Source organism: Stutzerimonas stutzeri, assembly GCF_024448955.1.
Classification (GTDB): domain Bacteria; phylum Pseudomonadota; class Gammaproteobacteria; order Pseudomonadales; family Pseudomonadaceae; genus Stutzerimonas; species Stutzerimonas stutzeri_AQ.
In genome coordinates this window covers 1-55,571 of sequence record NZ_JAMOIH010000014.1, presented here as the reverse complement: position 1 = coordinate 55,571, position 55,571 = coordinate 1, and the positions used below count along the sequence as shown (strand labels likewise).

Genomic DNA, 55,571 nt, shown 5'->3' with positions numbered 1-55,571 from the left:
TGATCGACGCGCTGCATCATTACTTCAGCTTTCGTCCGGTGTCGAGTATCCCGCCGGCCCGTCTGCCGCTCAACGATGCTCCACGGCGCACGACCGTCGACGAGGACCATTACCACGGTGGCTGAGTGATTCGGTTGCGTGGCTTGCCGGGCTTTGGCGAGTAGCGCTCTACGTCCCCGGCTCGTGGTTCCCGTCAGCACGCCGGAAATGGGGCGCTGCTAGACTGGCGTCCGAACACCGATAGGGACGCCCACGTGACATCCAGCATCTTCTGGTATGACTTTGAAACCACCGGTATTTCCCCGCGTTGCGACCGGCCGCTGCAGGTTGCCGGTATCCGTACCAACGAGGCGTTGGAGGAAATTGGCGAGCCGCTGAATATCTATTGCCGCCTCAGCGACGACATCCTGCCGCATCCGACTGCGTGTCTGGTAACCGGCATCACCCCCACGACCTTAGCCGAGAAAGGTCTATGTGAGGCGGAGTTCATTACTCGCCTGCATCAGGAACTGGCGCTACCGGGTACCTGTGGTGCGGGTTACAACACGCTGCGTTTCGATGACGAAGTGCTGCGCTACAGCCTGTACCGCAACTTCTTCGACCCGTATGCACGCGAATGGCAAAGCGGCAACAGCCGTTGGGATCTGATCGATCTGGTTCGCACCGCTTATGCACTGCGCCCCGAAGGGCTGGTCTGGCCGGAGGAGGATGGACGTGTGACGCTCAAGCTGGAGCGCCTCAGTGCGGCCAACGGCCTCGAACATCTACAGGCGCATGACGCGTTATCGGACGTGCGAGCAACCATCGCACTGGCCCGTTTGGTACGGGATCGTCAGCCCCGGCTCTATGACTACCTGTACAGGTTGCGCCGCAAGAATGCAGTCATCGAGCAGATCGAGCTTTTGAAACCGATGGTTCATATATCGGGGCGCTTTTCTGCCGCTCGGCATTATCTCTCCATAGTTCTGCCGCTGGCCTGGCATCCACGCAATCGCAACGCACTGATTGTTTGCGACCTCAACTCCGAATGCTCACCTTTGTGGGAAGAAACTTCCGACGATCTTCGCGAGCGGCTGTATACCCGGCGGGAAGATCTTGGCGAGAAACTGCCAACACCGCTGAAACTGGTGCACCTGAACCGCTGCCCTGTATTGGCGCCCATGAATGTATTGCGCGAATCGGATATCGATCGCCTGGGTCTGGATCTGCAATGTTGCGAAACCAGGGCGCGCGATTTGCGCAGCCGAAAGGCCGAATGGAGCGAGAAGCTCGCCGATATTTATCAGGAGCAGGGCTTCGCTGACTTAGCGGATCCTGAACAACAACTGTATGACGGGTTCCTGGGCGAGCGTGATCGGCGTCTGTGCGAACAGGTCAGAAATCTGGTGCCGACTCAAACGAGCGAAGTGCCGCCGTTTGATGATGCGCGTCTACCGGAACTGCATTTTCGTTACCGCGCACGCAACTTTCCTGAATACCTTTCGGCAGCCGAGAAGCAGCAATGGGATGAGTTCTGCCGGCAACGCTTAACCGCGCCCGAGTTTGGGGCGCCCAATACGCTGGAGCAATTCGAAAGTAGCCTGCAGGCGCAGTTGACGACCGCGACCTCGCAGCAGGCGCAGCTACTTCAGCAATGGGCTTCGTATGCCCAGGGCTTGCGTGAGCGGTACCTTCGCTGATTTGAGCGGACACAAAAAAGCCATTTGATCCACATGCGTGGCATGAGGCGTCAGATGGCTTTCAGCTGTAGCGGGATAATTAGCCGAGCAGAGTGGCCCAGCCTTCAACCTCTTCCGAGCCCCACTGCGCTTTCCACTCTTTCAGCGTCTTGTGATTACCACCTTTGGTTTCAATCACTTCGCCATTATGCGGATTCTTGTATTGCTTGACACGACGGGCGCGCTTGGTTGCGGCTGGTGCCTTTGCGGTACGTTGTGTCTTGCTGTTTCGGGCATCCGGATCAAGCAGCGCAATGATGTCGCGAAGCGATTTTTGATATTCGCCCATCAGTTCACGCAGTTTGCCTTCGAATTCAAGCTCTTTTTTCAGCTTGTCGTCTGCAGAAAGAGATTTCAGGCGTTCCTGCAGTTCCTTGATGGCTTCTTCAGTGGCGCGGTATTCATTGATTAGCGACATGTCACTTCCTTGGTATAGGTTTGAACGCAAGTGTTGGCAATCATAGACAGCCGCAATGCTCAAGTAAATATAGCGTTGAATAAAGTTTGACTATGGTTCTCTTTGGAATTGGCCGTTAAAGCCGTTCAGTTAGTCTTCGGCGAGATAATTCTTCCTAAAGTTAACGCTACGTCAGGTCCCGGTTATCAGGCGCTCCGCTCTGCATAGGCGGAATCGCTGTTCGCGACACAATATTACGAACCAGAATGGGGCGCTGCGTAGGATAACCCTCAGGTTATTGGGGTTTCATGTGTACCTAAAATGGTGGCCCGGCGGCGAACAACGGGGAAGGGTGCGCGCTGGTGCGAACATGTGGTTACGGTTTTCTTCGCTGCGCTAGAATGCGCCACCTTTTTATAGCCGGAGTTAACTTTCATGCGCACGTTCAGGCTGGTTATTGCCTGCCCCGATGGCGTTGGCATTGTCGCCAAGGTCAGTAATTTCCTGGCCACTTACAATGGGTGGATCACCGAAGCCAATCATCACTCCGATCATCAGAGTGGCTGGTTTTTCATGCGTCATGAAATCCGTGCCGATTCGTTGCCATTCGATCTTGCAGGTTTTCATCAGGCGTTCGCGCCGATAGCGCGTGAGTTTTCCATGGAGTGGCGCATTACCGACTCGGAACAGCGCAAGCGTGTGGTGCTGATGGCCAGTCGCGAGTCGCATTGTCTGGCCGATCTGCTGCACAGATGGCACAGCGGTGAGCTGGATTGCGATATCCCCTGCGTGATATCCAATCACGACGACCTGCGCAGCATGGTCGAGTGGCATGGAATTCCGTTCTTCCATGTGCCGGTCAAGCCAGGACACAAGGAAGAGGCGTTTGCTGAGGTGTCGCGTCTGGTGCGTGAACATCAGGCCGATGTGATAGTGCTTGCCCGCTACATGCAGATCCTTCCGGCCGAGCTGTGTGAAGAGTTCGCGCAGCGCGTGATCAACATCCACCACAGCTTCCTGCCTTCGTTCGTAGGGGCCAAGCCCTACCATCAGGCTGCGCAGCGAGGGGTCAAACTGATCGGCGCAACCTGCCATTACGTGACCGAAGAGCTGGATGCCGGGCCGATCATCGAGCAGGACGTGGTGCGTGTCAGTCACCGCGACAGCATCGAGGACATGGTGCGGCTGGGCAAAGACGTGGAAAAGATGGTGCTGTCGCGTGGCTTGCGCTATCACTTGCAAGAGCGTGTGCTGGTTCACGGCAACAAGACCCTGGTATTCAACTGACCACCGCTTTTCGGTACGGGAGGATGCATGACCGATCCATTGGCAAAGGCCGGTGCTAGCGCGCCGCCGATCATTGGGAGTGGTTGTACCCAGCGCTACGATCCGGAGCATCTCGGCCCTGAACTCGGAACCGACTTTCCTGGCGCCGAAGCGTTGTGGAAACAGCGAACTGCTGCTGAGGTCGCCGCCGCCTCGGCGCCGCCGCCAGCGACTGAATAATGGGTGAGACGCCCGGCTGGCGTTGCTCGGCCATCCACGGTTTTCCGTTCTGGAGACGGTCAGATGAAACATAACGATCGCGTCGTGCTGGGTGCGGATGCCACCGGTGAGGCCAATACCCATCCGCTTCGCCTGATCAATCGTCACGGGCTTGTCGCCGGCGCGACGGGGACTGGCAAGACGGTGACCCTGCAGCGACTCGCCGAGCAATTTAGCAATGCGGGCATTTCCGTGTTCGCGGCGGATATCAAGGGCGATCTGTGCGGGCTGGGTGCAGCTGGAGCGCCCCAGGGAAAGATTGCCGAGCGCATCGCCGACATGCCTTGGCTCGCTCACCAACCGCAGGCCTATCCCGTGACGCTCTGGGACGTGTATGGCCTGAGCGGACATCCGCTGCGCACCACGCTTACCGAAATGGGCCCGCTGCTGCTGGGCAGCTTGCTCGAGTTGACAGATAGCCAGCAGGCCGCGCTCTACGCAGCGTTCAAGGTGGCTGATCGGGAAGGCCTGTTGCTTCTGGATCTGAAGGACCTCAAGGCACTGCTCGGTCACCTTAAGGCGCAACCCGAGGTGTTGGGTGAGGATGCGGCGCTGCTGACCAATGCGTCGTCACAGGCATTGCTGCGGCGGCTGGCGGGCCTGGAGCAGCAGGGCGCCGAAGCGTTGTTCGGTGAGCCGGCGCTGGCGCTGGAAGATATCCTTCAGCCTGCGCACGATGGGCGCGGTAGGATTCATCTGCTGGATGCAAGCCGGTTGGTGCATCAGGCGCCGAAGGTCTACGCGACCTTCCTGCTGTGGTTATTGGCCGAGCTGTTCGAGCAATTGCCCGAGCGCGGCGATGCGGACCGTCCGCTGCTGGCGTTGTTCTTCGATGAGGCGCACCTGCTGTTCAATGACACCCCGAAAGCGCTGCAGGACAGATTGGTTCAGGTCGTTCGGCTGATTCGCTCCAAAGGTGTGGGCGTCTATTTCGTTACCCAGTCGCCGGCGGATCTGCCAGATGATGTTTTGGCGCAGCTGGGGCTGCGTATCCAGCATGGGTTGCGGGCCTACACGGTCAAGGAACAGAAGGCTTTGCGTGCGGTAGCCGAGGGTTTCCGAGCCAACCCAGCATTTTCTGCGCTGGACTCGCTGGTCGACCTCGGAATCGGTGAGGCGCTGGTGGGCGGGCTCGAAGACAATGGCACGCCGGCCATGGCTCAGCGCGTGGCTATCGCTCCGCCAGAGTCGAGGGTGGGACCGCTCGACGAAGCGGAAAGGGGTGCGCTGATTGCCAACTCACCGTTGCGCACACGCTACGACAAGGCAATCGATCGGGAGTCCGCCTATGAAATCCTGCGCGAGCGGGCAGGGCAGGCAAGCAAGATCGAGCCACAGAAGAACACCCCGGCATCAAAGAATGAAGCAGGTGACGCTTTCGGTGATCTTGCCGAGCGAATGTTCAAGAGCGCCATGCGCCAAGCGGCGTCGCAATTAGGGCGGCAATTGGCAAGGGGTTTGATGGGCTCGTTGCTCGGTGGGAAGCGCTGACCGGAAAAACAAAGAAGGGTGGTTCGGCTCGGGTCGCTTTGAATAGCAATCGGGCCGAGCTCCGAAGAGCTTTATTCGGTCTCGGATACCTTTTGCGATAGTTCTTTTTCTATTTTTTCCAATTCTTTCTGGAATACCTGATCGTGAACTGTCTGCTTTTTCCGCCAAGGCTTGCGTTCGGGGTCAGGCTGCGCGGCGTAGGTGGTTACTTCGCCCCCATATACGGTCTGGAAGCGCTTGGCCTGCCGTTCCAGTTCGGCGCGTAATTCGTCTTTGGTCACTCTTTATCTTTCCTTCCTATAGTTTCGGCGCCGATGCACTGACCGAATGCCGATAGCGGCACGGGCAGATAAGTCTGGCGATGGCTTTATTTAATGGGCTGGCCGGCTGCTTTGCAAGCATGGGGCATGAACAAGTGTATGCGAAAGTTATCGCAAGGCGCTGGGCTAACAGATTTTCAGCGTAACGCCCGATGATTCGATGGTGTTTCATGCCTATGTAACAGCTATGTTTCGCCTGAACTGAGTATTCTTCAAATGGAGCTGCACTTCGTTCAGATACGACAAAGCCGCGCCTGACGCTGGCGCGGCTTTTGGTGCGGCGTGATTCAGCGGGCCGAATGGCTTGCTACATCGTCACGGGCGCGACCGTATACGTCGTCCAGTCGCTCGATGTCGTCTTCGCCGAGATAGCTGCCCGACTGAACTTCGATGATCTCCAGCGGAATCTTGCCGGGGTTGGCCAGCCGGTGAATGGAAGTCACCGGGATATAGGTCGACTGGTTCTCGGTCAGCAGGAAGGTCTTGTCATTGCAGGTCACCTGGGCGGTGCCGGATACGACGATCCAGTGCTCAGCGCGGTGATGGTGCATTTGCAGGGAAAGCTGCGCGCCCGGGTTGACGCATATCCGCTTGACCTGGAAGCGACCGCCCATATCGACCGAGTCATACCAGCCCCAAGGGCGATACACCGCGCAATGGTTCACCGTTTCGGAGCGCTTCATGTCATCGAGCTTGTTCACCAGCTTCTTGACGTCCTGAACCTTATCCTTGTGCGCGATCATCGTCGCGTCTTTGGTTTCGACCACTACGATATTGTCCAGGCCGACCACGGTTACCAGTTTGCCGTTGCCGTGAACGAGGCAGTTGCGACTGTCTTCGACGATCACGTCGCCTCTGGTCACGTTGCCGTTCTCGTCCTTTTCCAACACGTCCCACAGCGATGACCAGGAGCCAACGTCGCTCCAGCCTGCCGACATGGGCACAACGCAGGCCAGTTCGGTCTTTTCCATCACTGCGTAGTCGATCGAGTTGTCTGGACAGCAGGCGAAGGTCTCCGGATCGATCAGGACTTCATTACCATTTTTAGCGCTGCGCTCCAGCGCGGCCCAGCAGGTGTCGTAGATGTCCGGGTCATGTTTTTTCAGTTCTTCCAGGAATACGCTGGCGCGGAACAGGAACATGCCGCTGTTCCAATAGTAATCACCCGACTCGACATATTGCTGGGCACGCGCTTCGTCAGGTTTCTCGACGAAGTTGGTGACGCGGTTGACGCCTTCCGGCAAACCATTGCGCTCGTTGTGATCGCACTTGATGTAGCCATAACCGGTCTCGGGGCTGGTCGCGGGGATGCCGAACAGCACCATCTCGCCGTTTTCCGCCGCGTTCGTGGCAAGCGCCAGCGAGCGCTGGAATGCCTTGTGGTCTTCGATCACATGATCCGCCGGCAGAACCAGCAAGAGTTCATCGCGGCCTTCTTCAATCAGCTTCATCGCCGCGATGGCGATTGCCGGTGCGGTATTGCGGCCGAAAGGCTCGAGCATAAGGCCCTGAATGCTCAGCTTGCGTGCGGCCAGTTGCTCCTTGACGATAAAGCGGTGCTCCTGGTTGCAAACCAGCAGAGGCGGCTGCATGCCTTCGAAAGCGAGCCGCTCGATGGTTTGCTGGAACAGCGTTTGCTCAGCCGTGAGGGCGAGAAACTGCTTGGGGAACGCTTTGCGCGAAAGAGGCCAGAGCCGGGAACCGCTACCGCCTGAGAGGATGACCGGAATCATGTTGTTTCTCCTGAATCGTTGAGAAGGGGAGTTCTTCTTGTCCATTTGGCTGCACGGATTCGTGCGCGTCCTACGCTTCTGGTTGGCCTTCAGCTGCGGCTCGCCGCCAGGCTCTTTTTTCCAGCAATGAAATTGCCTTCGGAGCCACCGCGTGGTCCGAGCATGGAATATGTGGTGTTGTCTGGACCGCAGACGCTCTTGGTGCTGCGGCGCTGATCACCGCTCCGAAATGGGTGGCCGCAAGCCCTCCAATCCGATACGGGCAGATGTGCACTGTTTTCGGCTGCGCTCCGCCCCACTGATTGTGGCGCGTGAGGCAAATGGCGGTGAGTCCCTGTCTTGCTTCGGTCTGATCTCAGCGGATCATATGCAACGACCGTAGAGGGCCACTCTGGCTGATCCGTTGAGCTCTGTTTTGAAATCCACTGCACGTTCATGTGCGACGTCCCTTTCCATCTGGAAATGCCGGTACGCGCTTATGATTGCCGGTGCCTTCGGATAGTTCCCTGAGTAGCTGCCGCTGATCGGGGAGTTTTTTAGAATTGACGAATAAAGCTCCCCAGGCCGCGAGCTAGACGGCTATGGACGCAGGGAGCATGGAATCAGCGATGAATGGCAGGGCGGGAGGGAGCGGAAGAACCTCGCGGCTTTCATCCGCCGCGAGGGGAAGGCGGGCTCAGGACTGAACGTCGCGCAAAAACACCAAATGGTCGCTGGATGAGTCAGACGGACTGTAACGATAGCCATCGTAAGCGAAATCCTTCAGTTGCTCGGGCTGCTCAATGCGCTCTTTGATCACATAGCGACTCATCAAGCCGCGCGCTTTCTTGGCGTAGAAACTGATGATCTTGTACTGGCCGTTCTTCATGTCCTTGAAGTCGACGTCGATGACGCGGGCATTCAAGGCCTTGCGTTTGACCGCGCCGAAATACTCATTCGAAGCCAGGTTGAGCAGGACGTCATCGCCTTGCGCCGCCAATGCGTCGTTTAGCCAGTTGCTGATGCGTTCGCCCCAGAAGGCATACAGGTCCTTGCCTCGGCTGTTGACCAGTTTGGTGCCCATCTCCAGTCGGTAGGGTTGCATCAAATCGAGTGGACGCAGGACTCCGTAAAGCCCAGACAGCATGCGCAGGCGCTTCTGGGCGAAATCGAAATCCGCTTCGGAAAAGTCGCTTGCATTCAGCCCTGTGTAGACATCGCCCTTGAACGCGAGAAGCGCTTGCTTGGCGTTGGCCGGCGTGAACTCGGGTGTCCAACTGCCGTAGCGGGCAACGTTCAGGGCGGCGAGCTTGTCCGAGAGGTGCATCAGTTCGCCGACGTGTTGCGGCGACAGTTCGCGCAACCGTTCGATCAACTGCTGGGCGTGGTCGAGATGCTCGGGTTGAGTGAAGCGTTTGGTCGTTGGCGGGGAGTCGTAATCCAGGGTCTTGGCCGGCGATATCACCATCAGCATGCATTGATCCTCCTTCGAAGGGCGCTGATTCTAGGCTTTATCGATGCTGCGGCTCCACCTATGGGCTCGATTAACCAAAAGCTTGACCTTGCCGTGGAGGGAAGAGACAAGCTCGGCATGCCGGATTCAGGAGCGCTTTATGACCCACTGCAATCATTCACATTGGAAGCCGTCCCATGACTATCGTCCGCTCGAACAAGGGGCCGAGCGACAGACCTGGGCGGTCGTGGTGCTGACCGGGTTGACCATGGCGGCGGAGATCGCCGCTGGCTACCTGTTCAATTCCATGGCGCTGCTCGCCGATGGCTGGCATATGGCGTCCCACATGGTGGCCATCGGTATGGCGGCGATCGCTTACCTGCTGGCGCGCCGCTACGCCAATGATCGGCGCTTCGCGTTCGGGACCTGGAAAATCGAGGTTCTTGCGGGATTCGCGAGTGCGGTGCTGCTGGTCGTGGTGGCGCTGATGATGATCGTCGAGTCGCTGTCGCGCTTCTGGTCGCCAGCGCAGATCGGGTTCGACGAGGCGCTGTGGGTGGCGTTCATCGGGCTGGCCGTGAACCTGCTGTCGGCCTGGTTGTTGCGCGAGCAGCATGATCACCACGGCCACGGCCACGGCCACGGCCATGAGGCGGCGCCAGGGCGGGATCTCAATCGCCACGCGGCCTTCGTTCACGTGTTGACCGACGGGCTGACGTCAGTCGCTGCGATCACCGCTCTGTTGGGAGGCAAGTATTTCGGCTGGAACTGGCTGGACCCGCTGATGGGCATCATCGGGGCGGTGGTCATTCTGGTCTGGGCCAAAGGGCTGTTGCGAGACACCGGCAAGGCGCTACTGGATCGGGAGATGGATGATCCACTGGTGCAGCGCGTGCAGAAGCGTTTGGAGGCGGTGCCCGATACCGAGGTGACCGACCTGCACCTGTGGCGAGTAGGCCGTGCGCAATACAGTTGCGTTGTCACGCTCGTCACCCATCAGGCGTATTCGGCTGATCGCTACAAAGCCGAGCTGGCGGGCTTCTCGGAGTTGGTTCACGTGACGGCGGAGGTGAACCGGTGCGGCAAAAGTGTCCAGGTTGATTATTGAGCCTAGTCAGCGTCTGGAAGCCCGCCAAGCGTAATTCGTCGTTTCGATAAAAAAACGTCGGCGAATGGAAAAAGACTTTTTCCTGTCATCAATTTTGCGGTATTACGACATCAAGACCGCCGAAACCTGCACTCACAGGTGGCGGCCTCTGGGTGGCCCCAAGCCCCTGCCCCCCAAGTCCGCTCACCTTGCGCACGGTGGTTTTTCTGCGGCGGAGAGCATTCGGCTCTCCGTCGTCCGGCTCCGAAAAGGTGATCGTGTATGGATGACTACGGCAGACCCCGCGCTACTCAGCCCACCCTTTACGTTCTCGATACCAACGTTCTGATTCACGACCCCAACGCGATATTGAATTTCCAGGAACACCAGGTCGCCATTCCGATGACGGTTCTGGAAGAGCTGGACAAGCTCAAGACCGGCAAGCACACCGTGGCGGCTGAATGCCGCCAGGCGATCCGTCTGATCGACAAGGTGCTTGGCGACGCGACGCCCGAGGAGGTCGAACTCGGCGTACCGATCCAGCGCGAGAAGAGCGGGCCCTGCGGCAGCCTGTCGATTCTCATGAGCAAGGGTGCCGACTCCAGCGCGCTACCGGAAGACCTCAACGACAACAAGATCATCAACCAGGTCGTGGACCTGCAGCGGCGTCGCACGGGCGTTCCGGTGGTGCTGGTCACCAATGACATCAACATGCGGTTGAAGGCGCGGGCATGTGGTGTGGCCTCGGAGGATTACCATACCGACAAGCTGGTGGACGACGTGGGCCAGCTGTCGCGCGGTTATCACAGCCTGAGCGGATCGTTCTGGGATCGCGTCAGCAAGGTCGAGACCCATCAGGGACATGGGCGAACCTGGCACCGTGTACAGCTAATCGACAATCTGCCGGCCGTGCACATCAACGAGTTCATCCTCGACGAGCAGGGCTTCGTCGGTTGGATCAAGGGCATCAAGGCGGACGAGCTGCTCTTGCTCGACATGCATCAGGAGCCGTTGCTGCATCAGGAGGCCTGGGGGCTTCGTCCGCGCGATATCCACCAGGCACTGGCGTTGTTCGCCTTGCTCGATCCGGACATTCATCTGGTCAATCTGTCGGGTGCAGCGGGCTCCGGCAAGACCATCCTGGCGTTGGCCGCCGCCATCGAGCAGACCGTGGCGAACAAGCGTTACCGCCGGATCATCGCGACGCGCAGCGTACAGGGCCTGGATGAGGACATCGGCTTCCTGCCGGGCACAGAAGCGGAAAAGATGGAGCCCTGGCTCGGCGCGATCACCGATAACCTCGAAGCACTGCACATGGATGACGAGAACACCCACGGCAGTGTCGACTACATCCTGCAAAAGGTGCCGCTGCAGTTCAAATCGCTCAATTACATCCGCGGGCGCAGCTTCCAGCAGAGCCTGATCCTCATCGACGAGTGCCAGAACCTCACGCCGCACCAGATGAAGACCATCATCACGCGGGCAGGCAGCGGGTCGAAGGTGGTGTGTCTGGGGAACCTGGCGCAGATCGACACGCCCTATCTGTCTGCTACCAGTTCGGGACTGACCTATCTCACGGAGCGCTTCAAAGATTTCCCGCACGGTATGCATATCACATTGCAGGGCGTTCCTCGCTCGGTGCTCGCCGAGTACGCCGAGGCGCATATGTAACGAAAGCCGGAAGGCTCGATAACAGCGCTGGAAAGCTGGCGATGGTGGCTTCTTCATTTCGTCCAGCCTCCAGCTTTCATCGGTTAGACTGCGGCCTGTCCCAATAAAAAGAAGGTCAGCAATGCTCACCCATCTCGATTCCCAGGGGCGGGCCAACATGGTCGACGTTACCGCCAAGGCCGTTACGGCGCGTGAGGCGGTGGCGGAGGCAAAGGTCCGCATGCTTCCCGAAACCCTGCAGATGATTCAGCAGGGCGGGCACCCAAAGGGCGACGTATTCGCGGTCGCCCGTATCGCCGGCATCCAGGCGGCAAAGAAGACCCATGAACTGATCCCACTCTGCCATCCCTTGCTGCTGACCAGCATCAAGGTCGATTTGCAGCCCGAAGGGGACGACTGCGTGCGCATTCAGGCGCGTTGCAAGCTGGCCGGCCAGACCGGTGTGGAAATGGAAGCGCTGACCGCGGCAAGCATTGCCGCCTTGACCATTTACGACATGTGCAAAGCCGTCGATAAGGGCATGGTCGTGGAAGGCGTGCGGCTGCTGGAAAAGCTGGGCGGGAAAAGCGGACATTGGCAGGTGGCGACATGATTCAAGTGCAATATTTCGCTCGCTATCGCGAAACCCTTGGGCTCGATGCCGAGCAACTGGAATGGAACGCATCGCTTCGGCACGTGGACGATCTCAGGCAGCAGCTGCTGGCACGCGGCGAGGAATGGTCGGTACTGAGCGAGGGGGGGCTGATGTGCGCGCGCAATCAGGAGCTGTGCGGACTCGACGAGCCGCTGGCCGACGGCGACGAAGTGGCATTCTTTCCCACCGTGACCGGAGGTTGATATGAGCGTGCGTGTCCAGCATGACCCGTTCGATCCGGGCGCCGAGCTCAATGCGCTACACGCCGCGAACCTAGGCATCGGCGCAGTAACCAGCTTCGTCGGCTATGTTCGCGATTTCAACGATGGGCATGATGTCGCCGGTATGTTTCTCGAGCACGCGCCGGGAATGACGGAAAAGGCGTTGCAGAAGATCGTCGAGGAGGCGACTGCGCGATGGCCCTTGCTCAAGCTGGAGATCCTGCACCGGGTCGGACGACTCGAGCCAGGTGAGCCGATCGTCTTCGTCGGCGCAACCAGTGCACACCGCGAAGCGGCATTCGATGGTTGCCGCTTCGTCATGGATTACCTGAAGACTCGAGCGCCGTTCTGGAAGAAGGAAGACACCCCGTCCGGCCCGCGCTGGGTCGAAGGGCGCTGTAGCGACCAAGCCGCCGCCGAGCGGTGGAGGCAGTAACGTCAGCCGAAGGTGATCTGCAGTTTGTAGAACAAGGTAGAAAGCATCGACAGGATGCCCAGCCCGAGTAGCGCGACACCCCATCCCCGCTCGCGAAAGTTGAACCCGGCGCCCATCAGGATGAAGCTCGCGATGATTAGCATCAGCATGATGTCGATGTCGACCATGTCTTGGCTCCTGCTGTGAATGGTTTCCTTCACTGTAGGTGCTTATCGGACTTGCTGGGTGATTTGCGTCAGTTCGACTGCAGTGACAGGGCAATACAGGCATAAAAAAGGCGAAGCCGCAGCGGCTTCGCCTTTTTTGTTTTTCTAGGAGTATTCAGCGCTTGGGCGGAACGGGCGCCAGGAGCTCTGCGGGTGGCATTTCACAGCTGATGCTGCGGCCCAGCAATGCTTCGATAGCCGGCAGGGCGAACGCGTCATCCTCGCCGGCAAAGCTGATCGAGGTGCCGCTGGCGCCGGCTCGACCGGTGCGGCCGATGCGGTGCACGTAGTCGTCTGGCACTTCCGGCAGAGTGAAGTTGATCACGTGGCTGATTCCGTCGACATGGATGCCGCGTCCGGCCACGTCAGTTGCCACCATGACGCGAATCTTGCCCTCGCGGAAACCTTCGAGCGCGCGGATTCGCTTGTGCTGGGGCACGTCGCCGGACATCTGCACGGCGCTGATACCGTCGCGGGTGAGGCGTTCCTCGATACGGCGAACCTCGTCCTTGCGATTGGCGAACACCATCACACGAGTCCAGTCATTCTGTGTGATCAGGTTGTAGAGCAGCTTGTACTTGTCGCTGCCCGCTACGGCGTAGACGTGTTGCTCGACCGTATCACTCGCAACGTTAACCGCTTCGATCTCAACGATCGCCGGATCGGTAGTCCATTGCTTGGCGAGGTTCATCACGTCGTCGGTGAAGGTGGCGGAAAACAGTAGTGTCTGACGCTCGCTCTTGGGCGGCGTCTGGCGAATGATCTGGCGAACCTGGGGGATGAAGCCCATGTCGAGCATGCGGTCGGCTTCGTCGAGTACCAGCACTTCGACCATGTCCAGATGCACTTCGCCTCGCTGGTTGAAGTCCAGCAGACGTCCCGGCGTAGCCACAAGAATGTCGCAATAGCGGGACTCCAGCGCCTTGAGTTGCTTGTCGAAGTCCATGCCGCCGACAAAGCTCATCACGTTCAAGCCGGTGTACTTGGTCAGGTTCAGTGCGTCGTTGGCAATCTGCACCACCAGTTCGCGAGTCGGCGCAATGATCAGCGCCCGCGGCTCACCCATGTAGCGGTCGCTGGGCGGCGGCGTCTGCAACAGCTGGGTGATGGTGGAAATCAGGAAGGCCGCAGTTTTGCCGGTGCCGGTCTGGGCGCGGCCGATCGCATCGCGACCTTTGAGCGTGAACCCCAGAACCTGAGCCTGGATCGGCGTGCAATACGGAAAGCCCAGGTCGTGAATAGCGTGCATCAACTCGGGGGCGAGTTTGAAGTCATGGAAACGTGTCTTGCCTTCGGCCGGTTCGACCTGGAAATCTTCCAGTTTCCAGGCAGGGGCGGGCGGCGGTGCGGCGGGTTTGCGTGAGCGCTCTCGGCGAGGCTTGGGCGCTGCTGCTGCGTCGACCAACTGCTCGGTTGTTTCGGGGCGCGCAGGGCGAGGAGTGTCGATAGGTGTCGAGGTATCGCTGGCAGGCTGGGCGGCTGGGAGCTCTGCCGGACCTTTGCCAAAAATTTTCTTGAGTGCTTTGAGCACGGTTTCCGTCTCTGTCTATAAGGTTCGCCCGCCAGTGTAATGCAAGAAGCAGATACGGCGAAGACTTGCTCTGAGCCGCCATCGCGGTTGCCCGCTCGTCAGCCGCAGACGCAGTTTCGTCCCTGCGCCTTGGCCTGATAAAGCGCCTGGTCGGCGATCTGGATCAGCCTTTTCAAATCGTCATTGGATTGCATCGGCGCAACGCCGATAGAAATCGTGACGCCCGGCAGCGTGCCGATCGGCGAGCGGAACGAGGTGATTTCATCGAGGCTCTGGCGCAGGCGTTCGCCAACATTGCGTGCATCGTCCAGTCCCATGTCGGGAAGCAGGATCACGAACTCCTCGCCGCCGTAGCGCACCAGGCTGTCGCTCGGACGGAGCAACTTCCCAAGCGTGTCGACCACCAGGCAAAGCGCATGGTCGCCAGCCAGATGTCCGTGTCGGTCGTTGTAATCCTTGAACCGGTCGACGTCGAGCATCAGGAGCGACAGCGGTTGGCCGTTGAAGGCGCAGCGGGTGCTCTCGCGGTTATAGATGTGTTCCAGCCAGCGGCGGTTGAAAGAACCGGTCAGGGTGTCGACGTTGGCATTCTGCTCACTGTTGATGATCAAACGATCGCTCAGGCGAACACGCTGGCAAAGCAGTTCGGCGAGGTTCTGCATCAGCCGGGGCGACCGCGTCAGCAGCGGCATCGAGCGGCGATGAAGCCGCAGCAGTTCCGAAGACTCGAGCGCAACGACGTAAGCCGATGGCGGCAGATTGTCCATGAAGCTGATTTCGCCAGCGCAATCGCCCGGTCCGATGGCGCGTACGGGTGGGCTATCGAGCGAGTCGAGGTGGACGGCGAGTTCGCCACTGAGAACCAGGTAAAGATATTGATTGTGCTCCAGCGGCGTGAGCAGAACGTCTCCGGCGGCCAGCGTGCACGGCTCGAAAGCCTCCTGCATCAGCCGCAGGCAGGGTTCGTCGACATGCTCCAGAAGGCGCGCCTGTTTGAGGTGCCGCATCTCGGCCCGCCATTCGGCAAGCTTCATTGCTGCCATATCCGGCTGGGTGGTTTGTTCGTCATGGCTATCGCAAGGGCCTTGTAATGACCGGCAGGGTCGGCTTCGTCTGGCCGCGATGTGCGCTGCAATGGCAGGCGCATCGAGTTTTCTACCAATCCCAAGCGTAGCCTTGTTTTGTGATCAGAACAGGCGCGCGGCATCACATTTTCTTATGCTGCGCGCTCGCCTGTCTTTGACGATCAACCGAGGCGCGCAGCGAGCCAATCGCCGATATCGCGGATCTCATCGGGCACCACTTCGTGGGCCATTGGATAGTCCTTCCACTGGGCCGAAACCTCGTTTTGCACCAGGCATTCATAAGCGGCTCGTCCCATAGCGGGCGGCACAACGTCATCTCTCGAACCGTGCAGGCAAAGCACCGGCAGGCTCGCCTGTAATGGCGACAGCTCCAGGTCATCGTTGAAGGTAGGCGCGTAGGTCGACAACGTCATAACCCCGCCGAGCGGCCCGGCCCAGCGCAGGAAGGCGGTGTGATAGACCACCGCGCCGCCCTGGGAAAAACCTGCCAGGAAAATTCTCCTAGGGTCGATGCCGCTGTCGCGCTGCGCCTCGATCAGCGCTATCACGGCCTGCGCCGACTGCTCGAGTTGGGCTTGGTTGATGGCCCGAGCCGGGTTCATGGCGAGGATGTCGTACCAGCTAGGCATCGCCCAGCCGCCGTTGATCGTTACCGCCTGGGTAGGCGCTTGAGGCAGCACGAAGCGTGTCTGCAGCAGGCGCTGCTGCAGTGCTTCGGCTACCGGTAGAAAATCGTAGCGATCGGCACCGAGGCCGTGTAGCCAGATGACGCATGAGTCCGCGGTGTTGGCAGGTTCGATGATCAAAGGGTCGCTCATGTTGGGCTCCATCTGGGTGCCCGCCTCAAGTTGGGGCAGGCGTAAAGGGTGAATGCGGCAATATGCGGCGAGGTTACCTGCACCGGCCCGTGCGATGAAGCGGGAAGATAGCGGAAATGCGCTTTCGCTCGTTCTGGTATGCCGCTTGCTTTGGCCCTTGCGCCATCTGCGCCGGTGTCGTCTGCGTTCTTGCAGGCGAACGCATCGGGAGGAGTTGCCGATCATCAATCGGCGGCTAGACTCAGGTCAGGTCCTTCAGCCGTTACGTCGGCAGGCATGTTGCGATGCAGGCGGAAGACCCCGACCCAGCAGAATAAAAAAGCAAACTGGAGGTTTCGATGATAAGGGTTAAATCCACACTGGCCGTGCTTGGTGCCGCGACACTTTTGGGCGCCAGCGGCTTGGCTCAGGCAGGGGCGACCCTGGATGCGGTGAAAAGCAAAGGCTTCGTGCAGTGCGGTATCAGCGACGGGTTGCCGGGCTTTTCATATGCCGACGCCAAGGGCGAGTACAAGGGAATCGATGTGGATGTCTGCCGCGCGGTAGCGGCTGCGGTATTTGGCGATGCGAGCAAGGTGAAATTCAGCCCGCTGACCGCCAAGGAGCGCTTCACCGCACTGCAATCGGGTGAGGTCGACGTGCTTTCGCGCAACACCACCTGGACCAGTTCGCGCGACTCGGCGATGGGTCTGAATTTCACAGGTGTCACCTACTACGACGGCCAGGGGTTTCTGGTGAACAAGGAGCTCGGCGTGTCCAGTGCCAAGGAGCTCGATGGCGCCACGGTGTGCATCCAGGCCGGCACCACCACGGAGCTGAACCTCTCCGATTACTTCCGCGCCAACAGTCTCAAGTACACGCCCATTACCTACGACACGTCGGATGAAAGTGCCAAGTCGCTGGAATCCGGTCGCTGCGATGTGCTCACCTCCGACCAGTCTCAGCTCTATGCGCAGCGCATCAAGTTGGCCAAGCCGGACGACTACATCGTGCTCCCTGAGGTCATTTCCAAAGAGCCGCTCGGCCCGGCGGTTCGCCAAGGCGACGAGGAGTGGTTCGATATCGTGCGCTGGTCGCTCTTCGCGATGATCAATGCCGAAGAGCTTGGCGTTACGGCGGCGAACGTCGAGGACACCGCGAAGAACACCAAGAACCCAGATGTTGCGCGTCTGCTCGGTGCTGAAGGCGAATATGGCAAGGATCTGAAATTGCCGAAGGACTGGGCAGTGCAGATCGTCAAGCAGGTCGGCAACTACGGCGAAGTGTTCGAGCGCAACATCGGCTCCGGTAGTGAGTTGAAGATCGAACGCGGGCTGAATGCGCTCTGGAACAATGGGGGCCTCCAATACGCACCGCCGGTGCGTTGATCGAGCCGGGCCGACGCATAGTCGGCCCTGTTTCAAGGATGAGCGATGCCGGTGCGCTCGTACCGGCGGCGCCGAATGAGGTTTCTTGATGCGAACCATTGCCAAATCGGGGGCGGCGCGCGGCTCGCTGCTCACGGATCCACAGGCGCGTGCCTGGCTGTTTCAGATCATCGCCGTCATTACTGTCATCGCGATCGGCTGGTTTTTGTTTCACAACACCCAGACCAATCTTGCCCACCGGGGAATCAATTCCGGTTTCGGATTTCTCGATAACGCCGCCGGTTTCGGCATCCCCCAACACCTGATCGACTACAGCGAAAGCGACTCATACGGCCGGGTGTTTTGGGTCGGTTTGCTCAATACGCTGCTCGTAAGCGTGGTCGGCATCATCCTGGCAACTGTCATCGGCTTCATTCTCGGCATAGGCCGATTGTCGCCGAACTGGCTGATCCGCCAGATTGCCACTGTTTATATCGAGATATTCCGCAACATTCCGCCGCTGCTGCAGATCTTCTTCGTCTACTTCGCGGTGCTCAGCCCGTTGCCAGGGCCGCGCGACAGCTTGAGCCTGTGGGACATCATCTTCGTCAACAACCGGGGCATACAGATGCCTTCTCCGAGCGCGGGGGAAGGCTTCTGGCCGTTCTGGATCGCGTTGTTTCTGGCGCTGGCGGCCATCGTCCTGCTCAACCGTTGGGCGCGGGCCCGGCGTCATGCCACGGGGCAATCGTTCCCGGTGTTCTGGACCAGTCTCGGGTTGTTCATCGGGATTCCAGGGCTATGTGCACTGGTGTTTGGCGGGCCGTTCCTCTGGGAGATTCCGGAACTGCAGCGCTTCAACATTCGTGGCGGGTGGGTGGTGATTCCCGAGCTGGTGTCCATCGTGCTGGCACTGTCGATCTACACGGCAGCTTTCATCGGCGAAACCGTGCGCGCCGGCATTCAATCGGTGAGCCATGGCCAGACCGAAGCGGCCGCTTCGCTGGGGCTGCGACCCAGCCGCGTGCTGCGGCTGGTCATCGTGCCGCAGGCGTTGCGCGTGATCATCCCGCCGTTGACCAGCCAGTATCTCAACTTGGCGAAGAACTCCTCGCTGGCGGCCGCCATCGGCTACCCCGACATGGTCTCGCTGTTCGCTGGCACGGTACTCAACCAGACCGGTCAGGCGATCGAAACCATGGCAATCACCATGAGCGTGTACCTGGCCATCAGCATCAGCATTTCGCTGCTAATGAACTGGTACAACAAGCGCATCGCGCTGATTGAACGGTGAGGACAGGCTCATGACAACTCATATTTTCAAGCCTGACCTGCCGGCACCTTCGCGCAACATCGGCGTGGTCGGTTGGCTACGGGCCAATCTGTTTTCCAGCTGGGTCAATACGTTGATGACGCTGGTCGGCCTGTATCTGATCTGGATGATCGTCCCGCCGATCATCGACTGGGCCATCATCAAGGCTGACTGGACCGGCGAGACGCGCGCCGACTGCTCTCGGGAAGGCGCGTGCTGGGTGTTCATTCAGACGCGTTTCAGCCAGTTCATGTACGGCTTCTACCCGACGGAGCTGCGTTGGCGGGTGGATGCCGCCGCCTGGCTGGCGATTCTCGGCGCGGCTCCGCTGTTCTTCCGGCAGATGCCACGCAAGGTGCACTACGGCATCGGCTATCTGCTGCTGTATCCATTGCTGGCTTACTGGCTACTGCACGGCGGCTTTTTCGGTCTGGAAACGGTCCCGACGTCGCGCTGGGGCGGGTTGATGCTGACCATCGTGATCGCCGCCGTTGGCATTGCTGGCGCTTTGCCGATGGGCATCCTGCTGGCGCTGGGGCGGCGCTCGGACATGCCGGCGATCCGCGTGCTGTGCGTCACCTTCATCGAGTTCTGGCGCGGCGTGCCGCTGATTACCGTGCTGTTCATGTCATCGGTCATGCTGCCGCTGTTCCTGCCCGAGGAGATGAACCTCGACAAGCTGATGCGGGCCATGGTGATGGTGATCTTCTTCGAGGCCGCCTACATCGCAGAAGTGGTACGCGGCGGCCTGCAGGCGATACCCAAGGGCCAGTACGAAGCGGCGGCGGCGATGGGCCTGGGCTACTGGCGCAGCATGGTCCTGGTGATCCTGCCGCAGGCACTGAAGATGGTCATTCCCGGCATCGTCAATACCTTCATCGCGCTGTTCAAGGACACCAGCCTGGTGATCATCATCGGCCTGTTCGACTTCCTCAACAGCATCAAGCGCGCGACTTCGGATCCTGCCTGGCTCGGCATGTCCACCGAGGGTTACGTCTTTGCGGCGCTGGTTTACTGGATTTTCTGTTTCGGCATGTCGCGCTATTCCATGCACCTGGAGCGCAAGCTCGACACCAGCCACCGGTCTTAGGAGAGACACCATGAGCGATACATCACTGCAAGCCGGGCAGCCTGAGCGCTCCGGCGAACCGGTCATCCAGATGCAGGGCGTGAACAAGTGGTTCGGCCAGTTCCATGTACTCAAGGACATCGACCTGAGCGTCACCCAGGGCGAGCGCATCGTGCTGTGCGGGCCTTCCGGCTCGGGCAAATCGACCACTATTCGCTGCCTCAACCGGCTCGAAGAGCACCAAAAGGGCCGCATCGTGATTAACGGCGTGGAGCTGACCAACGACCTCAAGCAGATCGAGGCTATTCGCAGCGAAGTGGGCATGGTTTTCCAGCATTTCAATCTATTCCCGCACCTGACGGTGTTGCAGAACTGCACGCTGGCACCCATGTGGGTGCGCAAGCTGCCGCGACGCCAGGCGGAAGAGATCGCCATGCATTACCTGGAGCGCGTGCGCATTCCGGAACAGGCTGACAAATTTCCCGGGCAGCTGTCCGGCGGCCAGCAGCAGCGCGTGGCCATCGCTCGTGCCTTGTGTATGAAGCCCAAGATCATGCTGTTCGACGAACCCACTTCGGCGCTGGATCCGGAAATGGTCAAGGAGGTGCTGGATACCATGGTCGGCCTCGCCGAGAGCGGCATGACCATGCTCTGCGTGACCCACGAAATGGGCTTCGCCCGTACCGTTGCCGATCGGGTGATCTTCATGGACAAGGGCGAAATCGTCGAACAGGCCGATCCGGAGGTGTTCTTTACCAATCCAGTCAATGAGCGAACGAAACTGTTCTTAAGCCAGATACTGCATTAAAGAGCAGCGAGGGGTAGGGTGGGCTTCAGCCCACCATTGGATCTCGTGGACTCTGGTGGGCTGAAGCGGAGCGCCACCCGGCCCACCTACTGGGTACCCTGAGAACTGCCCCTTGCCCATCGTCATAGGCTAGAATACGCGGCCCGACTGCTCCCTCTCCGAGGCTGTTCCGACGATGTTGATCCTGCGCGGCGCTCCCGCTCTTTCCGCCTTCCGTCACGGCAAGCTCCTGGCACAACTGACCGCGAAGGTCCCCGCTGTAAGCGGGCTGTATGCCGAGTTCGCTCATTTCGCTGAAGTATCCGGCACGCTTGGTGCGGACGAGGAGCAAGTGCTCGCCCGGCTGCTCAAGTATGGCCCGAGCGTCCCTGTGCAGGAGCCGGCTGGCCGACTGTTCCTGGTGGTGCCGCGTTTCGGCACTATTTCGCCCTGGTCGAGCAAGGCCAGCGATATCGCCCACAATTGCGGGCTGGGCAAGATCCAGCGCCTGGAGCGCGGCATCGCCTTCTATGTGCAGGGTGAAATCAGCGACGCCGATGTGCAGCTTATCGCTGCCACATTGCATGACCGTATGACCCAGCTGGTACTCGAACGCTTTGAGGACGCCGCCAACCTGTTCAGCCACGCACAGCCCAAGCCGCTCACCGCGGTGGATGTGCTCGGTGGTGGCCGTGCCGCGTTGGAGCAGGCCAACGTCGAGCTGGGCCTGGCGCTGGCCGACGACGAGATCGATTACCTGGTGACCAGCTTCACCGGTCTGGGGCGCAACCCCCACGACATCGAATTGATGATGTTTGCCCAGGCGAACTCCGAGCACTGTCGGCACAAGATATTCAACGCCAGCTGGGACATCGACGGTGAAAGCCAGGACAAGTCCCTGTTCGGCATGATCAAGAACACCTACCAAATGCATTCCGAAGGCGTGCTGTCGGCCTACAAGGACAACGCCTCGGTGATCGTCGGCCACGAGGCCGGGCGGTTCTACCCCAATCCCGAGACCGGCGAGTACGCGGCGACCCGCCAGCCGGTACACATTCTGATGAAGGTAGAAACCCACAACCACCCGACCGCCATCGCGCCGTTCCCCGGCGCAGCCACCGGTTCAGGTGGCGAGATCCGTGACGAAGGCGCCACCGGCCGCGGTTCCAAGCCCAAGGCGGGGCTGACCGGTTTCACCGTTTCCAACCTGAACATTCCCGATTTCGAGCAGCCCTGGGAAAGGCCCTACGGCAAGCCCGAACGCATCGTCACGCCGCTGGACATCATGATCGAAGGCCCGCTGGGTGGTGCGGCGTTTAATAACGAATTCGGCCGCCCGGCGTTGGCTGGCTATTTCCGCACTTTCGAGCAGCGCATCGAAACGCCCCGTGGCGAAGAAGTGCGCGGCTACCACAAGCCGATCATGCTGGCCGGCGGTCTGGGCAACATCCGTGAAGATCACGTGCAGAAGGGCGAGATTTCGGTCGGCGGCAAGCTGATCGTGCTCGGCGGCCCGGCGATGCTGATTGGCCTCGGCGGCGGCGCGGCCTCTTCCATGGCCACTGGCGCCAGCTCGGCGGATTTGGATTTCGCCTCGGTGCAGCGTGACAACCCGGAAATGGAGCGTCGTTGCCAGGAAGTCATCGACCGCTGCTGGCAGCTGGGCGAACAGAACCCGATCAAGTTCATCCACGACGTCGGCGCCGGTGGACTGTCCAACGCCTTCCCGGAGCTGGTCAATGATGGCGGTCGCGGCGGTCGCTTCGATCTGCGCAACATTCCCAACGACGAGCCGGGCATGGCGCCGCACGAGATCTGGTGCAACGAGTCGCAGGAGCGCTACGTGCTCTCGGTGGACGCTGGCGATTTCGAACGCTTCAAGGCCATCTGCGAGCGTGAGCGTTGCCCGTTCGCGGTAGTTGGTGAGGCCACCGAAGAGCCGCACCTGACCGTCGCCGACAGCCATTTCGGCAACAAGCCGGTGGACATGCCTCTCAACGTGCTGCTCGGCAAGACGCCGCGCATGCACCGCAGCGCCAGCCGCGAAGCCGAGCTGGGCGACGATTTTAGCGCGGCCTCGGTCTATCTGGATGACGCCGTTGGCCGCGTGCTGCGCCATCCGGCGGTGGCCAGCAAGAGCTTCCTGATCACCATCGGCGACCGCAGCATCACCGGCATGGTGGCGCGCGATCAGATGGTCGGCCCCTGGCAGGTGCCGGTGGCTGACTGCGCCGTGACCACTACCAGCTACGACGTCAACACCGGCGAAGCCATGGCCATGGGCGAGCGCACTCCGCTGGCTCTGCTGGATGCCCCGGCGTCCGGTCGCATGGCGATTGGCGAGACGCTGACCAACCTCGCCGCCGCGCGCATCGAGAAGCTGTCCGACATCAAGCTGTCCGCCAACTGGATGGCCGCCGCCGGCCACCCGGGCGAAGACGCACGGCTGTACGACACGGTCAAAGCCGTCGGCATGGAGCTCTGCCCCCAGCTGGGCCTGACCATTCCGGTGGGCAAGGACTCGATGTCAATGAAGACCCGCTGGGAGGAAGATGGCGCCGAGAAGAGCGTTACCTCGCCCATGTCGCTGGTCGTCTCCGGCTTCGCGCCAGTGGTCGATGTGCGCAAGACGCTGACCCCGCAGTTGCGCCTGGACAAGGGCGCCACCGACCTGATCCTGATCGACCTGGGCCGTGGCCAGAACCGCATGGGCGCGTCGATCCTGGCCCAGGTGTACGGCAAGCTTGGCCGCCAGGCACCGGATGTCGACGATGCCGAGGATCTGCAGGCCTTCTTCGCGGTGATCCAGGGACTGAACGCCGATGGTTTGCTGCAGGCCTATCATGACCGTTCCGACGGCGGTCTGTTGACCACTGTGCTGGAGATGGCCTTCGCCGGCCACTGCGGGCTGAACCTGAACCTCGACGGCTTGCTGGATGATGCCGACGAAATTCCGGCCGTATTGTTCAACGAGGAACTGGGCGCCGTCATTCAGGTGCGCCAGGACGACACCGAAATCGTCCTCGCTCAGTTCAGCGCCGCTGGCCTCGGTGATTGCGTCGCGGTGATCGGTCAGCCGGCCAACAATGGCTACATCTCGATCCGGCTTGCCGGCAGCGAAGTGTTCAGTGGAGATCGCCGCCTACTGCAGCAGCAGTGGAGCGAGACCAGCTATCGCATCCAGCGCCTACGCGACAACGTTGAGTGCGCCGATCAGGAATTCGATGCGCTGCTGGAAGAGGACAACCCCGGCCTCAACGTCAAGCTCAGCTTCGACGTCAACCAGGACATCGCCGCGCCCTACATCAAGCGCGGCGTGCGACCACAGGTGGCGATCCTGCGTGAGCAGGGCGTTAACGGCCAGACCGAGATGGCGGCCGCTTTCGACCGCGCCGGTTTCGCCGCGGTGGACGTGCATATGAGCGACATTCTGTCGGGACGCATCAGCCTGGAGCGCTTCAAGGGCCTGGTGGCCTGTGGCGGTTTCTCTTATGGCGACGTGCTCGGCGCGGGTGAAGGCTGGGCCAAGTCGATCCTGTTCAACAGCCGTGCGCGTGAGGAATTCAGCGCTTTCTTCGAGCGCAGCGACAGCTTCGGCCTGGGCATCTGCAACGGTTGCCAGATGCTTTCCAATCTGCACGAACTGGTACCCGGCAGCGAATCTTGGCCACATTTCGTGCGCAACCGCTCCGAGCAGTTCGAGGCACGTGTGGCCATGGTTCAGGTGCAGGATTCGCCGTCGATCTTCCTGCAGGGCATGGCCGGTTCGCGTCTGCCGATCGCCATTGCGCACGGGGAAGGGCATGCGGAATTCGAAAGCGAGGAAGCACTGCTCGAGGCGGATCTGTCCGGCACCGTGGCCCTGCGTTACGTGGACAACCACGGCAAGGTTACCGAACGCTATCCGGCCAACCCTGGCGGCTCCCCGCGCGGTATCACCGGCCTGACCACACGCGATGGTCGCGTGACCATCATGATGCCGCACCCGGAGCGCGTCTTCCGGGCCGTGACCAACTCCTGGCGTCCGGATGAGTGGCAGGAAGATGGTGGCTGGATGCGCATGTTCCGCAATGCGCGAGTCTGGGTGGACTGAAGCCACTCGTTACTGGCACTGGAAAAAAAGCCCGGACACCTGTGTGCTCCGGGCTTTCTTTTTGTGGTCCAGTCGTCAGCGTTTCGCTGAACCAAGCCCGCAGGGACACGTCTGATCGTTGATCGATAGCAGTGCTTGATGTTTCGGCTTCTGGCAAATTGGTTTTGTAAGGCGGCATCTGGTCCGCCCCTGGTTCCGGAGAGGCTGATGTACAAGCTGTGTTTCTATGTTCCCGAAAGCCATCTGGATGATGTGAAGGAAGCGGTTTTCGCAGCGGGCGGTGGTCGTATCGGCGCCTATGACCATTGTTGTTGGCAGGTGCTCGGGCACGGCCAGTACCGACCGCTGGAGGGCAGTCAGCCCTATCTGGGCGAGCAGGGTAACGTACAGCCGGTTTCGGAATGGAAGGTGGAGTTGGTAGTCGCCGACGAGTTGATCCACGACAGCGTCAAGGCCCTTAAGCGGGCGCACCCTTACGAAACGCCGGCGTTCGAGGTTTGGCGATTGTCGGATATGGTTTTCTAAAAGCAGTCCATACCCTGTTGGCGTTTCGTCGCGGTCGTGACGGAACTTACTCTTTTAAGGAGTGCAGTAGGGCCGAAACTTGTTCGGCCTCGCAATCTGCGGCCGCATGAATTCGGCCCTACGGACAGATACTGTTTTGCCTGAAACAGGAGCAGATCCTACGGCCTTATTTCGATCAGCGTGCCGTCTTTCACCAGATTCCATATCTCACGCATGTCATCGTTCTTCAGCGCGATGCAGCCCTCGGTCCAGTCAAGGGTATGGAAGAACCACTCGGGGTATTCCTCATCCAGCGGCGTGCCGTGAAGCATGATCATGCTGCCTGGTCGTGCGCCCTCGGCACGGGCGCGGGCCAGATCCCTGGCGTTCGGGTAGGAGATGTGCATCGCCAGGTTGTACTTGTCGGACGTTTTGCGCCAATCGATCCAGTACAACCCTTCTGGCGTTCGCTGATCGCCTTCGCGCTGCTTGGGACCGGGCTGTTTTCCCAGCGAGACGCGATAGCTTTTCATCGTCACTCCCCGGCTGATCAAGTGCAGCTGGCGTTCCGATTTGACCACCAGCACCTTGTCGATAAACGAGGCATCGAAGACTGGCGCAGCGGTGGCGTGGGAAAGAGTGGCATAGGTGAAGCAGAAAATCGCTAACAGCCAGCGCATGAGGCGTTCCTGAATCCTGACGACATCAGACCTGTTTGCGCGCCATCCGCATGGGGGCGATGGCTTCGTTGCGCACCGGGAAGGTCTGCTGCACCCGGTCGGCGAAAAAGTATTCTAGGGTACGGCCCACGGTCGGGAAAGCCAGCTCTGACCAAGGGATCTCGGCCTGGTTGAAAAGCTTGACCTCGAGACTCTCGTCTCCTGCACAGAATCGATCATCGACCAGCTCGGCGCGAAAGAACGTGTAGACCTGGTTGATGTGCGGCAGGTCGAACAACATATAGAGGTGCAGGTCGGTGACTCTGGCGCAGGCTTCCTCCAACGTCTCTCGCTCTGCTGCCTGCTGCATGGTTTCACCGTTTTCCATGAAGCCGGCCGGTAGCGTCCAGTAGCCGCGCCGTGGCTCGATTGCGCGCCGGCAGAGCAATACGTATTCCCCCCGGACTGGCAGACAACCGGCGATGATCCGTGGATTCTGGTAATGAATCGTGTCGCAGGACGCACAGACGAAGCGGACTCGATTATCCCCGTCAGGTACCTGTTCGGTGATCGTGCTGCCACACTGGCTGCAGAATTTCATCGCGCTTCCTTCGATATACGGATCATCTGTCCAACGCTTAGAACTAGTTTGTCGCGAGAAGTCCGCTCATGCCAACTGTCGATTGCAGTTGGGGCTGCCTAGGGCGAACACCTGGTTTCGGCTCGCCTGTCTTGGGCGCCTCGGTGATTCATGCCATGATGCTTGCCAAAGACGGAAAGAGACGTTTCATGCTGGACAAGATACTCCAACGGGTGCGTGACTATTCCCCGCATCTTCTGGAGCCGGAAGGCCGGATGCCCGAAGCGGCGGTCTTGATGCCCATCACGCGTGGCGATTCGCCGGAACTGGTCCTGACCCTTCGCGCCAGTGGTCTATCCACTCATGGCGGCGAGGTGGCATTTCCCGGTGGCCGGCGTGATCCCGACGATCGAGATCTAGTCCATACCGCGTTGCGCGAAGCCGAGGAAGAAGTCGGCCTGGCTCCGGGGATAGTAGAAATCGTCGGGCCGCTGAGCAGCCTCGTATCGCTGCATGGCATCCACGTCACGCCTTATGTCGGCATCGTGCCGGACTATGTCGAATACCGCGCCAACGATGCTGAGATCGCGTCGGTGTTTTCCGTGCCGCTGGAGTTCTTCTGCCAAGACACGCGCGAAGTGACCCACCGAATCGATTACCAGGGGGTTGCCTGGTACGTTCCGTCTTACCGTTATGGCGAATACAAAATCTGGGGATTGACGGCCATCATGATCGTCGAACTGGTGAACCTGGTATACGACGCCGGGATCGAAATGCACCGCCCACCCGCCTCCTACATCGATCTGAGCCAGAAGAGGTCATGACCGTGAAATATCGCCTGGGTGATTCCCGCGTCGAAACCCACCCCGAGAGCTGGGTCGCACCAAACGCCACTCTGGTCGGCAAGATCCGCCTGGATGCGGGTGCCAACGTCTGGTTCGGTGCGGTGCTGCGTGGCGACAACGAACTGATCCATGTCGGCGTAAATAGCAACGTGCAGGACGGCAGTGTCATGCATACGGATATGGGCTATCCCCTGACGCTGGGAACCGGCGTCACCGTTGGGCATAACGCCATGCTGCACGGGTGTACTGTCGGCGATTACAGCCTGGTCGGGATCAACGCGGTGATCCTCAACGGGGCGAAGATCGGCAAGTACTGCATCATCGGCGCCAACACACTGATTGCCGAAGGTAAGGAAATCCCCGATGGCTCGCTGGTGGTCGGGTCGCCCGGCAAAGTGGTTCGCGAGCTGACCGAACAGCAGAAGAAGATGCTCGAAGCGAGCGCTGCGCATTACGTACACAACGCCCAGCGCTACGCGCGGGACCTGGCGGAGCAGGACGATTGACTGCTGACGACAAGCCGGTTGCGTCTCCCTGCGTCAGCATCTGCGCGCTGGACGAAGACGATTTCTGCACCGGCTGCCAGCGCAGCATCGACGAAATCCGTCGCTGGAGCCGGATGGACAATCTGGAGCGGCGTCAGGTGCTGCTGCGTTGTCACGAGCGGGCACGCGTCAGCGGGCTGCTGTTCTGACGCTGAAGAGCAACGCGTCGGCGCGACTTTATTAGTGTCTGTATAACGAGGACTTCCATGCCCCGAATAGGTACTCCGCTGTCGGCTAGTGCAACCCGTGTGCTGCTCTGTGGTTCCGGTGAGCTCGGCAAGGAGCTGGTCATCGAGCTTCAACGCTTGGGCGTTGAGGTCATCGCGGTGGACCGTTACGCCAACGCTCCTGCCATGCAGGTGGCGCACCGTCACCATGTCGTCGACATGCTCGACGGCGATGCGCTGAGGTCGATCATCGAACAGGAAAACCCGCATTTCATCGTGCCGGAAATCGAAGCGATCGCCACCGCGACGCTGGTGGAGTTGGAGCGCGAAGGCTATACGGTGATCCCCACGGCGCGGGCCGCGCAGCTCACCATGAACCGCGAAGGCATTCGCCGTCTGGCTGCCGAAGAGTTGGGTCTGCCGACTTCTCCGTACCGTTTCGCCGACTCGCTGGAGGAATGTCGCGCGGCGGTTTCCTTGCTCGGCTTCCCCTGCCTGATCAAGCCTGTCATGAGTTCGTCCGGCAAGGGCCAGTCGGTTCTGCGAAGTGAAGCCGATATCGTCACGGCCTGGGACTATGCGCAAGCTGGCGGTCGAGCCGGGAAAGGGCGGGTGATCGTCGAAGGTTTCGTCGATTTCGACTATGAAATCACGCTGCTGACCGTTCGGCATGCAGCTGGAACCGCCTTCTGCCAGCCGGTCGGGCATCGTCAGGAAAAAGGTGATTATCAGGAATCCTGGCAGCCGCAGCCGATGACTGCAGGCGCAATGGCCGAGGCTGAACGCATTGCGCTGGCGGTCACCGATGCGCTGGGTGGGCGTGGTATTTTCGGCGTCGAACTTTTCATCAAGGGCGACAAGGTCTGGTTCTGCGAGGTTTCACCCAGGCCGCACGATACGGGCTTGGTGACCCTTGTCTCCCAGGATCTTTCCGAGTTTGCGCTGCATGCCCGGGCAATCCTTGGGCTACCGGTTCCAGCGATCCGTCAGTTCGGGCCGTCGGCTTCGGCCGTGGTGCTGGTGGAAGGCGAGTCCGGGCAGGTGAGCTTCGGTAATCTGGCCGCGGCGCTGACCGAGCCAGATACCGCACTGCGTCTGTTCGGCAAGCCGGGCGTCAGTGGGCAGCGGCGAATGGGGGTGGCGCTGGCTCGCGACATGTCAATCGAGGCTGCGCGTGCCAAGGCGATGCGGGTGGCCTCGGCTATCGATATCGAATTCTGAAACTCAGGCGGGACCGGGCGACGCAACGAATTATGGCGTGTCGCTCGGTTCTTCCTGGATATCTTCGGCCACCCAGGCGCGCACGCTTTTGACGCGATTGTCTGCGGCCTGCAAGACTTCGAATCGATACTGCTTAATCTGCAGGCAGATACCGCTATCAGGAATATGTTCAAGCGCTTCGGTAATCAATCCGTTAAGCGTCTTCGGCCCGTCGCAGGGTAATTGCCAGCTCAGCGCTCGGTTTACTTCGCGCAGATAGGCGGCGCCGTCTATCACCAGGGTGCCATCGTCCTGTGGGTGTATATCCGGGCTGCGCAAGGCGTCTTGGTTGCTGAACTCGCCAACGATCTCTTCGAGAATATCTTCCAGGGTAACGATCCCCAGTACATCGCCATACTCATCCACCACGATGCCGATGCGGCGCTTTTGTTTTTGGAAATTGAGCAGCTGGGTAGAGAGCGGGGTGTTTTCCGGGACGAAATAGGGCTCGTTGCAGGCTTCGAGCAGGCTGTCCTTGGTTAGCTGGTCGTGACTGAGCAGGCGGGCAATCTGCCGCATGTGCACGATACCTTCGATCTGGTTGATGTCCTTGCGGAACACTGGCAGGCGGGTGTGCGGTGTGGTGCGTAACTGGCCAACTATGGTTTCCAAGTCATCGTCAAGATCAATGCCGGCGACTTCGTTGCGTGGGATCATGATGTCATCGACAGTCACCCGTTCGAGGTCGAGAATGCCGAGCAGCATGTTCTGTCGATTCAGTGGCAGATCGCTACCGGATTCACGCACCACGCTGCGTAGCTCTTCGGTGGACAGGCTATCGGTGCCTTTCTTGGACGGGTCCACACCGAGCAGCTTGAGCAGTCCATTGCTGATCCAGCCGAGCAGCGCGACCAGCGGATACAGCACCTTCTGCAGCAGCATCAACGGTAGGCTGACTGGATAGGCGACCACCTCTGGGCGCAGGGCCGCTAGCGTTTTGGGCGTGATCTCACCAAAGATCAACAAGATAATTGTCAGGCCGATGGTGGCAATGGCAATCCCGGCCTCACCCCATAATTGCATCGCCAGAACTGTCGCGATCGAGGAAGCAAGGATATTGACGAAATTGTTACCTACGAGAATGGTGCCCAGCAGGCGGTCGGGCCTGGACAGCAGTTCGATGGCTCGTTTGGCTCCGGAGTGACCTTCTTTTGCCTGATGACGCAAGCGATAGCGGTTGAGGCTGAGCATTCCGGTTTCGGAACTGGAAAAAAAGGCTGAGCACAAAAGCAGGAAGACCAGCAGGCCAACCAGAAAGCCGGGATGTAGATTTTCCACGTGGTGGCCCTAGATGTGCAGGATGAATTCGCGGACCAGCTTGCTGCCGAAATAGGCCAACATCAGCAGACAGAAGCCCGCCAGCGTCCAGCGAATGGCCTTGTAGCCGCGCCAGCCAAGCTGATGGCGCCCCCACAGCAACAGGCCGAAGATTACCCAGGCGATGACTGATAGCAGTGTTTTGTGCACCAGATGCTGGGCAAACAGATTGTCGAGGAACAGCCAGCCGGAAATCAGCGATGCCGATAGCAGCAGCCAGCCGGCGAGGAGGAAGCCGAACAGCAGGCTCTCCATGGTTTGTAGGGGCGGGAAGTTCTTGATCAGGCCGGACGGGTGTTTGTGCTTGAGGTGGTGGTCCTGCAGGAGCAGCAGCAGTGACTGAAAGACCGCAATCGTAAGCATCCCGTAAGCAAGAATGGAAAACAGGATATGTGCCAATATCCCTGGCTCCTCGCTGATGGCCGGCGCGGTGCCGGACGGCGCGAACTGGGCGAAAAGCACTGTCAGACAACCGAGCGGAAAAAGAAGCAGCAGAAGATTCTCGACTGGCATGCGATGAAGCGCGAGCAGAATTAGGAGAATCACGGCTGCGGCAATCAGGCTCGAGGCCGTGAAGAAATCCAGGTGCAGTCCGCTTGGCGACAGCAGTTGGATGAACAGGCTCACCCCGTGCGCAACGAGCGCCAAGGCGCCCAGGACGATAAGCAGGCGCTTATTCGGCACGGTGCGTTGCGCCAGGCGTAGGCCTTGGTATCCGGTGACGCCAGCATAAAGGCAGGCGGCAGCTAGGCTCGGTAGCAGAGGGTGCATAGGTCTGTTAACAGGCTCGAAAGGCGCTGAGTGTGGCATAAACACTCAGCGCAAAAAAGCGTGTAGGCGAGCGGTATGGCGCCGCGTGGCTCGGTGTGTGGGCGCGTTATCGGATGATGCGGTGCTCGGTTGTTGGCGCTGGCTGGCCTGTGGCGATGAAAAGCACGGTCGGCGGGGTACCGGCCCGAGGCTTGCAGCTTCTATAATCGCTGCCTTAACCACATCCAGCGTGGAAACGGCACATGTTTGAAAACCTAACCGATCGCCTCTCCCAGACGCTTCGCCATGTCACCGGCAAGGCCAAGCTGACCGAGGACAATATCAAGGACACCCTGCGCGAAGTGCGGATGGCACTGCTCGAAGCTGACGTCGCGCTGCCGGTGGTCAAGGATTTCGTCGCCAAGGTCAAAGATCGGGCGGTCGGAACGGAGGTATCTAAAAGCCTGACGCCAGGCCAGGCATTCGTGAAGATCGTCCGCGCCGAGCTGGAAGAGTTGATGGGGGCGGCCAACGAAGATCTAGCACTGAGCGTGGCGCCGCCCGCCGTAGTGTTGATGGCCGGCTTGCAGGGTGCGGGCAAGACCACCACGGTGGGCAAACTTGCGCGCTTCCTCAAGGAGCGTAAGAAGAAATCCGTACTGGTGGTGTCTGCCGATGTCTACCGTCCCGCGGCAATCAAGCAGCTCGAGACCCTGGCCGCTGAAGTCGGGGTGACCTTTTTCCCTTCCGACACCAGCCAGAAGCCGGTAGAGATCGCCCAGGCGGCGATCCGCGAAGCCAAGCTGAAATTCATCGACGTGGTGCTGGTGGATACCGCCGGTCGCCTGGCCATCGACGCCGAGATGATGGCGGAGATCCAGGCCGTGCATGCCGCCATCAACCCGGCTGAGACGCTGTTCGTGGTCGACGCCATGACCGGTCAGGACGCCGCGAACACAGCCCGCGCCTTCGGTGAAGCCTTGCCGCTGACTGGCGTGGTGCTGACCAAGGTCGATGGTGATGCTCGTGGTGGCGCCGCGTTGTCGGTGCGTCACATCACCGGCAAGCCGATCAAGTTCCTCGGCATGGGCGAGAAGAGCGATGCGCTTGAGCCTTTCCATCCGGATCGCATCGCTTCGCGCATCCTCGGCATGGGCGACGTGCTCAGCCTGATCGAACAGGCCGAGCAGACTCTCGACCGCGAGAAGGCCGAGAAACTCACCAAGAAGCTGAAGAAGGGCAAGGGATTCGACCTCGAAGACTTCCGCGACCAGCTGCAGCAGATGAAGAACATGGGTGGCCTAGGCGGGCTGATGGACAAGCTGCCCTCGATCGGTGGCATGAATCTGTCCCAGATGGGTAACGCCCAGGGCGCTGCGGAAAAGCAGTTCAAACAGATGGAAGCCATCATCAACTCGATGACGCCCGTCGAGCGTCGCAACCCGGACATCATCAGCGGCTCGCGTAAGCGCCGCATCGCCATGGGGTCGGGCACTCAGGTGCAGGACATCGGGCGGCTGATCAAGCAGCACAAGCAGATGCAGAAGATGATGAAGAAGGTCACCGGCAAGGGCGGCATGGCCAAGATGATGCGCGGCATGGGCGGCATGTTCCCCGGCGGCGGGATGCCGAAATTCTGAACGACAGCTGCAAGCCCCAGGCTGTTAGGCCATGAGTAATGACCCGGCGCGTTCGGGTTTTGCATTTACTTGTGGCTTGCGGCTTGAAGCTTGCTGCTTTTACTCGTAAAATGCGCGGCCTTTCGGGCCCAGGCCCATTTTAAGTGTGTGCCTTAAGTTAGCACCGACTACAGGAACGATGTTCACATGGTAACTATTCGTCTCGCCCGTGGCGGCTCCAAGAAGCGCCCTTTCTACCACCTGACCGTGACCAACAGCCGCAATGCGCGCGACGGTCGCTTCGTTGAGCGTATCGGTTTCTTCAACCCGATCGCTTCGGGTGCGGAAGTGAAGCTGTCTGTAAACCAGGAGCGTGCCGCTTACTGGCTGAGCCAGGGCGCACAGCCGTCTGAGCGCGTTGCTCAGCTGCTGAAGGAAGCTGCCAAGGCCGCTGCCTGAATCGCATGAACGCAACGTCTGCCCCGGCCGAAGATCTGATCGTAATCGGCAAAATCGTTTCGGTGCATGGCGTGCGTGGTGACGTAAAGGTCTATTCCTTTACCGATCCGATCGACAATCTGCTGGATTATCGTCGCTGGACGCTCAGGCGAGGTGACGAGGTCAAGCAGGTCGAGCTGGTTAGTGGGCGTCTCCAGGGTAAAATTCTGGTGGCTACGCTGAGAGGGTTGACCGATCGGGAAGTTGCGCGAACCTACGCCGACTTCGAGATCTGCATTCCTCGTAGTGAGCTTCCGCCACTGACCGGAGAGGAATACTACTGGTATCAGCTTCAGGGCCTGAAGGTCATCAACCAGATCGGGCATGTGCTCGGACGGGTTGACCATCTGCTCGAAACAGGTGCCAACGATGTCCTGGTGGTCAAGCCGTGCGACGGCAGCCTGGACGATCGTGAGCGGCTGCTGCCCTATACCGACCCTTGCGTGTTGAAGGTCGATCTGGAAGCAGGCGAGATGCATGTCGAATGGGACGCGGATTTCTGAGCGACATGTCCAGCTTTCGTGTTGAAGTGATCAGTCTGTTTCCAGACATGTTCGCTGCCATCCGTGACTACGGTATCACCAGTCGCGCGGTGAAGCAGGGGTTGCTCCAGCTGCGATGCTGGAACCCGCGTGCCTATACCGAAGATCGGCACCAGACGGTGGATGATCGTCCGTTCGGTGGTGGCCCCGGCATGGTGATGAAGATCAAGCCGTTGGAGCTTGCGTTGGCAGATGCCAGGCAGGCCGCCGGCGAGAAGGCGAAGGTGATCTACCTCTCGCCGCAAGGACGTCAGCTGAAACAGGCCGATGTTCGCGAACTGGCGAGGGAGGAGGGGCTTATCCTCATCGCTGGGCGTTACGAAGGTATCGACGAGCGTTTCATCGAAGCACACGTCGACGAAGAATGGTCGATTGGGGATTACGTGCTGTCCGGTGGCGAACTGCCGGCCATGGTGCTGATCGATGCGGTGACCCGATTGCTTCCTGGAGCGCTGGGTCATGCTGATTCTGCCGAGGAGGATTCGTTTAGCGACGGCCTGCTCGACTGCCCGCATTACACGCGACCGGAAGTGTATGCGGATAAACGTGTTCCAGAGGTGCTGCTCAGCGGCAATCACGAACACATCCGGCGCTGGCGTTTGCAGCAGTCCCTTGGAAGGACCTGGGAACGCCGTGCCGATCTTCTGGATGGCCGCTCGCTTTCTGGAGAAGAACAGAAGCTGCTGAAGGAATACATCCATCAGCGGGACGATAGTTAACGTATCGATGGCAGGCTACAAGGGCTTGTCTCAGGAGCACAGCATGACCAACAAGATTATCCAGGCGATCGAAGCCGAGCAGATGACCAAAGAACTGCCTCCGTTCGCCCCCGGCGACACCGTGATCGTTCAGGTCAAGGTAAAGGAAGGCGAGCGTGAGCGTCTGCAGGCCTTCGAAGGCGTCGTGATCGGCAAGCGTAACCGCGGTCTGAACAGTGCCTTCACCGTGCGCAAGATCTCCAACGGTGTGGGTGTGGAGCGTACCTTCCAAACCTACAGCCCGATGGTCGACAGCCTCAGCGTCAAGCGCCGCGGCGATGTTCGCAAGGCCAAGCTGTACTACCTCCGCGCGCTGTCCGGCAAGGCAGCCCGTATCAAGGAAAAGCTGTCCTGAGGACTGCGCTCCTTGCAAGAAAGAGCAGCCTTCGGGCTGCTTTTTCGTTATTACGATGTTTTTTGAAGTTTCGTTAAAACCCTGATTCCGTTCCCTGCCGGCGTGCCTGGTAGCGTGACAACAAAGACAAGATTCGCAGCACGGTGGCCACATTACTTACGAGAAGTGGCATGACCCCAAGAGATATTGAAGTTCAGCGTCGTACTGATTTGTCCGTCACGCATGTGACCAAAGCGGTATTCCCTCCGACCACCAACCATCACAACACCCTGTTCGGCGGTACCGCGCTGGCCTGGCTGGACGAGGTTTCGTTCATTACTGCGACACGCTTCTGCCGGTTGCCACTGGTTACCGTGTCTTCCGATCGAATCGATTTCAATCATCCGATTCCCGCCGGTTCCATCGTCGAGCTGATCGGCCGCGTGGTTAAAGTGGGCAATACCAGCCTGAAAGTGGACGTCGAGGTGTTCGTCGAGAGCATGTATCACGACGGACGCGAGCTGGCCATCAAGGGCACCTTCAGCTTCGTCGCAGTGGGCGATGACAACCGGCCGGTGCCGGTACTGCCTGATCACGCCTGACCACGCTGGCTGTTTGCTGGCGCCTTGTGAAACACTGCCGCGTCGAGTCTTTCGGATACCGCCATGCCTGCCTTGGATGCCCCTGTAATTGACCGCTTTCTGGATGCCTTGTGGCTGCAGAAGGGGCTGTCAGACAACACACGGGATGCCTATCGCAGTGACCTGGCGCTGTTCAACGGCTGGCTGGCCGAGCGTGACCTGAAGCTGGAAGATGCCGGGCGCGTGATAATTCTCGATCATCTCGCCTGGCGTCAGGCCAAAGGCTACAAGGCGCGCTCCACCGCGCGCTTTATATCTGGCCTACGTAGCTTTTATCGTTTTCTGCTGAGCGAGGGATCGATTAGTGTCGATCCGACCTTGCAGGTCGATCTGCCGCAGTTGGGGCAACCCTTGCCCAAGACGCTGTCCGAGGCGGATGTCGAAGCGTTGTTGGCCGCCCCGGATATTGGCGACCCGCTCGGCTTGCGTGATCGGGCGATGCTGGAAGTGCTTTATGCCTGCGGGCTGCGGGTGACCGAGCTGATTTCGCTGAGCCTCGACCAGATCAACCTGCGTCAGGGTGTGCTGCGCACTCTCGGCAAGGGCAACAAAGAGCGTCTGGTACCGCTGGGAGAAGAGGCCTTGCACTGGCTCGAGCGTTACCTTCGTCAGGCTCGCGGCCTGTTGCTGGGCGACAAGCCGAGCGATGTGGTGTTTCCAAGCCTGCGTGGCACTCAGATGACCCGACAGACCTTCTGGCACCGAATCAAACTGCATGCCTCGGTGGCAGGTATCAGCGCGACGATATCGCCGCATACGCTGCGCCATGCGTTCGCCACGCATTTGCTCAACCATGGTGCTGACCTGCGCACCGTGCAGATGCTGCTGGGTCACAGCGATCTGTCGACTACCCAGATCTATACCCATGTCGCCCGTGCACGCCTGCAGGAGCTGCACGCCCGCCATCATCCGCGAGGCTGACCGGACTCGAGGAGGGAAATCGGCAGCATGCGAACATCGGTCGAATGAATTCCCTACCTGCTGGCCGAAGTGATTGTTTGAGCGCAACGTGTAAGGCCGATCTGGTTGGGCCAGCGGCCACCATCGAGGTGCGCTGTAGCCCACAAACCCATCATCCAAGGCCGTCCCGGCAGTTGCTTGGACGGTGGCTATGATAATCTTCGCGCCCACCCCTTGATCGATGTCGCCAGGAGTTTCCATGCGCGTGATTCGTCTGTTCGCTGCCGTGGCTTTGGGCCTGGCCAGTTCCTTTTCCATGGCTGCCGACCCGGACAAGGCGATCCGTCAGTCGTTGCAGTCCATCCAGCCCGATATGCCGATCGAGGCCATCGCCGAAAGCCCAATGCCCGGTGTCTACCAGGTGCAGCTCAAGGGCGGTCGCCAACTGTATGCCAGCGCCGATGGGCAGTTCATCATTCAGGGCTATCTGTTTCAGTTCAAGGATGGTCAGGCACTGAATCTCACCGAACAGGCTCAGAGCCAGTCGGTCGCCGCGGCCATCGATGCGATTCCGCTCAAGCAGATGGTGATCTTCGCGCCGGAAAAACCCAAGACCCACATCACGGTGTTCACCGACACCGATTGCGGCTACTGCCAGAAGCTGCACAGCGAAGTGCCGGAACTGAACCGTCTGGGTGTAGAAGTTCGCTACATGGCGTTTCCGCGCCAGGGAATGGGCAGTCACGGTGCCAATACGCTGACCAGCGTCTGGTGCGCCAAGGATCCGCAAGAGGCGATGAACAAGGCCAAGGCCCGTCAGGAGCTTCCCGCAGCCACATGTGACAATCCGATCGCCGAGCAGTACGAGCTGGGCCAGCTTATAGGTGTGCAGGGCACGCCGGCCATCGTGCTCGCCGATGGGCAGATCATTCCCGGCTACCAGCCAGCCCCCCAGTTGGCTGAAATCGCTCTCAAAGCCAAGTGATCGCACGAGGCGGCGTCTTCCTGGCGACGCCCGTCGGCCCAAACTGAACTGTCTCGCTCCCAGCGCTCAAAGTCTGCAATACCGACGGAGGGCGCGATCATGAAGCTTGAAGGTTCCTGTCACTGCAAAGCCGTGCGTTTCTCGCTGGAGTCGGCTACGCCTTACCCATTCATGCGCTGCTACTGCTCCATCTGTCGCAAGACGGCAGGTGGCGGCGGCTATGCGATCAACCTGGGCGGCGATCACCGGACGCTGAACGTCGAAGGGCGCGAGCACCTGAGCGTCTATCGGGCGCGCATGGTCGATCCGCAGTCCGGTGCAGTTCGTGTCAGCGACGGTGAGCGTCATTTCTGCAAGCACTGCGGCAGCGCGCTCTGGTTGTGGGATCCCAACTGGCCGGAGCTGGTGCACCCCCATGCGTCGGCTATCGACACCGATCTTCCCACGCCGCCCGAGCATACTCACCTGATGCTTGACTCGAAGGCGAGCTGGGTCGAGCCGCAGGTCTTCGACGCCGACAGGTGTTTCGCCGACTATCCAGACGAGTCGCTGGCTCAATGGCATGAGCGCCTGGGTTTGGATGGGGCAAAAGACTAGCGCGTCGCCAGCCCGCCGTTTCGCGCAGCGATTTGACTAAAACCCTGCCGATTCGTAATGTGCGACTCTTTTGTTCGGCTGGTGCATCCGGCCGTTCGCTGGGAATGGGGAGTGCAGCTTGAAACCGGTGAAAGTTGGCATCTGTGGGCTGGGAACCGTCGGTGGCGGAACCTTCAATGTGCTCAAGCGCAACGCCGAGGAGATTGCCCGCCGTGCCGGGCGTGGAATCGAGGTTGCGCAGATCGCGACCCGACAGCCCAACCCCAAGTGCGACACCGGCTCCATTTCCATTACCGACGATGTTTTTGCCGTCGCCAACAATCCTGAAATCGACATCATCGTCGAGCTGATCGGCGGCTACACCCTGGCTCTCGAACTGGTGCTCAAGGCCATCGAGAACGGCAAGCACGTGGTCACGGCCAACAAGGCGCTGATCGCCGTGCATGGCAACGAGATCTTCGCCCGTGCCCGCGAGCAGGGCGTCATCGTCGCCTTCGAAGCTTCGGTTGCGGGCGGCATTCCGGTAATCAAGGCGATCCGCGAAGGTCTGGCGGCCAACCGTATCAACTGGCTGGCCGGTATCATCAATGGCACCGGCAACTTCATTCTCACCGAGATGCGCGAGAAGGGCCGTGCCTTCGAGGATGTGCTCAAGGAAGCGCAGGCGCTGGGTTACGCTGAGGCCGACCCGACCTTCGACGTCGAAGGCATCGATGCCGCGCACAAGCTGACCATCCTGGCGTCCATCGCCTTCGGCATCCCGCTGCAGTTCGACAAGGCCTATACCGAGGGTATTTCGCGTCTGACCACGGCCGACGTGAATTACGCTGAGGCGCTGGGCTATCGCATTAAGCACCTGGGCGTCGCGCGCCGGACCGACGCTGGTATCGAACTGCGGGTGCACCCGACGCTGATCCCCGCCGACCGGCTTATCGCCAATGTCAACGGCGTGATGAATGCGGTGATGGTCAATGGTGATGCGGTGGGCTCGACGCTCTATTACGGTGCAGGCGCCGGCATGGAGCCAACCGCCTCGGCCGTGGTTGCCGACCTAGTGGACGTGGCGCGAGCGCTGACTACCGACCCGAACAACCGCGTGCCGCACTTGGCGTTCCAGCCCGATTCCCTGTCGGCTCATCCGATCCTGCCGGTCACCGCCTGCGAGAGTGCCTACTATCTGCGCATCCAGGCCAAGGATCATCCAGGCGTGCTGGCCCAGGTCGCGACCATCCTGTCCGAGCGCGGCATCAATATCGAATCGATCATGCAGAAGGAAGCGGAAGTCCATGACGGACTGGTGCCGGTCATTCTGGTGACCCATCGTGTGGTCGAGCAGCGCATCGATGAGGCCATATCGGCACTCGAGACGCTCGATGATGTGGTCGACAAGGTCGTGCGGATTCGTGTGGAACAGCTGAATTAACCAGAGCTGGAAGCTGGAAGCTGGGAGCTGGAAGCCAGGGCGAATCGCCAGGCCTCAGGCTCGAGCTTCAGGGCTGCAGGCTCAAACCGAAGGTTTGAACAATGCGCTACATCAGTACCCGTGGTCAGGCTCCGGCCCTGAATTTCGAAGACGTGCTGCTGGCCGGGCTGGCCAGCGACGGCGGCCTCTACGTGCCGGAAAACCTGCCGCGCTTCACCGTCGAGGAAATCGCTTCCTGGGCCGGCCTGCCGTACCACGAGCTGGCATTCAAGGTGATGCGCCCGTTCGTGGCTGGCAGCATTCCGGACGCCGATTTCAAGCAGATTCTAGAAGACACATATGGCGTATTCGCGCATAGCGCGGTCGCGCCGCTGCGCCAGCTGGACGGCAACGAGTGGGTGATGGAGTTGTTCCATGGCCCGACCCTGGCGTTCAAGGACTTCGCCCTGCAGCTGCTCGGTCGCCTTCTTGACTACGTCCTGGCCAAGCGCGGCGAGCGCGTAGTGATCATCGGCGCCACCTCGGGTGACACCGGCTCGGCGGCCATTGAAGGTTGCCGCCGTTGCGATAACGTCGACATCTTCATCCTGCATCCGCACAACCGTGTTTCGGAAGTGCAGCGTCGGCAGATGACCACCATCTTCGGTGACAACATCCACAACATCGCCATCGAGGGCAACTTCGATGACTGCCAGGAGATGGTCAAGGACAGCTTCGCTGACCAGGGCTTCCTCAAGGGCACGCGTCTGGTGGCGGTGAACTCGATCAACTGGGCGCGGATCATGGCTCAGATCGTCTACTACTTCCATGCAGCCTTGCAGCTGGGTGGCCCGGCGCGTTCCGTGGCGTTCTCGGTGCCCACCGGCAACTTCGGCGACATCTTCGCTGGTTACCTGGCGCGCAACATGGGCCTGCCGATCAGCCAGCTGGTGGTTGCGACCAACCGCAACGACATTCTGCACCGTTTCATGAGCGGCAACCGCTACGACAAGGACACCCTGCATCCGTCGCTGTCGCCATCGATGGACATCATGGTCTCGTCCAACTTCGAGCGCCTGCTGTTCGACCTGCACGGCCGCAACGGCGCTGCCGTGGCTGAGCTGATGAGCGCCTTCAAGGCCAGCGGCAAGCTGTCGGTCGAGGAAGAGCGCTGGACCGAAGCACGCAAGCTGTTCGATTCCCTGGCCGTGGACGACGAGCAGACCTGCAACACCATTGCCGAAGTGTTCGCCAAGACGGGCGAACTGCTCGATCCGCACACTGCAATTGGCGTCTACGCCGCCCGTGAATGCCGTCGCAGCCTGTCGACGCCGATGGTGACGCTGGGTACCGCGCATCCGGTGAAATTTCCCGAGGCGGTGGAGAAGGCCGGTGTCGGCAAGGCGCTGGAATTGCCGGCGCATCTGGCCGACCTGTTCGAGCGTCCGGAGCGTTCCACCGTCCTGGCGAACGACATCAAGGCCATGCAGGCTTTCGTGAGCGAACACGGCAATCGCGGCAAGCCGCTGTAAGCGACCTTGGATGCAAAAAGGCCAGTCTTATGACTGGCCTTTTTCGTTTGTGGGAGTAGGTAGGGTGCGCTTCAGCCCACCGTCCCACTAGGGGGGCAATGACACCCGTGTCGACCGCGGCTTTTGGTGGGCCGAAACGGAGCGCTGCCCGGCCCGCCCTACGGGCATCACCTCCGTTTTGAGCTTATTCGTCGAACTCTTCCCAGCCACCCATTTCCTTCCACCGATTGACGATTCCGCAGAACAGCTCGGCGGTCTTCTCGGTGTCGTAGCGGGCCGAATGGGCTTCGCGACCGTCAAAGTCGATACCGGCGGCCTGGCAGGCCTTGGCCAGCACGGTCTGGCCGTAGGCAAGGCCGGCGAGGGTGGCGGTGTCGAAGCTGGAGAAGGGGTGGAAGGGGTTGCGCTTGATGTCGCAACGGGCAATCGCCGCGTTGAGAAAGCCCAGGTCGAAGCTGCTGTTGTGGCCGACCAGGATGGCGCGCTTGCAGCCGGCCGATTTCACCGCCTTGCGTACGCTGCGCAGGATCTCGCCCATCGCATGGGATTCGGCGACGGCCATGCGCAGGGGGTGATCCAGCTTGATTCCGGTGAACTCGAGCGCGGCGGCTTCGATATTGGCGCCGGCGAAGGGCTCGACTCGGAAGAACATCGTTTCCTGCGGATAGAGCAGGCCCTGTTCGTCCATGCCGATAGTCACCGCAGCGATTTCCAATAGAGCATCGGTAGCGCAATTGAAGCCACCGCATTCGACGTCGACTACGACCGGCAGGAAGCCGCGAAAGCGTCGTGCCATGGGCGAGCGCGGTTTTCCCGAGAGGTTGTTTTCCAGGTCGTCGTCGAACGAGTCCTCACTCATGCGCTTGCCTCCAGACGCCATTGCAGGGTTTCACCCGCGCGTAGGGGCACGACGTTGTGCTCCCCGAAGGGCAGGTGGCCAGGCACATTCCAGGGTTCGCGCACCAGCGTGATCTCCTCGGTGTTGCGTGGCAGACCGTAGAAATCGGCGCCGAAATGGCTGGCGAAGGCTTCCAGGCGATCCAGTGCGCTGCGCTGCTCAAATGCCTCGGCATAAAGCTCGATCGCGGCATAGGCGGTGTAGCAGCCGGCACAGCCGCAGGCGTTTTCCTTGGCATGCTGGGCGTGAGGTGCCGAGTCCGTGCCGAGGAAGAATTTCGGGCTGCCGCTGGTTGCGGCGTCCAGCAGGGCTTCCTGGTGGACGTTGCGCTTGAGGATCGGCAGGCAGAAGAAGTGCGGGCGAATCCCGCCCACCAGCATGTGGTTGCGGTTGTAGAGCAGGTGATGTGCGGTGATCGTGGCGCCCACGTTGCTACCGGCGGCCTCGACGAACTGCACGGCATCGCGAGTGGTGATGTGTTCGAACACGACCTTCAGCGTCGGGAAGCGCTCTGTGATCCGGCCCAGCTGCTCTTCGATGAAGTATTTCTCGCGATCGAAGATGTCGATTTCCGAGCGAGTTACCTCTCCATGGACCAAGAGCGGCAGGCCGACCTCGGCCATGGCTTCCAGCACCGGGAAGATATTGTCGATGCGGGTCACGCCGGACGCCGAGTTGGTCGTCGCGCCAGCCGGGTAGAGCTTGGCGGCATACACATAGCCGCTGGCCTTGGCTGCGCGCACGTCGTCAGGCTGCGTGCCGTCGGTCAGGTAGAGCACCATCAGCGGCTCGAAGGCGCTGCCCTTCGGACGGGCGGCGATGATCCGCTGGCGATAACTATCGGCTTCGGCGGCGTTGCGCACCGGCGGCACGAGATTTGGCATGATGATCGCGCGAGCGAACTGGCGCGCGGCGTCCGCCACGGTGTGCGGCAGCGCTGCGCCGTCGCGCAGATGGATATGCCAGTCGTCGGGACGAAGAAGGGTGATACGGTCGGACATGCAGATTTCCAGGCGGATCGAACGTGCGCGAATGCTACCGGAAAATCCGCTGGCCCGCTTCCGACCGGAAGACTATTAGCTCGACTGGATGGAGCGGGCCTCGGGCGGTACCGGCAGCTATGGCTGCGGGCAGTCGCTGTCGGGATTCGCTGCCCATTGGCGTGCCGTTCGGGCGATGGTGGTCGCCAGCCCGGCGATGGCATGCTGGTGGGCCAGTACCAGGCTGTCCACCTCGCTGCCGGCCTGTTCGTGGATCACGCTGGCGCAGGTCAGCGCCCGGCTCTGCCGGCCGCGCTCGCTCAGTTCCAGGCTCCACATGACGTCCAGGGCAGCATGCCGGCCGGGCAGCGAATCGAAGCGACGAACGTCGGTGCGCAGGCTCAACATTGGAACGTTCGTCCGGCCAGGCAGACCTGCCAGGTCACGCACGCCGAGGCGCTGTTCCAGTTCGATCGCTAGCGCATCGTGGAATTCGTCTGCAGGGGGCGAGGCCCAGAGTGCGGTTTCCAGGATCGCCAGGCGGCCATCGCTTTCGCGCACCACCAGGCTCGGCTGGTCCGTCTGTACCGGAATGCGCACCGGTAGCACCTGCAACTGGAATCCGGTCGCCTCGGCTGGTGCTTCGGTCATGTGCGGCTGGGCGGCGATGAGTGTGTGATAGCGCGTCGGGGTCGAGCTGCAGGCGCTCAGGACGAACGCGCCGGCGAGTATGAGCAGAGAGGGGCGCAGATTCATGGCTGGTGCTCCGAATTCAGTTCTCGCGAGGTGGCTTGGCCTTTGTAGTTCGCCGGTGTTTCGTCGCCGCTGCGGCCGCGGATCAGCGATTCGGGGTGACGGCTGAGGTAGTCCGACAGTGTCCGCACGGAGCGTACTGCGCGCTGGACTTCCTTGAGGGTATCGCCTAGTTGCTGGCGCTGTGGCGAGTCTTCAGCAAGTGCCTGGTTGGCGTTCTGCAGGGTCTGCTCCGATCGCTCCAGGGTGCGCTGCAGCTGCGGCAGAACATCGCCGTTGACCTGCTTCAAGGTTTGGCGCAGCTCGTCGAGACTGCCATTCAGGTTGTCGGCCAGCGTTTCGATGGGCAGCTTGCTGAGCTTGTCGACCATGGCCTGCAGTTGCTCCTGCAGTTTGTCGAAGCTGCCGGCGATGGTCGGGATGACCATGGGCCGGGCATGCTGATCGAAGGCGACCTTGGGCGCGCGCGGGTCGAAATCCAGTGAGATGTACAGTTGGCCGGTGAGCAGATTGCCGGTGCGTGCCTGCGCCCGCAGGCCGCGGTCGACGAACATTTGCATGAGGCGGGCGGTGTGTTCTTCAGTATCGCCGCCCAGGGTCTGGGACAGTTTGTCATGCGCGGCGCCCAGCCGACTGGGGTAGATCACCGCGCCGACCACAGCAGGGAAGCTTTTGTTCTTTTCGTCATAGTCGAGCTTGACCGAGACCACGCGGCCGATGGGGACGCCGAGAAATTCTACTGGCGCATCGACGTTCAGCCCGCGCAGGGTCTGGTCGAAGCGCATCTGCACGTAGCGCGGTGGGCCATCGGCGGGCGCCATCGCCTGGCGCACGTCGGCAAACAGCGTGAACTCGCTGTCCGGCGCGGCCGGGCTGGCGTCGGGGCTGTAGTTAGGGGCGCGGAAGGCGATGCCGCCGGCGAGTATGGTCGAGAGCGACTCGGCGTTGACCCGCAGGCCATCTGCAGCGACGGAAACATCGACGCCACTGGCGTTCCAGAAGCGCGTGTCGTCGGTGACGAAGCGATCGTAAGGGGCGTTGACGAATACCTGAACCTGGACGCCCTTGCCATCGTCGGCCAGCCCGAACGAGATCACCTGGCCGACCTGAAGGCGGCGGAAGTACAGCGGCGAGCCGACACCGAGTGAACCGAGATTATCGCTGCGCAGGGTGAACTGCTTGCCTTCGGCGCCGAAGGTCACCGGTGGTGGTGCTTCCAAGCCGAGGAATTCGCGACGGGTTTCCTCTGCGCGCCCGGCATCGGCCCCAATGAAGGCGCCGGACAGCAGGGTGTCGACGCCGGATACACCACTGGCGCCGATGCGCGGCCGCACGACCCAGAATTTGGTGTCTTCACGAGTGAAAGGCTCGGCGTGCTGATCCAGCTCGACCGTGGCGATGACGCGGGTGTGATCCTCGCTGAGGTTGATGGCGGTGACTTGGCCGATGACCACGTTCTTGTACTTGACCTGTGTCTTGTTGGCTTCGAGCCCTTCGGCGGTCTCGAAGCTCACGGTGATTTGCGGCCCGGCAGAAAGCCAGTTCTGCATGACCATGGAAAAGCCCACCAGCGCGGCGGCGATGGGCACCAGCCAGACCAGCGAGACGCGGACCGGCCGATGCCTGATCTCGGGCGTGCCGGCAGGTGATTCGGTGTGGTGAGGGTTATCTGACATCGTCTTTCTCTGCATCCCAGATCAATCGCGGATCGAAGCTCATCGAGGCCATCATCGTCAGCACCACGACCAGGCCGAAGAACAAAATACCCAGACGCGGCTCGATGGTGCTCAGCGCGCGGAATTGCACCAGTGCCGCGACCAGTGCGACCACCAGCACATCGAGCATCGACCAGTAGCCGATGATTTCGATGAAACGGTACAGCCGCGCGCGTTCGCGCATGGCCCAGCGGCTGCGTCGCTGGGCGCTGATCAGCAGCATGCCGAGCACGAAGAACTTCATGCAGGGCACGCCGACGCTGGCAATGAAGATCAGCAGCGCGATGTCCCAGGAGCCGTCTTTCCAGAACTCGATCACGCCGCTGAGAATGGTGTTTTCGCTGCCGCTGCCGAACATATCTGTGTACATCACCGGCAGCGTGTTGGCCGGCACATAGAGGATCAGTGCGGCGACCAACAGCGCCCAGGTGCGCGGGATGCTGTTCGGTTTGCGTCGGTGCAGCGGCGCGTCGCAGCGTGGACAGTCGCCATCTTCCGCGCGGCATGCCAAGCCGCAGTCGTGGCACAGCTGCACGCCCAACTCTGAGGCGTATGGAGGTTGTGTCATCGTATCGGCACCTGCAGATCGTCCCACAGGCCGCGCACGTCGCGGCCGGCTATCAGCAGGATAAGGATGGTCAGAATGGCCATGGCCCAGAGGCCGATGCCGGGATGCACGTCGAGCATGCCGCCGAGCTTGATGATGGCGACGAGAATCCCCAGCAGGCACACCTCCAGCATGCTCCAGGGCCGCAGATGTTCCAGCGCTCGCATGCAGGTTCGGAAGGCCGGTGCGATCCGGCCGCTACGCGCATGTACCAGCACCCATGCCAGCAGGATGATCTGCAGGCCCGGCGCGAAGATGATGCTCAGGCCCGCAACCAGCGCAATGGGCGTGATTTGCCCCTGGGCCAGCGCTTCGACGGTCCCCCACAGCGTTGCCTCGTTGCTGAGCCCCTGCATGCCTATCTGCATGATGGGGAAGGCATTGGCGAACAGGAACAGGATCGCGGCAGCCAGCGTGAGCGCCAGCAGTTGATCGGCGTTCAGATGTCGGGCTTTTTCCAGCAGCGCGCCGCAGCGCTGGCAATGGGCTGTCTGCCGGCGTGCCAGGGTAGGGCGCTGGTACACCGAATCGCAGTGTTCGCAAATGATCAGCGACCTCCCGACCAGCGCGCTCGGGCTTGGCGCCGAGGCGCGTTCGGGAGCCTCGGCTGTCTGGCGGGGTGATGCGCTGTTCGGCTTCAAAGCATCCACTCGATTGGAAGACTCGATAGAAACGATACGACGGCTCTTTTCCAGACGCTCGTTTCCGGCTCGCTATCATGGCGCAACTGCTGACCATCGCGTTGCTCCAGCCAATAAAGTTCGGCTGATTCGTTTAGCCTGACTTCATAAGAGCTGGCAGGGATGGTTTTGTCGAATGCCTGTTCGATGGCCAGCGCCATGCTCGGGCTTTCGATCACGAAGCCCAGCTCGGTGTTGAGGTTGGCCGAGCGTGGATCGAAATTGAACGAGCCCACGAACACCCTCGTCTGATCCACGGCAAAGGTCTTGGCATGTAGGCTGGAGGCGGAGCTGCCGAACGGGCCGCGGCCTTCGATGTGGTCGTTTTTCGGTGACGTGCGGCGCAGCTCGTAGAGCCGAATGCCCGCTTCAAGCAGATCCTTGCGGCGCTTGGCATAACCGGCATGCACGGCCGCAACATCCGTGGCCGCCAACGAGTTGGTGAGCACGCGAATTTGCACGCCGCGTTCGGCCATCTGTACGAAGGCCTCGGTACCGGCGGCGGTCGGTACGAAATAGGGCGAGACCAGTTCGATATGCCCTTGCGGCTCGCCGAGGATTTCGCCGAGCTGGTGGGTCAGCAGCCCATCGGGTTCGGCCTGGCCGAGGCCTTTGGCCGGGTCGTCGCTGACCATCCGGGTAGCGGCCCATTCGAATGCCAGATCACCGCGCAGCAAGTGCGCGATGAACGCCGAATCGCGGATCGCCCGGACATACTCGGTAGCGGCAGGGGCACTGGCCATACTGGCGGCTGCATCGGCGAACTGCTGCAACTGTTGCGCGCCTGCTTCGGGCAGGATCAGGTCGATCGGGTACGAGGAGTCGCTGGCCCAGTAGCGGTCGAAGTCGCTGGAGACGTCAGCGACCACCGAACCAATGGCCAGCACATCCAGATCAGCGAATAGAACGCCATCGGTCGCCCCGAAGTACTCGTCGCCGACGTTGCGCCCGCCAATGATGGTGGCCTGGTTATCAGCGGTGAATGACTTGTTGTGCATGCGGCGGTTGGCTCGCATGAAATCGGTCAGATAACCGATCGCCTTGGGCGTGCGAATCACGAAGGGATTGAACAGCCGGATCTCGATATTTGGATGACTATCGAGCGCCGCCAGCTCGGCATCGAGCCCGGCAGTGCCGTTGTCATCAAGCAGCAGACGGACCCGCACCCCTCGCTCCGCGGCGGCACGCAGCTCATCGAACAACAGGGTTCCGGTGATGTCGCCGCGCCAGATGTAGTACTGCACGTCCAGTGTCTTTTCAGCGCCTCTGGCCAGTAGCGCCCGGGCGGCGACGGCGTCGTGCGGGTCGATCAGCGCATGAATGCCGGTCTTGCCCGGATGGGCCTGGCCGCGCGGCGATATGGCGCGGCCAAGCGCCGTATCGGTGCCTTCTCCCTGGCTCAGTGCGGATGAGGCGATGCGACCATCGAGATCAGGCAAGGTGCATCCGCCCAGGAAGCCGCTGAGCAGCACGAGCGCAAAAGCCCAGCTGATGGGTGAGCTCCTGGCGCAGGTTTTCGGGCGGACGATCATCGGCTTACTCATGTCGGTTCGGAGGTGAATGCTAACGGATGCGTGTTGCGCCGTGCGATACCACGATTTGACCCAGCCACGTCGCCGGCCCCGGCGCCTCAAGTTTCCCCGACCCGGTCCGATATCCATGAGACTGCTTTGCCCCTGGAGTCCATCGTGCGACTGCGCCTTCTTATCCTGGCTTGCCTGCTGGCTTCGCCGGCCAATGCCCTTACTTTCCAGACCCGTCTGGAGAGGGTGGAGTGGCAGGTCGAAGGCGATCAGTTCGAATGCCGGCTGGTACAGCCGATTGCCGGTTTCGGCACCGGTGAGTTTGTCCGCCGGGCCGGCGAACAGGCTGTTTTCCGTCTGCAGTCGCCGGATCGCTGGTTGGGCAACGGCTCGGCGACCTTGTTGGCGGCGGCGGCGCCCTGGCATCCCGCACGCAGCGATATCAACCTGGGAGTAGTGTCGGTGGGTGGTGGCGAGATTCCCTTCAACAGCTCGCATCTGCAAGCTGGGCGGCTGCTTAGTGGCCTGCTGGAAGGACGGAGCCCGGTGGTGCGCCATCACACGCGTCATGGTGGTGAAGCGCTCGAGGTGCGTCTGTTGCCGGCGCGTTTCGGCAAGGCGTACGAAGATTACCGCGCTTGTACGGCCAAGTTGCTGCCGGTCAGCTTCGATCAGATTCGTCAGTCGCAGGTCGGTTTCCCTACCAGCGATGTGGCGCTGGATGACATGGGGCGTGCCAAGCTCGACATCATCCTGCAGTTCCTCAAGGCCGACCCGAGCGTCAATCGCATCCAGCTCGATGGCCACTCGGACAACAGTGGCAACCGGCTCACCAACCGCGACCTTTCCCGTCGCCGTGCGCTGGCCGTCGAGCAATACTTGATCGCCAATGGCGTGCCGAAGGAGCAGATCACGGTGCGTTTCCATGGCGAGCGCTACCCGCTGGTGTCCAACAGCAGCGCGGCCAATCGCGCCAAGAACCGCCGGGTGGCGTTGCGGCTCGAGCGCGCGCCGGATACCACGACCGCGGCTGCCGAGCAGGCTACTCCGTCGTCCTGAGCTGCAGCGAAGCTCGCGCCCCTATAAAACCCGCGTCGCGACCAGTAGAATTGCCGCTTTCCTTCAATCCCGGGAGTGGATGGCAATGGCCGACGTAAAGAAGGTAGTCCTGGCGTATTCCGGTGGCCTGGACACCTCGGTGATTCTCAAGTGGCTGCAAGATACCTATAACTGCGAAGTGGTGACCTTCACTGCCGACCTCGGCCAGGGCGAGGAGGTCGAACCGGCTCGCGCCAAGGCCAAGGCCATGGGCGTCGACGAAATCTACATCGACGATCTGCGCGAAGAGTTTGTCCGCGATTTCGTCTTCCCGATGTTCCGCGCCAACACCGTTTACGAAGGCGAGTACCTGCTGGGTACTTCCATCGCCCGTCCGCTGATCGCCAAGCGTCTGATCGAGATCGCCAACGAGACCGGCGCAGACGCCATCTCCCACGGTGCCACCGGCAAGGGCAACGACCAGGTGCGTTTCGAGCTGGGCGCCTATGCGCTCAAGCCGGGCGTCAAGGTCATCGCGCCGTGGCGCGAGTGGGACCTGCTGTCCCGTGAGAAGCTGATGGATTATGCCGAGAAGCACGCCATCCCGATCGAGCGCCACGGCAAGAAGAAGTCGCCGTACTCCATGGATGCCAACCTGCTGCACATCTCCTATGAAGGCGGCGTGCTGGAAGACACCTGGACCGAGCACGAAGAAGACATGTGGCGCTGGACCAAGTCGCCGGAAGCCGCGCCGGACACCCCGACCTACATCGAGCTGACCTACCGCAACGGTGACATCGTCGCCATCGACGGCAAGGAGCTGAGCCCGGCTACCGTGCTCGCCGAGCTGAACCGCATTGGCGGTGAGAACGGCATCGGTCGTCTGGATATCGTGGAAAACCGCTACGTGGGCATGAAGTCCCGCGGCTGCTACGAAACCCCCGGCGGTACCATCATGCTCAAGGCCCACCGTGCCATCGAGTCCATCACCCTGGACCGCGAAGTCGCCCACCTGAAAGACGAGCTGATGCCCAAGTACGCCAGCCTGATCTACAACGGCTACTGGTGGAGCCCGGAGCGTCTGATGCTGCAGCAAATGATCGATGCTTCCCAGGCGACGGTGAACGGCGTGGTGCGCCTGAAGTTGTACAAGGGCAACGTGATCGTAGCCGGCCGCAAGTCCGACGAGTCGCTGTTCGACGCCAACATTGCCACCTTCGAGGACGATGCTGGCGCGTACGACCAGGCCGATGCTGCGGGCTTCATCAAGCTCAACGCACTGCGTCTGCGCATCGCCGCCGGCAAGGGTCGTTCGCCGCTCTGATGCTGTCGTAGGAGCGGGGCTGCTCGCGCCTACAGATACACCGCAACCCCGGCCACGAGCCGGGGTTTGCGTTTAGATCGTGAACAGATTGTTAGACGAGGAGAAAACCTGATGAGACTACTCCACACCATGCTGCGCGTCGGCGACATGGACAGATCCATCGCCTTCTACACCGAAGTGCTGGGCATGACCCTATTGCGCCGCAAGGATTACCCCGAAGGCAAGTTCACACTGGCGTTCGTTGGTTACGGTGATGAGGCACACAACAGCGTGCTGGAGCTGACCCATAACTGGGGCGTCGACAGCTATGAGCTGGGCACCGGCTACGGGCATATCGCCCTGGAAGTGGAAGACGTCTACAAGGCGTGCGAAGACATTCGCAGCCGCGGCGGCAAGATCACCCGCGAGCCGGGGCCGATGCTGCATGGCAGCAGCATCCTGGCTTTCGTCGAGGATCCGGATGGCTACAAGGTGGAGCTGTTGTCGCCGACCCGCGGGGACTGATTCTTACGGTCTGACCGAACGAAAAAAGCCCCGGAGTCGGGGCTTTTTGCTTACAGATCGAAATCGAACTCGTTGAGCTGCTTCTGCAGACGACGTTCCTCGAGCAGATTGTCGATGATCCGGCGCTTGGTCAGGTTGGTCTTGGCCACTTCCACCGGGGCCTCAGCGGTATCGTCTTCGTCTTCACCGGCGAAGTCGTCTTCAATCTGGATATCTTCTTTCTCGGACACTTGTTCACTCCACGGCTAAGGCGCGTTGTTGGCGCACCTTATAGCGACAAAAAACAAGGCCGTAAAAAAGATTTTTTCAATCGCCCGATAGGTTTTGCACTTGCTCGCTCAATCGTCGGAAGTCTTGTGCTTGTATTCGCACAGGTCTTCGATTCGGCAACTGCCGCACTGCGGTTTGCGCGCCTTGCAGACGTAGCGTCCATGCAGGATCAGCCAGTGGTGGGCGTCGAGCAGGTAGTCTTTGGGCACGAACTTGATCAGCTTGCGCTCGACCTCCAGCACGTTCTTGCCGGGCGCGATGTTGGTGCGGTTGGCCACGCGGAAGATATGGGTGTCGACGGCCATGGTGAACTGGCGGAACGCCGTGTTGAGCACCACGTTGGCCGTCTTACGGCCAACGCCGGGCAGGGCTTCGAGGTTTTCTCGGTTATCCGGGACCTGGCTGCGGTGCTTCTCGATGAGGATGCGGCAGGTCTCGATGACGTTCTTCGCCTTGCCCCGGTATAGGCCGATGGTCTTGATGTACTCCGACAGCCCCTCGACGCCCAGCGCGTAGATCGCCTCCGGCGTGTTGGCGACCGGGTAGAGTTTGGCCGTGGCCTTGTTGACGCCGACGTCGGTGGCCTGCGCCGAAAGAATCACCGCGATCAGCAGCTCGAACGGCGTGCTGTAGGCTAGCTCGGTCTTGGGCTCGGGGTTGTCCTCGTGGAAGCGACGAAAGATCTCCCGGCGTTTTTCAGCATTCATGGTTACTCGATCACTCCGGTTACCCGTACCCGGCGGCTCTGCACTGGTAATTCCGGCTGCTGCGCTTTGGCGCGCTCGGCCAATTGGAAATCGATGCGGTTCTTCATGGCGATTAGCAGGCCGAGCACGATGAAGGCGCCGGGCGGCAGGATCGCCAGCAGGAAGCCCTTGTAGTCGCTGAGCAGCGTGATCTGCCAGTCGGCGGCGATGGGACCGAACAGCAGGTGCATGTTGGCGAACAGCGCACCGGTACCGAACAGTTCGCGCAGGCCGCCCAGCACCAGCAGCACCAGCGCGAAACCTAGCCCCATGACCAGGCCGTCGAAGCTGGCGATCAGCGGATTGTGCTTGGCGGCGAAGCCATCGGCGCGACCGAGGATCACGCAATTGGTGGTAATCAGCGGGATAAAGATACCGAGGATCTGGTAGAGCTCGTAGGTGTAGGCCTGCATCAGCAGTTCGATACAGGTGGTCAGCGCCGCGATGATCATCACGAAGGCCGGCAGGCGGACCGCCGTGTTGACCACGCCGCGCACCAGCGACACGCCGAGGTTGGAGCAGACCAGCACCAGCGCTGTGGCCAGGCCAAGGCCGAGGGCGTTGACCGCCGAGTTGCTGACCCCGAGCAGCGGGCAGAGGCCCAGCAGCTGCACCAGCGCCGGGTTGTTCTTCCACAGGCCGTTGATGCTCAGTTCGCGATAGCTGGGCGTGCTCATGGCGTGTCACCTGTCTGTTCGGGCTGTGGATCAGTGATCTGCATGTCATCACGGGTTGCAGCGCCGCCAGCGCGGGAGTGGCTGGTCGCTTCGTCGGGTTCGCTCAACTCCGGCAGCGCCTGCCCGGGCTCAACCGGGTGGGTACTGGCGCCGAGCAGTTCGTCCTTGTGCGCATCGAAATACTGCAGGGCGCGGTGCACGGCGCCAACCACGGCACGGGGTGTGATGGTGGCGCCGGCGAACTGGTCGAATTCGCCACGGTCCTTCTTCACTGCCCAGCCGGATGAAGTCGGGTCGGTCAGTGAGCGATCCTCAAAGCTGCGTATCCACTGACTTTTGGCCAGCTCGATCTTATCGCCCAGGCCGGGCGTTTCGCGATGCCGGACCACGCGCACGCCGGCGATGCGACCATCGGCGAGTACGCCGATCAGCAGATGGATCGCGCCGCTGTAGCCATCCGGCGCGATAGCCTGGAGGATCACTGCACTGGGTTCGCCGTCCTTGCTTGCGATATAGGCCGGAAGTGGTTGTCGGGTGCCGAGCAGCGGGTGCTGGATATCAAGGCTGCTGTCGAGCAACTGGTTGTCGTAGCTGCCACGAGGCAGAATTTCGTTCAGGGCGCGCAGCTGAGCCGCGCGCTCGGAAGCCTGGATGCGTTCGGAGGTGAATTGCTGCAACAGCGTTACCGCGCCCACGGTGACGACCGCGAACAGCCCCAGCACCAAGGCGTTCTTGTACATCGAGCGGCTGAGTTCGGGAAGGATCATGTCATTCGCCCAGCTTGAAGCCGCGCTCGGCCTTGCGGTGGCCGTAAGTGCGCGGGCGGGTGTAGTAGTCGATGGTTGGTGCCGCCAGGTTCATCAGCAACACGGCGAAGGCGACGCCGTCCGGATAGCCGCCCCAGGCGCGGATGACATAGACCAGGATGCCAACGCCGGCTCCGAAGATCAGCCGCCCCAAGGTGCTAGTCGCGCCGCTGACCGGGTCGGTCACGATGAAGAAGGCGCCGAGCATGGTGGCGCCGCTGAGCAGGTGGAACAGCGGTGAGCCGTTGCTATCGGAGCCCGAACCGTTCCAGAACACCAGGCTCATCAGCGCCAGCGCCGCGAGCATGCCCACCGGCGCGTGCCAGCTGAACAGCCGCTTGTGCAGCAGAAACAGCCCGCCGGCTAGGAACGCCAGGTTGACCACTTCCGAGCCGATACCACCAAAATGCCCGAACGCCGAGTTGGCCCAGAGCTCCTCGACGGTCAGGCTCCGGTTCAGCTTCATCACGTCCAATGCTGTGGCCTGGCTCCAGCCATCGGGTAGCGCGGTGATGCCGAGGATATGCTGCAGGCCGGAGCCCAGGCCGACGCCATGCGGCACCGGCCAGGTAGTCATTTCCACCGGGAACGAGACCAGCACCACGACGTAACCGATCATGGCGGGATTGAATGGATTCTGTCCCAGCCCGCCGTAGAGCTGCTTGCCGAAGACGATGGCGCTGCCGGTGGCGATCAGCGTGAGCCACCACGGCGAGTAGGGCGGCAGCGCCAGTGCCAGCAGCACGGCGGTAACCAGGGCGCTGCCATCGCGCAGAAAGAACTGCACAGGACGTTGCCGAACCTTGAGCAACAGCGCTTCGAAACCCAGCGCGACGGCGCTGGCCCAGCAAAGGTTGATCAGCGTGCCGGCGCCATAGAGCCAGGTGAGGACGATCACGCCAGGCAGTGTGGCAGCCAGCACCAGCAGCATGACCCGCTGGGTGCGGTTGCTGCCGGTGGCGTGCGGTGAGGTGATGCGTGGCAGGGCCATTGGCTCTCCGGTCGAATGGGTGCAGGGTGCGGTTTCATGAAAATCGCCGCTCCCGGATAGTTGCGCCTGGGGCGCCGCTACTTATGAGTCGGTGTGTTCCTGCAGCTTGCGCTCGGCCTCGTTCAGACGTAGGCGAGCGGCCTCGACAAAGGCGGTATCGCTGTCGGCGTCGCGCTCCAACTTGCGCAGATCGGCGCGGGCGAAGGCCACTTCGGTCTTCAGTGCACGGGCCTGCTCGTCAATCGGGCGCTTGTCGGTGCGAACCAGCTCCGGTGCGGGCTTGGCGGATTTTTCCTCGGCGGCATGCAGGGCCTGTTCGGCACTGGCCAGGCCATCGCGCAGCTTGCTGAGTTCGGCCTCATCGGCGCCGGCTTTTTCGGCTTTCTTCAATTCGGCGCGCTTCATTGCCAGTTCGATCTTGGCTTTTTTCAGTGCATCGTCGCCGGCTACCTTCTTCGGTGTGACGGGTGCGCTTTGCTGTGCGGCAGCGAGCGTTTGCTCGGCCTGGGCCAGCTGGGTTTGCAAGCGTGTCAGCTCCGCTTGTTGCTGCTCGTCGCGGCTCTCCAGCTTTTCTAGCTTGCGTAGCTGGGCGCGAAGCATGGCGGCCTCGATCTTGGCCTTCTTGACGGCTTCGTCGTCGGCCGGTTTGGTCGCGGCGATGGGCGCGTTTTGCTGCACCTCGGCCAGCGTTT

58 protein-coding genes and 1 pseudogene (1 of these 59 running past the window's edge) are annotated in these 55,571 nt (G+C 60.9%); 34 read left to right on the top strand and 25 right to left on the bottom strand.

The genetic code is table 11. From position 1 onward, the window contains the following. Both NA645_RS15330 and sbcB read left to right on the top strand, forming a co-directional pair. On the top strand, window positions 1-125 hold the 3' end of the coding sequence (locus tag NA645_RS15330) for a PilZ domain-containing protein (RefSeq protein ID WP_256049631.1). Its footprint begins 310 nt before the window's first position; only the last 125 of its 435 coding nucleotides appear in the window; its start codon lies off the left edge, out of view; it ends in the stop codon at window positions 123-125. Window positions 126-254: 129 nt separating this feature from the next. Next, the gene (gene sbcB, locus NA645_RS15325; RefSeq protein WP_256049630.1) at window positions 255-1,679 is read left to right on the top strand and encodes an exodeoxyribonuclease I; all 1,425 of its coding nucleotides are present in this window, start codon (window positions 255-257) and stop codon (window positions 1,677-1,679) included. A 79-nt stretch (window positions 1,680-1,758) separates the two neighbouring features. On the opposite strand, the gene mvaT is transcribed toward sbcB, so the two are convergent. Next, window positions 1,759-2,136 carry a histone-like nucleoid-structuring protein MvaT gene (mvaT, locus tag NA645_RS15320; protein WP_256049629.1) on the bottom strand — a complete coding sequence of 126 codons (378 nt, stop codon included), beginning with the start codon at window positions 2,134-2,136 and terminating at the stop codon, window positions 1,759-1,761. Window positions 2,137-2,550: 414 nt separating this feature from the next. On the opposite strand from mvaT, the gene purU reads away from it, so the two are divergent. The 3 genes from purU (at window position 2,551) to NA645_RS15305 (ending at window position 5,151) form a co-directional block, all read left to right on the top strand. After that, entirely contained in the window at window positions 2,551-3,402 is an 852-nt protein-coding gene (gene purU / locus NA645_RS15315) for a formyltetrahydrofolate deformylase (RefSeq protein WP_131650706.1), read from the top strand. A 27-nt stretch (window positions 3,403-3,429) separates the two neighbouring features. Then, the gene (locus NA645_RS15310) at window positions 3,430-3,621 is read left to right on the top strand and encodes a hypothetical protein (RefSeq protein WP_256049628.1); all 192 of its coding nucleotides are present in this window, start codon (window positions 3,430-3,432) and stop codon (window positions 3,619-3,621) included. Between the two features lie 63 nt (window positions 3,622-3,684). Further along, complete coding sequence (locus NA645_RS15305; protein ID WP_256049626.1) at window positions 3,685-5,151, top strand: helicase HerA-like domain-containing protein; 1,467 nt, start codon at window positions 3,685-3,687, stop codon at window positions 5,149-5,151. 71 nt (window positions 5,152-5,222) lie between these two features. On the opposite strand, the gene NA645_RS15300 is transcribed toward NA645_RS15305, so the two are convergent. The 3 genes from NA645_RS15300 to yaaA form a co-directional block, all read right to left on the bottom strand. Further along, window positions 5,223-5,432: a hypothetical protein gene (locus tag NA645_RS15300; RefSeq protein ID WP_256049625.1), complete on the bottom strand. Its 210-nt coding sequence runs from the start codon at window positions 5,430-5,432 to the stop codon at window positions 5,223-5,225. A 326-nt stretch (window positions 5,433-5,758) separates the two neighbouring features. Further along, window positions 5,759-7,204, bottom strand: coding sequence for a mannose-1-phosphate guanylyltransferase/mannose-6-phosphate isomerase (locus NA645_RS15295; protein WP_131650702.1), 1,446 nt, complete (start codon window positions 7,202-7,204; stop codon window positions 5,759-5,761). Between the two features lie 676 nt (window positions 7,205-7,880). Further along, window positions 7,881-8,657 carry a peroxide stress protein YaaA gene (yaaA, locus tag NA645_RS15290; protein WP_256049624.1) on the bottom strand — a complete coding sequence of 259 codons (777 nt, stop codon included), beginning with the start codon at window positions 8,655-8,657 and terminating at the stop codon, window positions 7,881-7,883. Window positions 8,658-8,796: 139 nt separating this feature from the next. Between yaaA and dmeF the strand changes: the two genes are divergently transcribed. From dmeF to moaE, 5 genes are all read left to right on the top strand, one after another. Next, window positions 8,797-9,744, top strand: coding sequence for a CDF family Co(II)/Ni(II) efflux transporter DmeF (gene dmeF, locus NA645_RS15285; protein ID WP_256049623.1), 948 nt, complete (start codon window positions 8,797-8,799; stop codon window positions 9,742-9,744). A 261-nt stretch (window positions 9,745-10,005) separates the two neighbouring features. Further along, complete coding sequence (locus tag NA645_RS15280; protein WP_256049621.1) at window positions 10,006-11,394, top strand: PhoH family protein; 1,389 nt, start codon at window positions 10,006-10,008, stop codon at window positions 11,392-11,394. 121 nt (window positions 11,395-11,515) lie between these two features. Beyond that, a complete protein-coding gene (gene moaC / locus NA645_RS15275) occupies window positions 11,516-11,986 on the top strand; it encodes a cyclic pyranopterin monophosphate synthase MoaC (RefSeq protein WP_256049620.1) in 471 nt (156 codons plus the stop codon). Further along, window positions 11,983-12,231, top strand: coding sequence for a MoaD/ThiS family protein (locus NA645_RS15270; RefSeq protein ID WP_256049619.1), 249 nt, complete (start codon window positions 11,983-11,985; stop codon window positions 12,229-12,231). The genes moaC and NA645_RS15270 overlap by 4 nt, the downstream gene beginning before the upstream one ends. 1 nt (window position 12,232) lies before the next feature. After that, window positions 12,233-12,685, top strand: a complete 453-nt coding sequence (moaE, locus tag NA645_RS15265; protein WP_256049618.1) for a molybdopterin synthase catalytic subunit MoaE — start codon at window positions 12,233-12,235, stop codon at window positions 12,683-12,685. 2 nt (window positions 12,686-12,687) lie between these two features. On the opposite strand, the gene NA645_RS15260 is transcribed toward moaE, so the two are convergent. From NA645_RS15260 to NA645_RS15245, 4 genes are all read right to left on the bottom strand, one after another. Continuing rightward, entirely contained in the window at window positions 12,688-12,852 is a 165-nt protein-coding gene (locus tag NA645_RS15260; protein ID WP_256049617.1) for a hypothetical protein, read from the bottom strand. A gap of 154 nt (window positions 12,853-13,006) precedes the next feature. Then, window positions 13,007-14,422 carry an ATP-dependent RNA helicase RhlB gene (rhlB, locus tag NA645_RS15255; protein ID WP_256049616.1) on the bottom strand — a complete coding sequence of 472 codons (1,416 nt, stop codon included), beginning with the start codon at window positions 14,420-14,422 and terminating at the stop codon, window positions 13,007-13,009. A 98-nt stretch (window positions 14,423-14,520) separates the two neighbouring features. Further along, window positions 14,521-15,456, bottom strand: coding sequence for a GGDEF domain-containing protein (locus NA645_RS15250; protein ID WP_256049615.1), 936 nt, complete (start codon window positions 15,454-15,456; stop codon window positions 14,521-14,523). A 212-nt stretch (window positions 15,457-15,668) separates the two neighbouring features. Next, complete coding sequence (locus NA645_RS15245; protein ID WP_256049614.1) at window positions 15,669-16,325, bottom strand: alpha/beta hydrolase; 657 nt, start codon at window positions 16,323-16,325, stop codon at window positions 15,669-15,671. Between the two features lie 338 nt (window positions 16,326-16,663). On the opposite strand from NA645_RS15245, the gene NA645_RS15240 reads away from it, so the two are divergent. From NA645_RS15240 to NA645_RS15215, 6 genes are all read left to right on the top strand, one after another. Next, window positions 16,664-17,692, top strand: a complete 1,029-nt coding sequence (locus NA645_RS15240; protein ID WP_256049613.1) for an amino acid ABC transporter substrate-binding protein — start codon at window positions 16,664-16,666, stop codon at window positions 17,690-17,692. An 88-nt stretch (window positions 17,693-17,780) separates the two neighbouring features. Then, complete coding sequence (locus tag NA645_RS15235; RefSeq protein ID WP_256049612.1) at window positions 17,781-18,965, top strand: amino acid ABC transporter permease; 1,185 nt, start codon at window positions 17,781-17,783, stop codon at window positions 18,963-18,965. 10 nt (window positions 18,966-18,975) lie between these two features. Then, entirely contained in the window at window positions 18,976-20,073 is a 1,098-nt protein-coding gene (locus NA645_RS15230) for an amino acid ABC transporter permease (protein WP_256049611.1), read from the top strand. 10 nt (window positions 20,074-20,083) lie between these two features. Continuing rightward, complete coding sequence (locus NA645_RS15225) at window positions 20,084-20,860, top strand: amino acid ABC transporter ATP-binding protein (protein ID WP_131650685.1); 777 nt, start codon at window positions 20,084-20,086, stop codon at window positions 20,858-20,860. A gap of 175 nt (window positions 20,861-21,035) precedes the next feature. Next, window positions 21,036-24,932, top strand: a complete 3,897-nt coding sequence (purL, locus tag NA645_RS15220; RefSeq protein WP_256049610.1) for a phosphoribosylformylglycinamidine synthase — start codon at window positions 21,036-21,038, stop codon at window positions 24,930-24,932. A 207-nt stretch (window positions 24,933-25,139) separates the two neighbouring features. After that, window positions 25,140-25,457 carry a YqfO family protein gene (locus tag NA645_RS15215; protein WP_256049609.1) on the top strand — a complete coding sequence of 106 codons (318 nt, stop codon included), beginning with the start codon at window positions 25,140-25,142 and terminating at the stop codon, window positions 25,455-25,457. A gap of 158 nt (window positions 25,458-25,615) precedes the next feature. On the opposite strand, the gene NA645_RS15210 is transcribed toward NA645_RS15215, so the two are convergent. Next, entirely contained in the window at window positions 25,616-26,116 is a 501-nt protein-coding gene (locus NA645_RS15210; RefSeq protein ID WP_256049608.1) for a L,D-transpeptidase family protein, read from the bottom strand. 25 nt (window positions 26,117-26,141) lie between these two features. Beyond that, the gene (locus tag NA645_RS15205) at window positions 26,142-26,696 is read right to left on the bottom strand and encodes an NUDIX hydrolase (RefSeq protein ID WP_256049607.1); all 555 of its coding nucleotides are present in this window, start codon (window positions 26,694-26,696) and stop codon (window positions 26,142-26,144) included. Between the two features lie 188 nt (window positions 26,697-26,884). On the opposite strand from NA645_RS15205, the gene NA645_RS15200 reads away from it, so the two are divergent. From NA645_RS15200 to purT, 4 genes are read left to right on the top strand one after another with little or no spacing between them, the layout of a single operon-like run. Continuing rightward, window positions 26,885-27,499: a CoA pyrophosphatase gene (locus NA645_RS15200; protein WP_256049606.1), complete on the top strand. Its 615-nt coding sequence runs from the start codon at window positions 26,885-26,887 to the stop codon at window positions 27,497-27,499. A 2-nt stretch (window positions 27,500-27,501) separates the two neighbouring features. Continuing rightward, window positions 27,502-28,026 (top strand): gamma carbonic anhydrase family protein, encoded by a 525-nt coding sequence (locus NA645_RS15195; protein ID WP_256049697.1) that lies wholly within the window; start codon window positions 27,502-27,504, stop codon window positions 28,024-28,026. Beyond that, complete coding sequence (locus tag NA645_RS15190) at window positions 28,023-28,214, top strand: DUF1289 domain-containing protein (RefSeq protein WP_256049605.1); 192 nt, start codon at window positions 28,023-28,025, stop codon at window positions 28,212-28,214. The genes NA645_RS15195 and NA645_RS15190 overlap by 4 nt, the downstream gene beginning before the upstream one ends. A gap of 57 nt (window positions 28,215-28,271) precedes the next feature. Then, on the top strand, window positions 28,272-29,453 hold the full coding sequence (gene purT / locus NA645_RS15185; protein ID WP_256049604.1) for a formate-dependent phosphoribosylglycinamide formyltransferase: 1,182 nt from the start codon (window positions 28,272-28,274) through the stop codon (window positions 29,451-29,453). Window positions 29,454-29,483: 30 nt separating this feature from the next. On the opposite strand, the gene NA645_RS15180 is transcribed toward purT, so the two are convergent. Then, window positions 29,484-30,770 carry an HlyC/CorC family transporter gene (locus NA645_RS15180; RefSeq protein WP_256049603.1) on the bottom strand — a complete coding sequence of 429 codons (1,287 nt, stop codon included), beginning with the start codon at window positions 30,768-30,770 and terminating at the stop codon, window positions 29,484-29,486. A 9-nt stretch (window positions 30,771-30,779) separates the two neighbouring features. After that, window positions 30,780-31,580: a cytochrome C assembly family protein gene (locus tag NA645_RS15175; RefSeq protein WP_131650672.1), complete on the bottom strand. Its 801-nt coding sequence runs from the start codon at window positions 31,578-31,580 to the stop codon at window positions 30,780-30,782. A 242-nt stretch (window positions 31,581-31,822) separates the two neighbouring features. On the opposite strand from NA645_RS15175, the gene ffh reads away from it, so the two are divergent. The 11 genes from ffh (at window position 31,823) to thrC (ending at window position 41,367) form a co-directional block, all read left to right on the top strand. Beyond that, complete coding sequence (gene ffh, locus NA645_RS15170) at window positions 31,823-33,199, top strand: signal recognition particle protein (RefSeq protein WP_131650671.1); 1,377 nt, start codon at window positions 31,823-31,825, stop codon at window positions 33,197-33,199. 186 nt (window positions 33,200-33,385) lie between these two features. Continuing rightward, window positions 33,386-33,637 (top strand): 30S ribosomal protein S16, encoded by a 252-nt coding sequence (rpsP, locus tag NA645_RS15165; RefSeq protein ID WP_009867795.1) that lies wholly within the window; start codon window positions 33,386-33,388, stop codon window positions 33,635-33,637. Window positions 33,638-33,642: 5 nt separating this feature from the next. After that, entirely contained in the window at window positions 33,643-34,179 is a 537-nt protein-coding gene (gene rimM, locus NA645_RS15160; protein WP_256049601.1) for a ribosome maturation factor RimM, read from the top strand. A gap of 5 nt (window positions 34,180-34,184) precedes the next feature. After that, the gene (gene trmD / locus NA645_RS15155) at window positions 34,185-34,937 is read left to right on the top strand and encodes a tRNA (guanosine(37)-N1)-methyltransferase TrmD (RefSeq protein WP_256049600.1); all 753 of its coding nucleotides are present in this window, start codon (window positions 34,185-34,187) and stop codon (window positions 34,935-34,937) included. A 43-nt stretch (window positions 34,938-34,980) separates the two neighbouring features. Further along, window positions 34,981-35,331 carry a 50S ribosomal protein L19 gene (gene rplS, locus NA645_RS15150; RefSeq protein WP_131650668.1) on the top strand — a complete coding sequence of 117 codons (351 nt, stop codon included), beginning with the start codon at window positions 34,981-34,983 and terminating at the stop codon, window positions 35,329-35,331. Between the two features lie 170 nt (window positions 35,332-35,501). Then, window positions 35,502-35,912 carry an acyl-CoA thioesterase gene (locus NA645_RS15145; RefSeq protein WP_256049599.1) on the top strand — a complete coding sequence of 137 codons (411 nt, stop codon included), beginning with the start codon at window positions 35,502-35,504 and terminating at the stop codon, window positions 35,910-35,912. Between the two features lie 63 nt (window positions 35,913-35,975). Further along, complete coding sequence (gene xerD / locus NA645_RS15140) at window positions 35,976-36,872, top strand: site-specific tyrosine recombinase XerD (protein WP_256049598.1); 897 nt, start codon at window positions 35,976-35,978, stop codon at window positions 36,870-36,872. Between the two features lie 238 nt (window positions 36,873-37,110). Next, window positions 37,111-37,836, top strand: a complete 726-nt coding sequence (locus NA645_RS15135) for a thioredoxin fold domain-containing protein (protein WP_256049597.1) — start codon at window positions 37,111-37,113, stop codon at window positions 37,834-37,836. A 99-nt stretch (window positions 37,837-37,935) separates the two neighbouring features. Then, window positions 37,936-38,433 (top strand): GFA family protein, encoded by a 498-nt coding sequence (locus NA645_RS15130; RefSeq protein WP_256049596.1) that lies wholly within the window; start codon window positions 37,936-37,938, stop codon window positions 38,431-38,433. Between the two features lie 118 nt (window positions 38,434-38,551). After that, window positions 38,552-39,856 carry a homoserine dehydrogenase gene (locus NA645_RS15125; protein ID WP_256049595.1) on the top strand — a complete coding sequence of 435 codons (1,305 nt, stop codon included), beginning with the start codon at window positions 38,552-38,554 and terminating at the stop codon, window positions 39,854-39,856. A 101-nt stretch (window positions 39,857-39,957) separates the two neighbouring features. Next, window positions 39,958-41,367, top strand: a complete 1,410-nt coding sequence (gene thrC, locus NA645_RS15120; protein ID WP_256049594.1) for a threonine synthase — start codon at window positions 39,958-39,960, stop codon at window positions 41,365-41,367. A 184-nt stretch (window positions 41,368-41,551) separates the two neighbouring features. Here thrC and rnt read toward each other — a convergent pair whose 3' ends face one another. From rnt to NA645_RS15085, 7 genes are all read right to left on the bottom strand, one after another. After that, a complete protein-coding gene (gene rnt / locus NA645_RS15115) occupies window positions 41,552-42,226 on the bottom strand; it encodes a ribonuclease T (RefSeq protein ID WP_256049593.1) in 675 nt (224 codons plus the stop codon). After that, window positions 42,223-43,266: a dihydroorotase gene (pyrC, locus tag NA645_RS15110; RefSeq protein ID WP_256049592.1), complete on the bottom strand. Its 1,044-nt coding sequence runs from the start codon at window positions 43,264-43,266 to the stop codon at window positions 42,223-42,225. The genes rnt and pyrC overlap by 4 nt, the downstream gene beginning before the upstream one ends. 117 nt (window positions 43,267-43,383) lie before the next feature. Continuing rightward, complete coding sequence (locus tag NA645_RS15105) at window positions 43,384-44,001, bottom strand: PqiC family protein (protein WP_256049591.1); 618 nt, start codon at window positions 43,999-44,001, stop codon at window positions 43,384-43,386. Beyond that, window positions 43,998-45,674 carry an intermembrane transport protein PqiB gene (locus NA645_RS15100; RefSeq protein WP_256049590.1) on the bottom strand — a complete coding sequence of 559 codons (1,677 nt, stop codon included), beginning with the start codon at window positions 45,672-45,674 and terminating at the stop codon, window positions 43,998-44,000. Before NA645_RS15100 ends, NA645_RS15105 begins: the two co-directional genes overlap by 4 nt. Beyond that, window positions 45,664-46,281, bottom strand: a complete 618-nt coding sequence (locus tag NA645_RS15095; protein ID WP_256049589.1) for a paraquat-inducible protein A — start codon at window positions 46,279-46,281, stop codon at window positions 45,664-45,666. The genes NA645_RS15100 and NA645_RS15095 overlap by 11 nt, the downstream gene beginning before the upstream one ends. Next, complete coding sequence (locus NA645_RS15090) at window positions 46,278-46,886, bottom strand: paraquat-inducible protein A (RefSeq protein WP_256049696.1); 609 nt, start codon at window positions 46,884-46,886, stop codon at window positions 46,278-46,280. Before NA645_RS15090 ends, NA645_RS15095 begins: the two co-directional genes overlap by 4 nt. 71 nt (window positions 46,887-46,957) lie before the next feature. Next, a complete protein-coding gene (locus NA645_RS15085) occupies window positions 46,958-48,544 on the bottom strand; it encodes a phospholipase D family protein (protein WP_256049588.1) in 1,587 nt (528 codons plus the stop codon). A gap of 144 nt (window positions 48,545-48,688) precedes the next feature. Here NA645_RS15085 and NA645_RS15080 point away from each other — a divergent pair, with 144 nt between their 5' ends. The 3 genes from NA645_RS15080 to gloA all read left to right on the top strand — a co-directional run bounded on the left by NA645_RS15080 (window position 48,689) and on the right by gloA (window position 51,389). Then, a complete protein-coding gene (locus tag NA645_RS15080) occupies window positions 48,689-49,582 on the top strand; it encodes a flagellar protein MotY (protein ID WP_256049587.1) in 894 nt (297 codons plus the stop codon). A gap of 85 nt (window positions 49,583-49,667) precedes the next feature. Beyond that, window positions 49,668-50,885 carry an argininosuccinate synthase gene (locus NA645_RS15075; RefSeq protein ID WP_256049586.1) on the top strand — a complete coding sequence of 406 codons (1,218 nt, stop codon included), beginning with the start codon at window positions 49,668-49,670 and terminating at the stop codon, window positions 50,883-50,885. Between the two features lie 111 nt (window positions 50,886-50,996). Further along, the gene (gloA, locus tag NA645_RS15070) at window positions 50,997-51,389 is read left to right on the top strand and encodes a lactoylglutathione lyase (protein ID WP_256049585.1); all 393 of its coding nucleotides are present in this window, start codon (window positions 50,997-50,999) and stop codon (window positions 51,387-51,389) included. Between the two features lie 50 nt (window positions 51,390-51,439). Here gloA and NA645_RS15065 read toward each other — a convergent pair whose 3' ends face one another. The 6 genes and pseudogenes from NA645_RS15065 to NA645_RS15040 all read right to left on the bottom strand — a co-directional run. Then, window positions 51,440-51,619, bottom strand: coding sequence for a PA3496 family putative envelope integrity protein (locus NA645_RS15065; RefSeq protein ID WP_131650652.1), 180 nt, complete (start codon window positions 51,617-51,619; stop codon window positions 51,440-51,442). A gap of 108 nt (window positions 51,620-51,727) precedes the next feature. Continuing rightward, window positions 51,728-52,366, bottom strand: a complete 639-nt coding sequence (nth, locus tag NA645_RS15060) for an endonuclease III (RefSeq protein WP_256049584.1) — start codon at window positions 52,364-52,366, stop codon at window positions 51,728-51,730. 2 nt (window positions 52,367-52,368) lie between these two features. Continuing rightward, window positions 52,369-53,082 (bottom strand): electron transport complex subunit E, encoded by a 714-nt coding sequence (locus NA645_RS15055; RefSeq protein WP_256049583.1) that lies wholly within the window; start codon window positions 53,080-53,082, stop codon window positions 52,369-52,371. Next, window positions 53,079-53,849 (bottom strand): electron transport complex subunit RsxG, encoded by a 771-nt coding sequence (gene rsxG / locus NA645_RS15050; protein WP_256049582.1) that lies wholly within the window; start codon window positions 53,847-53,849, stop codon window positions 53,079-53,081. Before rsxG ends, NA645_RS15055 begins: the two co-directional genes overlap by 4 nt. Before the next feature lies 1 nt (window position 53,850). After that, window positions 53,851-54,879 (bottom strand): RnfABCDGE type electron transport complex subunit D, encoded by a 1,029-nt coding sequence (locus NA645_RS15045; RefSeq protein WP_256049581.1) that lies wholly within the window; start codon window positions 54,877-54,879, stop codon window positions 53,851-53,853. Window positions 54,880-54,960: 81 nt separating this feature from the next. After that, a pseudogene (locus tag NA645_RS15040) lies at window positions 54,961-55,571 on the bottom strand (electron transport complex subunit RsxC); the annotation flags it as partial.

Excerpts from the sequence above, each read along its gene's own strand:
- mvaT (WP_256049629.1), bottom strand. The coding sequence starts at position 2,136 with ATGTCGCTAATCAATGAATACCGCGCCACTGAAGAAGCCATCAAGGAA.
- purU (WP_131650706.1), top strand. The coding sequence starts at position 2,551 with ATGCGCACGTTCAGGCTGGTTATTGCCTGCCCCGATGGCGTTGGCATT.
- NA645_RS15310 (WP_256049628.1), top strand. The coding sequence starts at position 3,430 with ATGACCGATCCATTGGCAAAGGCCGGTGCTAGCGCGCCGCCGATCATT.
- NA645_RS15305 (WP_256049626.1), top strand. The coding sequence starts at position 3,685 with ATGAAACATAACGATCGCGTCGTGCTGGGTGCGGATGCCACCGGTGAG.
- NA645_RS15295 (WP_131650702.1), bottom strand. The coding sequence starts at position 7,204 with ATGATTCCGGTCATCCTCTCAGGCGGTAGCGGTTCCCGGCTCTGGCCT.
- yaaA (WP_256049624.1), bottom strand. The coding sequence starts at position 8,657 with ATGCTGATGGTGATATCGCCGGCCAAGACCCTGGATTACGACTCCCCG.
- dmeF (WP_256049623.1), top strand. The coding sequence starts at position 8,797 with ATGACCCACTGCAATCATTCACATTGGAAGCCGTCCCATGACTATCGT.
- NA645_RS15280 (WP_256049621.1), top strand. The coding sequence starts at position 10,006 with ATGGATGACTACGGCAGACCCCGCGCTACTCAGCCCACCCTTTACGTT.
- moaC (WP_256049620.1), top strand. The coding sequence starts at position 11,516 with ATGCTCACCCATCTCGATTCCCAGGGGCGGGCCAACATGGTCGACGTT.
- NA645_RS15270 (WP_256049619.1), top strand. The coding sequence starts at position 11,983 with ATGATTCAAGTGCAATATTTCGCTCGCTATCGCGAAACCCTTGGGCTC.
- moaE (WP_256049618.1), top strand. The coding sequence starts at position 12,233 with ATGAGCGTGCGTGTCCAGCATGACCCGTTCGATCCGGGCGCCGAGCTC.
- NA645_RS15260 (WP_256049617.1), bottom strand. The coding sequence starts at position 12,852 with ATGGTCGACATCGACATCATGCTGATGCTAATCATCGCGAGCTTCATC.
- NA645_RS15250 (WP_256049615.1), bottom strand. The coding sequence starts at position 15,456 with ATGAAGCTTGCCGAATGGCGGGCCGAGATGCGGCACCTCAAACAGGCG.
- NA645_RS15245 (WP_256049614.1), bottom strand. The coding sequence starts at position 16,325 with ATGAGCGACCCTTTGATCATCGAACCTGCCAACACCGCGGACTCATGC.
- NA645_RS15240 (WP_256049613.1), top strand. The coding sequence starts at position 16,664 with ATGATAAGGGTTAAATCCACACTGGCCGTGCTTGGTGCCGCGACACTT.
- NA645_RS15235 (WP_256049612.1), top strand. The coding sequence starts at position 17,781 with ATGCGAACCATTGCCAAATCGGGGGCGGCGCGCGGCTCGCTGCTCACG.
- NA645_RS15230 (WP_256049611.1), top strand. The coding sequence starts at position 18,976 with ATGACAACTCATATTTTCAAGCCTGACCTGCCGGCACCTTCGCGCAAC.
- NA645_RS15225 (WP_131650685.1), top strand. The coding sequence starts at position 20,084 with ATGAGCGATACATCACTGCAAGCCGGGCAGCCTGAGCGCTCCGGCGAA.
- purL (WP_256049610.1), top strand. The coding sequence starts at position 21,036 with ATGTTGATCCTGCGCGGCGCTCCCGCTCTTTCCGCCTTCCGTCACGGC.
- NA645_RS15215 (WP_256049609.1), top strand. The coding sequence starts at position 25,140 with ATGTACAAGCTGTGTTTCTATGTTCCCGAAAGCCATCTGGATGATGTG.
- NA645_RS15210 (WP_256049608.1), bottom strand. The coding sequence starts at position 26,116 with ATGCGCTGGCTGTTAGCGATTTTCTGCTTCACCTATGCCACTCTTTCC.
- NA645_RS15205 (WP_256049607.1), bottom strand. The coding sequence starts at position 26,696 with ATGAAATTCTGCAGCCAGTGTGGCAGCACGATCACCGAACAGGTACCT.
- NA645_RS15200 (WP_256049606.1), top strand. The coding sequence starts at position 26,885 with ATGCTGGACAAGATACTCCAACGGGTGCGTGACTATTCCCCGCATCTT.
- purT (WP_256049604.1), top strand. The coding sequence starts at position 28,272 with ATGCCCCGAATAGGTACTCCGCTGTCGGCTAGTGCAACCCGTGTGCTG.
- NA645_RS15175 (WP_131650672.1), bottom strand. The coding sequence starts at position 31,580 with ATGCACCCTCTGCTACCGAGCCTAGCTGCCGCCTGCCTTTATGCTGGC.
- ffh (WP_131650671.1), top strand. The coding sequence starts at position 31,823 with ATGTTTGAAAACCTAACCGATCGCCTCTCCCAGACGCTTCGCCATGTC.
- rpsP (WP_009867795.1), top strand. The coding sequence starts at position 33,386 with ATGGTAACTATTCGTCTCGCCCGTGGCGGCTCCAAGAAGCGCCCTTTC.
- rimM (WP_256049601.1), top strand. The coding sequence starts at position 33,643 with ATGAACGCAACGTCTGCCCCGGCCGAAGATCTGATCGTAATCGGCAAA.
- trmD (WP_256049600.1), top strand. The coding sequence starts at position 34,185 with ATGTCCAGCTTTCGTGTTGAAGTGATCAGTCTGTTTCCAGACATGTTC.
- rplS (WP_131650668.1), top strand. The coding sequence starts at position 34,981 with ATGACCAACAAGATTATCCAGGCGATCGAAGCCGAGCAGATGACCAAA.
- NA645_RS15145 (WP_256049599.1), top strand. The coding sequence starts at position 35,502 with ATGACCCCAAGAGATATTGAAGTTCAGCGTCGTACTGATTTGTCCGTC.
- xerD (WP_256049598.1), top strand. The coding sequence starts at position 35,976 with ATGCCTGCCTTGGATGCCCCTGTAATTGACCGCTTTCTGGATGCCTTG.
- NA645_RS15135 (WP_256049597.1), top strand. The coding sequence starts at position 37,111 with ATGCGCGTGATTCGTCTGTTCGCTGCCGTGGCTTTGGGCCTGGCCAGT.
- NA645_RS15130 (WP_256049596.1), top strand. The coding sequence starts at position 37,936 with ATGAAGCTTGAAGGTTCCTGTCACTGCAAAGCCGTGCGTTTCTCGCTG.
- thrC (WP_256049594.1), top strand. The coding sequence starts at position 39,958 with ATGCGCTACATCAGTACCCGTGGTCAGGCTCCGGCCCTGAATTTCGAA.
- rnt (WP_256049593.1), bottom strand. The coding sequence starts at position 42,226 with ATGAGTGAGGACTCGTTCGACGACGACCTGGAAAACAACCTCTCGGGA.
- pyrC (WP_256049592.1), bottom strand. The coding sequence starts at position 43,266 with ATGTCCGACCGTATCACCCTTCTTCGTCCCGACGACTGGCATATCCAT.
- NA645_RS15105 (WP_256049591.1), bottom strand. The coding sequence starts at position 44,001 with ATGAATCTGCGCCCCTCTCTGCTCATACTCGCCGGCGCGTTCGTCCTG.
- NA645_RS15100 (WP_256049590.1), bottom strand. The coding sequence starts at position 45,674 with ATGTCAGATAACCCTCACCACACCGAATCACCTGCCGGCACGCCCGAG.
- NA645_RS15095 (WP_256049589.1), bottom strand. The coding sequence starts at position 46,281 with ATGACACAACCTCCATACGCCTCAGAGTTGGGCGTGCAGCTGTGCCAC.
- NA645_RS15085 (WP_256049588.1), bottom strand. The coding sequence starts at position 48,544 with ATGAGTAAGCCGATGATCGTCCGCCCGAAAACCTGCGCCAGGAGCTCA.
- NA645_RS15075 (WP_256049586.1), top strand. The coding sequence starts at position 49,668 with ATGGCCGACGTAAAGAAGGTAGTCCTGGCGTATTCCGGTGGCCTGGAC.
- gloA (WP_256049585.1), top strand. The coding sequence starts at position 50,997 with ATGAGACTACTCCACACCATGCTGCGCGTCGGCGACATGGACAGATCC.
- nth (WP_256049584.1), bottom strand. The coding sequence starts at position 52,366 with ATGAATGCTGAAAAACGCCGGGAGATCTTTCGTCGCTTCCACGAGGAC.
- NA645_RS15055 (WP_256049583.1), bottom strand. The coding sequence starts at position 53,082 with ATGAGCACGCCCAGCTATCGCGAACTGAGCATCAACGGCCTGTGGAAG.
- rsxG (WP_256049582.1), bottom strand. The coding sequence starts at position 53,849 with ATGATCCTTCCCGAACTCAGCCGCTCGATGTACAAGAACGCCTTGGTG.
- NA645_RS15045 (WP_256049581.1), bottom strand. The coding sequence starts at position 54,879 with ATGGCCCTGCCACGCATCACCTCACCGCACGCCACCGGCAGCAACCGC.